Source organism: Nocardia puris (assembly GCF_036051655.1).
Lineage (GTDB): Bacteria > Actinomycetota > Actinomycetes > Mycobacteriales > Mycobacteriaceae > Nocardia > Nocardia puris.
This window is the reverse complement of the sequence record NZ_CP107943.1, coordinates 3,715,729-3,773,399: the sequence shown is the minus strand read 5'-3', so window position 1 is coordinate 3,773,399 and position 57,671 is coordinate 3,715,729. Positions and strand designations below refer to the sequence as shown.

At 70.5% G+C, this 57,671-nt stretch carries 51 protein-coding genes and 1 tRNA gene; 27 read left to right on the top strand and 25 right to left on the bottom strand.

Annotated elements, in window-relative coordinates; genetic code table 11:
- Positions 1 to 771, bottom strand: coding sequence for a DUF6319 family protein (locus OHB21_RS17240; RefSeq protein ID WP_195126220.1), 771 nt, complete (start codon positions 769 to 771; stop codon positions 1 to 3).
- 294 nt (positions 772 to 1,065) lie between these two features.
- On the opposite strand from OHB21_RS17240, the gene OHB21_RS17235 reads away from it, so the two are divergent.
- The 6 genes from OHB21_RS17235 (at position 1,066) to OHB21_RS17210 (ending at position 6,752) form a co-directional block, all read left to right on the top strand.
- Positions 1,066 to 2,730: a class I adenylate-forming enzyme family protein gene (locus tag OHB21_RS17235; protein ID WP_195126219.1), complete on the top strand. Its 1,665-nt coding sequence runs from the start codon at positions 1,066 to 1,068 to the stop codon at positions 2,728 to 2,730.
- An 87-nt stretch (positions 2,731 to 2,817) separates the two neighbouring features.
- Positions 2,818 to 3,681, top strand: coding sequence for an alpha/beta fold hydrolase (locus OHB21_RS17230; protein WP_195126218.1), 864 nt, complete (start codon positions 2,818 to 2,820; stop codon positions 3,679 to 3,681).
- 122 nt (positions 3,682 to 3,803) lie between these two features.
- A complete protein-coding gene (locus tag OHB21_RS17225; protein ID WP_195126244.1) occupies positions 3,804 to 4,886 on the top strand; it encodes a DoxX family protein in 1,083 nt (360 codons plus the stop codon).
- Positions 4,873 to 5,043 carry a hypothetical protein gene (locus OHB21_RS17220; RefSeq protein WP_157115891.1) on the top strand — a complete coding sequence of 57 codons (171 nt, stop codon included), beginning with the start codon at positions 4,873 to 4,875 and terminating at the stop codon, positions 5,041 to 5,043. Before OHB21_RS17225 ends, OHB21_RS17220 begins: the two co-directional genes overlap by 14 nt.
- Positions 5,044 to 5,958: 915 nt before the next feature.
- The gene (locus tag OHB21_RS17215; protein WP_147266031.1) at positions 5,959 to 6,162 is read left to right on the top strand and encodes a hypothetical protein; all 204 of its coding nucleotides are present in this window, start codon (positions 5,959 to 5,961) and stop codon (positions 6,160 to 6,162) included.
- An 8-nt stretch (positions 6,163 to 6,170) separates the two neighbouring features.
- On the top strand, positions 6,171 to 6,752 hold the full coding sequence (locus OHB21_RS17210; protein WP_067514053.1) for a DUF6886 family protein: 582 nt from the start codon (positions 6,171 to 6,173) through the stop codon (positions 6,750 to 6,752).
- 253 nt (positions 6,753 to 7,005) lie between these two features.
- Here OHB21_RS17210 and OHB21_RS17205 read toward each other — a convergent pair whose 3' ends face one another.
- Positions 7,006 to 7,641 (bottom strand): hypothetical protein, encoded by a 636-nt coding sequence (locus tag OHB21_RS17205; protein WP_324196569.1) that lies wholly within the window; start codon positions 7,639 to 7,641, stop codon positions 7,006 to 7,008.
- On the opposite strand from OHB21_RS17205, the gene OHB21_RS17200 reads away from it, so the two are divergent.
- A complete protein-coding gene (locus tag OHB21_RS17200) occupies positions 7,571 to 7,798 on the top strand; it encodes a hypothetical protein (RefSeq protein WP_228791749.1) in 228 nt (75 codons plus the stop codon). The genes OHB21_RS17205 and OHB21_RS17200 overlap by 71 nt on opposite strands.
- A 10-nt stretch (positions 7,799 to 7,808) precedes the next feature.
- Here the strand turns inward: OHB21_RS17200 and OHB21_RS17195 are convergent, their stop codons facing one another.
- On the bottom strand, positions 7,809 to 8,600 hold the full coding sequence (locus tag OHB21_RS17195) for a phosphatidylethanolamine N-methyltransferase family domain-containing protein (protein ID WP_195126216.1): 792 nt from the start codon (positions 8,598 to 8,600) through the stop codon (positions 7,809 to 7,811).
- A 116-nt stretch (positions 8,601 to 8,716) separates the two neighbouring features.
- On the opposite strand from OHB21_RS17195, the gene OHB21_RS17190 reads away from it, so the two are divergent.
- A complete protein-coding gene (locus OHB21_RS17190) occupies positions 8,717 to 9,520 on the top strand; it encodes a nuclear transport factor 2 family protein (protein ID WP_067509957.1) in 804 nt (267 codons plus the stop codon).
- A gap of 157 nt (positions 9,521 to 9,677) precedes the next feature.
- Here OHB21_RS17190 and OHB21_RS17185 read toward each other — a convergent pair whose 3' ends face one another.
- A complete protein-coding gene (locus OHB21_RS17185; protein ID WP_067509959.1) occupies positions 9,678 to 10,157 on the bottom strand; it encodes a DUF2231 domain-containing protein in 480 nt (159 codons plus the stop codon).
- Positions 10,158 to 10,373: 216 nt separating this feature from the next.
- Between OHB21_RS17185 and OHB21_RS17180 the strand changes: the two genes are divergently transcribed.
- Positions 10,374 to 11,714 (top strand): lipase family protein, encoded by a 1,341-nt coding sequence (locus tag OHB21_RS17180; protein ID WP_067509961.1) that lies wholly within the window; start codon positions 10,374 to 10,376, stop codon positions 11,712 to 11,714.
- 173 nt (positions 11,715 to 11,887) lie between these two features.
- Here the strand turns inward: OHB21_RS17180 and OHB21_RS17175 are convergent, their stop codons facing one another.
- Together OHB21_RS17175 and OHB21_RS17170 are read right to left on the bottom strand one after the other, a co-directional pair.
- Complete coding sequence (locus OHB21_RS17175) at positions 11,888 to 12,922, bottom strand: hypothetical protein (RefSeq protein WP_328439561.1); 1,035 nt, start codon at positions 12,920 to 12,922, stop codon at positions 11,888 to 11,890.
- Entirely contained in the window at positions 12,919 to 14,085 is a 1,167-nt protein-coding gene (locus OHB21_RS17170) for a DUF418 domain-containing protein (RefSeq protein ID WP_195126214.1), read from the bottom strand. Before OHB21_RS17170 ends, OHB21_RS17175 begins: the two co-directional genes overlap by 4 nt.
- 47 nt (positions 14,086 to 14,132) lie before the next feature.
- On the opposite strand from OHB21_RS17170, the gene OHB21_RS17165 reads away from it, so the two are divergent.
- Both OHB21_RS17165 and OHB21_RS17160 read left to right on the top strand, forming a co-directional pair.
- A complete protein-coding gene (locus tag OHB21_RS17165; RefSeq protein ID WP_067509967.1) occupies positions 14,133 to 14,732 on the top strand; it encodes a TetR/AcrR family transcriptional regulator in 600 nt (199 codons plus the stop codon).
- Between the two features lie 559 nt (positions 14,733 to 15,291).
- Positions 15,292 to 15,867 carry a TerD family protein gene (locus OHB21_RS17160; protein ID WP_067509971.1) on the top strand — a complete coding sequence of 192 codons (576 nt, stop codon included), beginning with the start codon at positions 15,292 to 15,294 and terminating at the stop codon, positions 15,865 to 15,867.
- A gap of 115 nt (positions 15,868 to 15,982) precedes the next feature.
- Here the strand turns inward: OHB21_RS17160 and OHB21_RS17155 are convergent, their stop codons facing one another.
- The 7 genes from OHB21_RS17155 to OHB21_RS17125 all read right to left on the bottom strand — a co-directional run bounded on the left by OHB21_RS17155 (position 15,983) and on the right by OHB21_RS17125 (position 20,894).
- Positions 15,983 to 16,510, bottom strand: a complete 528-nt coding sequence (locus tag OHB21_RS17155; protein ID WP_328439558.1) for a potassium transporter TrkG — start codon at positions 16,508 to 16,510, stop codon at positions 15,983 to 15,985.
- Positions 16,511 to 16,897: 387 nt separating this feature from the next.
- Entirely contained in the window at positions 16,898 to 17,179 is a 282-nt protein-coding gene (locus tag OHB21_RS17150; RefSeq protein WP_113975050.1) for an SH3-like domain-containing protein, read from the bottom strand.
- Between the two features lie 83 nt (positions 17,180 to 17,262).
- A complete protein-coding gene (scnC, locus tag OHB21_RS17145; RefSeq protein WP_067509977.1) occupies positions 17,263 to 17,976 on the bottom strand; it encodes a thiocyanate hydrolase subunit gamma in 714 nt (237 codons plus the stop codon).
- Positions 17,977 to 18,028: 52 nt separating this feature from the next.
- Positions 18,029 to 18,868, bottom strand: coding sequence for an SH3-like domain-containing protein (locus tag OHB21_RS17140; RefSeq protein WP_067509979.1), 840 nt, complete (start codon positions 18,866 to 18,868; stop codon positions 18,029 to 18,031).
- A 256-nt stretch (positions 18,869 to 19,124) separates the two neighbouring features.
- Complete coding sequence (locus tag OHB21_RS17135) at positions 19,125 to 19,397, bottom strand: hypothetical protein (protein ID WP_198161753.1); 273 nt, start codon at positions 19,395 to 19,397, stop codon at positions 19,125 to 19,127.
- Positions 19,394 to 19,744 (bottom strand): saccharopine dehydrogenase family protein, encoded by a 351-nt coding sequence (locus OHB21_RS17130; RefSeq protein WP_198161754.1) that lies wholly within the window; start codon positions 19,742 to 19,744, stop codon positions 19,394 to 19,396. The genes OHB21_RS17135 and OHB21_RS17130 overlap by 4 nt, the downstream gene beginning before the upstream one ends.
- A gap of 1,076 nt (positions 19,745 to 20,820) precedes the next feature.
- A tRNA-Met gene (locus tag OHB21_RS17125) sits at positions 20,821 to 20,894 on the bottom strand.
- A gap of 443 nt (positions 20,895 to 21,337) precedes the next feature.
- Between OHB21_RS17125 and OHB21_RS17120 the strand changes: the two genes are divergently transcribed.
- Positions 21,338 to 21,874: a transglycosylase family protein gene (locus OHB21_RS17120; protein ID WP_067509982.1), complete on the top strand. Its 537-nt coding sequence runs from the start codon at positions 21,338 to 21,340 to the stop codon at positions 21,872 to 21,874.
- A 79-nt stretch (positions 21,875 to 21,953) separates the two neighbouring features.
- On the opposite strand, the gene OHB21_RS17115 is transcribed toward OHB21_RS17120, so the two are convergent.
- Positions 21,954 to 24,941 (bottom strand): UPF0182 family protein, encoded by a 2,988-nt coding sequence (locus OHB21_RS17115; protein ID WP_067509984.1) that lies wholly within the window; start codon positions 24,939 to 24,941, stop codon positions 21,954 to 21,956.
- A gap of 172 nt (positions 24,942 to 25,113) precedes the next feature.
- Here OHB21_RS17115 and OHB21_RS17110 point away from each other — a divergent pair, with 172 nt between their 5' ends.
- Positions 25,114 to 25,695 carry a PPA1309 family protein gene (locus OHB21_RS17110; protein WP_067509986.1) on the top strand — a complete coding sequence of 194 codons (582 nt, stop codon included), beginning with the start codon at positions 25,114 to 25,116 and terminating at the stop codon, positions 25,693 to 25,695.
- Between the two features lie 7 nt (positions 25,696 to 25,702).
- Here OHB21_RS17110 and OHB21_RS17105 read toward each other — a convergent pair whose 3' ends face one another.
- A complete protein-coding gene (locus OHB21_RS17105; protein WP_195126212.1) occupies positions 25,703 to 26,728 on the bottom strand; it encodes a YlbL family protein in 1,026 nt (341 codons plus the stop codon).
- Between the two features lie 163 nt (positions 26,729 to 26,891).
- On the opposite strand from OHB21_RS17105, the gene OHB21_RS17100 reads away from it, so the two are divergent.
- From OHB21_RS17100 to OHB21_RS17090, 3 genes are all read left to right on the top strand, one after another.
- Positions 26,892 to 28,292: a zinc-dependent metalloprotease gene (locus tag OHB21_RS17100; RefSeq protein WP_067509988.1), complete on the top strand. Its 1,401-nt coding sequence runs from the start codon at positions 26,892 to 26,894 to the stop codon at positions 28,290 to 28,292.
- Between the two features lie 89 nt (positions 28,293 to 28,381).
- Positions 28,382 to 29,245, top strand: coding sequence for a hypothetical protein (locus tag OHB21_RS17095; RefSeq protein ID WP_067509990.1), 864 nt, complete (start codon positions 28,382 to 28,384; stop codon positions 29,243 to 29,245).
- A 55-nt stretch (positions 29,246 to 29,300) separates the two neighbouring features.
- Entirely contained in the window at positions 29,301 to 30,647 is a 1,347-nt protein-coding gene (locus tag OHB21_RS17090; protein WP_084537751.1) for an ABC1 kinase family protein, read from the top strand.
- Between the two features lie 210 nt (positions 30,648 to 30,857).
- Here OHB21_RS17090 and OHB21_RS17085 read toward each other — a convergent pair whose 3' ends face one another.
- From OHB21_RS17085 to OHB21_RS17075, 3 genes are all read right to left on the bottom strand, one after another.
- On the bottom strand, positions 30,858 to 31,148 hold the full coding sequence (locus OHB21_RS17085) for a WhiB family transcriptional regulator (protein WP_067509991.1): 291 nt from the start codon (positions 31,146 to 31,148) through the stop codon (positions 30,858 to 30,860).
- A gap of 139 nt (positions 31,149 to 31,287) precedes the next feature.
- Positions 31,288 to 31,638, bottom strand: coding sequence for a hypothetical protein (locus OHB21_RS17080; protein ID WP_147265775.1), 351 nt, complete (start codon positions 31,636 to 31,638; stop codon positions 31,288 to 31,290).
- A 109-nt stretch (positions 31,639 to 31,747) separates the two neighbouring features.
- Entirely contained in the window at positions 31,748 to 33,901 is a 2,154-nt protein-coding gene (locus OHB21_RS17075; RefSeq protein ID WP_195126243.1) for a UvrD-helicase domain-containing protein, read from the bottom strand.
- A gap of 146 nt (positions 33,902 to 34,047) precedes the next feature.
- Here OHB21_RS17075 and OHB21_RS17070 point away from each other — a divergent pair, with 146 nt between their 5' ends.
- Positions 34,048 to 34,278 carry a mycoredoxin gene (locus OHB21_RS17070; protein WP_195126242.1) on the top strand — a complete coding sequence of 77 codons (231 nt, stop codon included), beginning with the start codon at positions 34,048 to 34,050 and terminating at the stop codon, positions 34,276 to 34,278.
- 37 nt (positions 34,279 to 34,315) lie between these two features.
- Here OHB21_RS17070 and nudC read toward each other — a convergent pair whose 3' ends face one another.
- Both nudC and OHB21_RS17060 read right to left on the bottom strand, forming a co-directional pair.
- Positions 34,316 to 35,215, bottom strand: a complete 900-nt coding sequence (gene nudC / locus OHB21_RS17065; protein ID WP_067509996.1) for an NAD(+) diphosphatase — start codon at positions 35,213 to 35,215, stop codon at positions 34,316 to 34,318.
- 25 nt (positions 35,216 to 35,240) lie between these two features.
- Entirely contained in the window at positions 35,241 to 36,278 is a 1,038-nt protein-coding gene (locus OHB21_RS17060; protein ID WP_067509997.1) for a potassium channel family protein, read from the bottom strand.
- 172 nt (positions 36,279 to 36,450) lie between these two features.
- Between OHB21_RS17060 and OHB21_RS17055 the strand changes: the two genes are divergently transcribed.
- The gene (locus OHB21_RS17055; protein WP_067509998.1) at positions 36,451 to 36,846 is read left to right on the top strand and encodes a DoxX family protein; all 396 of its coding nucleotides are present in this window, start codon (positions 36,451 to 36,453) and stop codon (positions 36,844 to 36,846) included.
- 69 nt (positions 36,847 to 36,915) lie between these two features.
- Here OHB21_RS17055 and OHB21_RS17050 read toward each other — a convergent pair whose 3' ends face one another.
- From OHB21_RS17050 to OHB21_RS17040, 3 genes are read right to left on the bottom strand one after another with little or no spacing between them, the layout of a single operon-like run.
- Entirely contained in the window at positions 36,916 to 37,539 is a 624-nt protein-coding gene (locus OHB21_RS17050; RefSeq protein ID WP_067510000.1) for a DUF1345 domain-containing protein, read from the bottom strand.
- A 39-nt stretch (positions 37,540 to 37,578) separates the two neighbouring features.
- Positions 37,579 to 41,568, bottom strand: coding sequence for an ATP-dependent DNA helicase (locus tag OHB21_RS17045; protein WP_084537754.1), 3,990 nt, complete (start codon positions 41,566 to 41,568; stop codon positions 37,579 to 37,581).
- Positions 41,565 to 45,275: an ATP-dependent helicase gene (locus OHB21_RS17040; protein ID WP_407675246.1), complete on the bottom strand. Its 3,711-nt coding sequence runs from the start codon at positions 45,273 to 45,275 to the stop codon at positions 41,565 to 41,567. Before OHB21_RS17040 ends, OHB21_RS17045 begins: the two co-directional genes overlap by 4 nt.
- A 165-nt stretch (positions 45,276 to 45,440) precedes the next feature.
- Between OHB21_RS17040 and OHB21_RS17035 the strand changes: the two genes are divergently transcribed.
- The 9 genes from OHB21_RS17035 (at position 45,441) to mtnC (ending at position 54,892) form a co-directional block, all read left to right on the top strand.
- Positions 45,441 to 46,214, top strand: a complete 774-nt coding sequence (locus tag OHB21_RS17035) for an alpha/beta hydrolase (protein WP_324191986.1) — start codon at positions 45,441 to 45,443, stop codon at positions 46,212 to 46,214.
- Between the two features lie 3 nt (positions 46,215 to 46,217).
- Positions 46,218 to 46,544 carry an MGMT family protein gene (locus tag OHB21_RS17030; RefSeq protein ID WP_067510004.1) on the top strand — a complete coding sequence of 109 codons (327 nt, stop codon included), beginning with the start codon at positions 46,218 to 46,220 and terminating at the stop codon, positions 46,542 to 46,544.
- 10 nt (positions 46,545 to 46,554) lie between these two features.
- Positions 46,555 to 47,295 (top strand): VOC family protein, encoded by a 741-nt coding sequence (locus OHB21_RS17025; RefSeq protein WP_195126209.1) that lies wholly within the window; start codon positions 46,555 to 46,557, stop codon positions 47,293 to 47,295.
- A gap of 105 nt (positions 47,296 to 47,400) precedes the next feature.
- Complete coding sequence (locus OHB21_RS17020; protein ID WP_328439538.1) at positions 47,401 to 49,140, top strand: NTP transferase domain-containing protein; 1,740 nt, start codon at positions 47,401 to 47,403, stop codon at positions 49,138 to 49,140.
- A gap of 154 nt (positions 49,141 to 49,294) precedes the next feature.
- Positions 49,295 to 49,441 carry a hypothetical protein gene (locus OHB21_RS17015; protein WP_157115840.1) on the top strand — a complete coding sequence of 49 codons (147 nt, stop codon included), beginning with the start codon at positions 49,295 to 49,297 and terminating at the stop codon, positions 49,439 to 49,441.
- A gap of 107 nt (positions 49,442 to 49,548) precedes the next feature.
- Positions 49,549 to 51,858, top strand: coding sequence for an arylsulfatase (locus OHB21_RS17010; RefSeq protein ID WP_067510008.1), 2,310 nt, complete (start codon positions 49,549 to 49,551; stop codon positions 51,856 to 51,858).
- Positions 51,859 to 51,945: 87 nt separating this feature from the next.
- A complete protein-coding gene (locus OHB21_RS17005) occupies positions 51,946 to 53,634 on the top strand; it encodes a bifunctional S-methyl-5-thioribose-1-phosphate isomerase/methylthioribulose 1-phosphate dehydratase (protein ID WP_067510171.1) in 1,689 nt (562 codons plus the stop codon).
- Complete coding sequence (locus OHB21_RS17000) at positions 53,631 to 54,206, top strand: 1,2-dihydroxy-3-keto-5-methylthiopentene dioxygenase (protein WP_195126207.1); 576 nt, start codon at positions 53,631 to 53,633, stop codon at positions 54,204 to 54,206. Before OHB21_RS17005 ends, OHB21_RS17000 begins: the two co-directional genes overlap by 4 nt.
- A complete protein-coding gene (gene mtnC / locus OHB21_RS16995; RefSeq protein WP_195126206.1) occupies positions 54,203 to 54,892 on the top strand; it encodes an acireductone synthase in 690 nt (229 codons plus the stop codon). Before OHB21_RS17000 ends, mtnC begins: the two co-directional genes overlap by 4 nt.
- A gap of 179 nt (positions 54,893 to 55,071) precedes the next feature.
- Here the strand turns inward: mtnC and OHB21_RS16990 are convergent, their stop codons facing one another.
- Both OHB21_RS16990 and OHB21_RS16985 read right to left on the bottom strand, forming a co-directional pair.
- Complete coding sequence (locus OHB21_RS16990) at positions 55,072 to 56,019, bottom strand: hypothetical protein (RefSeq protein WP_084537757.1); 948 nt, start codon at positions 56,017 to 56,019, stop codon at positions 55,072 to 55,074.
- Between the two features lie 384 nt (positions 56,020 to 56,403).
- The gene (locus tag OHB21_RS16985; protein WP_084537758.1) at positions 56,404 to 57,228 is read right to left on the bottom strand and encodes a helix-turn-helix transcriptional regulator; all 825 of its coding nucleotides are present in this window, start codon (positions 57,226 to 57,228) and stop codon (positions 56,404 to 56,406) included.
- Positions 57,229 to 57,671: the final 443 nt, after the last annotated feature.

Sequence of the window (57,671 nt, the reverse complement as noted above, 5' to 3'; positions counted from 1 at the left end):
TCAGTCCGTCAGCTCTTCCAGCAAACGCCTGGCCTGCTCGAGCTCGGCCTGCAACTGCTCCACTTTGGCCAGCTGCGCGCCGCGCGCGGCCTCCAGCACACTCGCCACCACCTCGGCGACCTCGGGATGCAGCAGCTTCGCGGCCTGGGCCACCGCAGAACTGTTCACCGGCAGGCCGCGCACCGAGCGCTTCTTGCCGCTGACCACCTCGACCGTCCACTCGCCCTCGGCGGTGCCCGACAGGGTGACCGTGACCTCCGGCGCCTTCGCCTTGCGCGCGGCCGCAGCCTTCGCGGGCTTGGCCGCCGGCGCCGCGGGCTTGGCGGCCGGTTTGGCGGGATCGACCGGCGCGGCGTTCGCTTCCCGCTGGGCCACAACGGGTTTCGCGGCGGGAGCCGACGGCGCCTGGGTGGGGGCAGGGGTGGGAGCGCTCGTCTGGGTCGACGGCTGGGTCACGGTGGAATCCTTCCTGGTTGTCGACTTCGGCCGGCCGGATGGGGTGGTCGCCTGCCGCTCGCGCGACGGCTTGGTCAACGTCACTTCGGTCGGAGAAAAGGACAGTACATCCTTGGAGCCGGTGGGCCGCACCTGCAGGAAGTCGCCGTCGGACGGGTCGCCGAGCGCGATCACCTTGCCGGAGCGCCCCTCCGGGACACCCACGGCGTGCGCGGTGAACCACACCATGGGCGGTCTGCCGTCGGCGATCTCGGTGGCGATCTGCTCGATCTCGGTGTCGGACAACGGCTTGGGTTTGGTTCGTGGCGACGGCATGGTGCAACTCCGAGCGGTCTTCGTGGATGTCTGCGTGCACAGATGATGCCGCACGCCACCGACAGGTTCGCACCGCGCCGGGAAATCGGGCGGGTGCGCGACGGCGGTATCGAGACAGCGAATTCCGAGCTACACCACCGGTCACACGAAGGTTCTGCCCCGGAACTCGCACGGCGACAGGCAATCCGCCGATCCGCTCCCCCGCGCCCGCCCGATCGGGCACACTCCGAACGGGGCCGACGCCACCCCCGCGCGCGAGGGCGTTTCGCGCACGACGAGTAGGGAAAACCACAGATGACGAACTCCATGGACATGCGCGCCATGGCCGCGGCGGTGGCCGGGCGGCTCACCGGGCCGGGCGGGGCGTTCGAGATGGCGGTCGAGGACGTGCTCGGCGCGCCGCTGCCGGTGTTCCGGAACCGGCGGCGCGCCCTGCGGGAGATCCTGGTCGGCGCCACCGCGCTGGGCGAGCGCGAATTCCTGGTCACCGAGGACCGGCGGATCACCTACGCCGAGCACACGGCGCAGGTCGCGGCGCTCGCCACCGCGCTGCGCGACCGGTACGGCGTGGGCAAGGGCGATCGGATCGGCATCCTCGCGGCGAACACCCCGGAGTGGGTGGTGGCGTTCTGGGCCGCGCAGTGCCTCGGCGCGATCGCCGTGGGCTACAACGCGTGGTGGGCGCCGCGCGAGATCGAGTACGGACTCGCGCACACCGAGCCCTCGGTCCTGATCGCCGATCGCAAGCGCGCGGAACTCGCCGGCGACATCGCCGTGCCCGTGCTCACCATGGAGACCGACATCCCCGCGCTGATCGGCGAATTCGCCGGCAGCGAGCTGCCCGAGACACCCGTGGCCGAGGACGATCCCGCCGTCATCCTCTACACCAGCGGCACCAGCGGACGGCCGAAGGGCGCGGTGCACTCGCACCGAAATCTCTTGGCGGTCATCGATTATCACCGCTTCAACGACGCGATGGCCGCCGCGTTCACCGGCGGCGCGGACGACGGCGCGCCCAAGGGCCGCCGCTTCCTGCTCACCTCCCCGCTGTTCCACATCGCGAGCCTGCACAACCTGGTGCTGCCGCGCATGGCGACCGGCGACACCGCCGTGCTCTACGCGGGCGCGTTCGCCGCCGACCGGGTGCTGCGGCTCATCGAGCGCGAGCGCGTCACCAACTGGGGCGCCATGCCGACGATGGCGGTGCGCATGCTGGAGGCGGATCTCGCCGGCTACGACCTGTCCTCGCTGGCGGCGTTCTCGCTCAACTCGGCGCCGTCCTCGGCCGCGCTCCAGCAGCGGTTGCGCGAGCAGTTGCCCGTCGCGCGCACGGCGCTGGTCACCAGCTACGGCATGACCGAATGCGGCACGGCCGCCACCCTCGCCACGCCCGCCGAACTCGCCGCGTTCCCCGACACGGTCGGGCGGCCGGTGATCGGGGTGAGCCTGGAGATTCGCGACGAAATGGGCGAACCCGTCGGCGAGGGCGTCGAAGGCGAGATCTGGGTGCGCAGTCCCTATGTGATGCTGGGGTATTGGAACGATCCGGCCGCCACGGCGGCGGCCCTCACCCCGGACCGCCGGCTGCGCACCGGCGATATCGGGGTGCTCGAGGACGGCAGGCTGCGGCTGTCGGGCCGGCGTTCGGATCTGATCCTGCGCGGTGGCGAGAACGTCTATCCGACCGAGATCGAACAGGTCCTCGACGAGCACCCGGCGGTGCGCGAGAGCGCGGTGGTCGGCGTGCCCGACGACGATCTCGGGCAGGCCGTCGCGGCGCTGGTCGTGGTCTCCGACGAAACCGTCGGTGCCGACGAGCTGCGCGACTTCGCGCGCGAACGGCTGGCCTATTACAAGGTGCCCGCGCGGTGGCGGCTCACCACGGAACCGCTGGCGCGCAACGCCACCGGCAAGGTGGTGCGCGCCGGGATCGCCGACGCGCTGGCGCACCCGGTGTGATCCAGGTCTCGACCGCGGCAGGTGCGCGGTCTACCTTGGGACCAAGGCGTCGCACACCGCACGCGTGTCCACTCGCAAGGAGGCGACGTGGCGATTTTCGCGCACCAGGGCCGCAAGGTTGTCTACGACCGGGCGGGCAGCGGGCCGCCGATCGTGTTCCTGCACAACGCCGGAGCGCAGCGGCATATCTGGGACGACCAGGTGGCGGCGCTGCGGCACCGGCACGAGGTGTTCGCGCTCGACCTGCCCGGCTACGGCGAATCCGACCGGCCGGCGAGCGGGTATGAACTCTCCGACTACGCGCGCATGCTCGGCGCGTTCCTCGACGCGCACGAGTTGCGCGAGGTGGTGCTGGTGGGCAACTGCCTGGGCAGCGCCACCTCTCTCGCCTACGCGATGGCGCATCCGTCGGCCGTGCGGGCGCTGGTGTTGATCAGCCCGCTCACCCGCAACACCGTGCGGCGCGGACAGCAGGCGCCGCTGGCCTGGCTGGACGGCATGCTCCCGCTGGGGCCGCTGGCCCGGCGGATCGCGCTGCCCGACCAGGTGGTGTCGCTGATCGTGGCGAATCAGCTCGGGTCGCGGGGGCGCAGGCTCGGATTGCGGCATTCGCGGCGGCTGGGGGCGCACTGGGGTGATCCGGGGCGGCTGCAAGCGCTGCACGGCCTGGTGCAGGGATTCCCGGCGTACCGGGTGCTGGACGAGTTCACGCCCGGCCCGGATTTCCCGCCGATCTGCACGATCTGGGGCAAGCAGAACCGCATCCTGTCGGCGTCGGCGGGCGCGGTGCTGGACCGGACGTTGCGGCCGCGATCCAGCGTGGTGCTGGCCGATTGCGGGCACCTGCCCATGGTGGAGGACCCGGACGCGGTGACGACGGCGATCACCGATTTCCTCACCGATCCCGCAGTGCGCCCGTATCGCGGCGGGCGGTCGCACGCCACCGGCTGAACCGCCCTGACCAGCGCGAACGAGCCCATTTCCGGTGTCACACGGGTATGCTGATCTTGTTGTTTGGCATGGAAAACCGCGGGAACCCGATCGATAGGCCATCGAGGAAAGGGTTGACCTTCATGTTGCTGCGCCGACTTGCCCGACCGCTGCTCGCGACCGCTTTCGTCGCCGACGGAATCGACACGCTGATCCACCCGCAGTCGCGGGCGAAAACCGCGGCGACGCTGGTGCAGCAGGGGGAACGTTCGTTGCCGCCCGGCGTCGTGCAGAAGCTGCCCTCCGACCCGGGCACCGTGGTGCGCGTGAACGCGATCGCGCAGGTGTCCGGCGGCGTGCTGCTCGCGCTGGGCCGCGCCCCGCGCTTCGCCTCGCTGGTGCTCGCGGCCACCGTGGTACCCGCGACCGTCACCGAACAGGACTTCTGGGCCGAGCAGGACCCGGACCGCAAGATCGCCAAACGCAACGCCTTCCTCAAGGACGTGAGCCTGCTCGGCGGCCTCCTCATCGCCAGCGCCGACACCGAGGGCAAACCCTCGCTCGGCTGGCGCGGCCGCCGCGCCGCCCGCAACGCCGCCGCCACCGTCTCGGCCGCGCTCCCCTTCGGTGCGACCGCCGACAACGCCACCGGCGAGGCGCTGCGCCACAACGCTCACGAAGCCGCCGAACGGGCCAAGGCCCTCGGCAGCACGGCCGCCGCCAAGGGCGCCGAGGTGGCGGGCACGGTCCAGGAACACGGACCCGACTGGGCGGCCACCGCCCGCAAGCGCGGCGCGGCCCTCGCGGCGGTCCTCATGGCGCGCGGCGCCGAATTCGCCAGCGCCGCAAAAGAACACGGCGCGGAGTGGGCGGAAGTCGCGAAGGAACGCGGGGCCGAGGCGCGGCATCGCGGGGCGGAGTTGAGTGAGGTCGCGCGGCACCGGGGAGCGGAGCTGGCGGAGGTGGCCAAGGAGCGCGGCGCCGAACTCGGCGAGGTCGCCAAGACGCGCGGGGCCGAACTCGGCGAGGTTGCGAAGGTGCGGGGCGCCGACCTGGGCGAGGCAGCCAAGACGCGCGGGGCCGAACTCGCCGAGGTCGCCAAGGAGCGCGGCTCGGAGTTCGGCGAGGTCGCCAAAGCGCGCGGGGCCGAACTCGGTGAGATCGCCAAAGCGCGCGGGGCCGAACTCGGCGAGATCGCCAAGAAGCGGGGCCGTGGAGTTGGGTGAGGTCGCTCGGCACCGGGGCGCGGAGTTCGCCGACACCGCCCGCCGACGCGGGGCCGAACTCGATGAGTCGGCCAAGGTGCGCAGCGTCGAGCTGGCCGACGCCGTGAAGGAGCGCGGCCAGGACGTCGCGGAGAACACCCGCCGCCGGCGCGGTTGATCCCCACGGGTGAGGTGCCCGGCCGATCCGATCGGCCGGGCACTTCCTGTGTAGAGAGCCGGGCTCGCATCAGTGACCCGACGGTGTGCCGTCGGCGTTCGAGCACCCTCCCGCCCGGGATCGGCGCGTCCGTCGCACGCGATCTGCCGAGGGCGCAGGCGCCGGGCCGAAACTCCGTGTACGCGGGGCAGCACCCACCCCGGGGCCGACGTGCCCCGCGCAGGACAACACCCACACCGGGCCCCACGCACACCATGTCGACTATCGAGTGGACTGCCCGTTCCGATCCGTGGATGGCCGCCTCCGCTGTGAGAACGCACAGCGCCGACCGGGCCTTCGTGAGAGTCCACAGGCTCGGCAAACCCCTGGTGTGAATTGCCACACCGGCGGATCGGCTGCCCGCGCACCACGGTCGGCGTTTCCCGGCGATTACGGCTCGTGATGTGCGTTCGACATCGATCGCCTTGGGACGCAACGGCGTTCACGATGCCAACAGTTCTGGGGGCAGCGGGCCGAAACATCCACCCGCAGGGCGGCATTCGCGTCTCACGACCAGGGGTGTGAACAATTCGTACAAGAATGAACGATCCCCCCGCAGCGCCGGACGAGCCGCGGACCCACGCGGCGGATCAGCGGATGCAGCCCGAATCAGACTGCGCCACAAGATATTCGAGCGCATCAGCCTCGAACACGGCGACCCCGGAGCGCATCAGCACATCTCACACCCGCCAGGCGATACCAACGGTGACGGATAACAGAGGGGTACAAAACACAAACATAGGGCTCGGCAAACGCGGAGCATTCGTTGATAATGGGCCGGAGAGGTTCGCGTCGCGGGGTCCACGCCCGGCGCGGGGAACCTTCGACCGGGGATTGCGCGTGGAGTCCCCGGTACCGTGCCCGAGCAGTCAGATTGTGAGCGTCCCCGTGGATCTCGACCGTCTGGACCAGAATGCCGACCCCGACGCCGAGCTGGCCGGCCAGCTGAGCAGCCCGCTGCTGAGCCGCCTGGTCCGCACCACCGTCGGCCTGTCCCCCGAGTCCATCGACCTGCTCACCCGCATCAGCGACCGCCTGCGCACCGCCGAGGGCGCCCTTCCCGACCCCGCCTACTTCTGACGCGGCGCATGCGCCCCGAGCCCGGCCAGGTCCTGCACTTCTCGGAAGACCCGCGGATCACCCGTTTCGTGCCCAGAACCACGGGACACGCCCCCGAACCGCTCGTGTGGGCGGTCGACGCGGCCCGCGCGCCGGACTACTGGTTCCCCCGCGAGTGCCCCCGCGCCATGGCGTGGACGACGCCGGACACCACCGCGCGCGACCGCGACCGCATCCTCGGACCGGGCGGCGGAGACCGCGTGCACGCCGTCGAGTACCGCTGGTCGGCGACGCTGCGCACGGTGCGCCTGTGGGCCTACCGGCTCCCGGCCGACGGGTTCCGCCCGTTCGGCGAGCCGGTGCCGCACGCCCACGTCACCACCGAGGAGGTCCGGCCACTGGGCCCGCCCGAGCCGGTCGGCGATCTGTTCGCCCTGCACGAAGAGGCCGGCATCCAACTGCGCGTGCTGCCGAACCTCTGGGCATTCTGGGACGCGGTGGTGGACAGTTCGCTCGGCTTCAGCGGCATCCGGCTGCGCAACGCCGAACCGCGACCTCCGGTCGTCCGGGACGGTGCCGGGCGGGCACGGTCGACGGACCGCCCGCCGTAGTCCATATCCCCTGCACGCCGTGATCGACCCCGCCTCCGAGACGTCGCGGCCCGGTGCAGATTCGAACCCACTTCAGGGACACACGCTCGGCGCCGATCGAACCCACTACCAGGACGTCCGTGTCAGGTGCAGATCGAGCCCGGCTCCGAGATGTCCGCTCTGTGCGGATCGGACCTGCCCCCGGGACGTCCCGCACAGAGCGGATCGAGACCGCCTTCGGCGTCCCGCCCGGTGTGGGTGGGACGTCCGGTGTCTATTTGGTGGGTGGGTTGAAGGGGGCGTTGATGGTGGTGAAGTACTGCACCGCCGCGGCGATCGCGACGGGGGCGGTGATGAAGATCTGACCCGCGACCGCACCCAACGGTCCCGCGATCACCGCACCCGCGGCACACCCGGCCAGGGCGGCGGGGATGAACGGACCCAACAACCCGACGATCGTGCCACCGACCACGGTGCCGCCCAGGACCCCGCCGAGCACACACCCGACGGCCGCGCCACCGATACCACCGACCAGGGTCGCGATACTGGCACCCAAACTGATGGTCGAGGTCATACGCGACCACGCGGCCTGTTCACGCTCGTACTCCGATTTCCAAGGGGCCTTGTCCTCGAACGGCAACGCGACCGGCTTGTAGACCGCGGTGTCCAGCGACACCTGCGGAGTCATGGTCACCGTCCGGCCCGCGATCTCGGCGGCGATGGGGAACTCGAACTCATCGATCCGCAACGACAACGGCATCCCCGCCACCACCGACCCATCGGTGGCCTTGATCTTCACCACCTGATCCTCGACCACCAACGACCCCGCATCAATCGAGATGATCGACGACGTCTCGGTAGCCGACGCCGAAAAATTGATCACCCCCACATCGGCGGGGGCCGCGCTCACGGTGGCCGTCACGGTCGACAACGCGGCGATCGCCAGGGCGGCGGGCGCGACCGATTTCCTCATCAGCATGCTGCTCAATTCTCATCCAGACCTCGGCCGCGCGGGTGCACGGCCGGGGCACTATGTTAATGAAAATGGTTATCGTTTGCCAGAATGAGGTGTCCGGGTCAGATGACGCCGGGGATCAACGCCTTGCGCTCAGCGGGGTAGTCGGCGAACTTCTCCCGGTACCAGCGGTGCGTCGCGAACGCACGCGGCACCAGGTTGCCCGCCGTGATGAGGAAGATGACCACGCCTGCCAGCGACCAGGTGAGCAGCGCGAAACCGGCCCACGCGATCAGTTCGCCCAGGTAGGCCGGGCTGCTCACGAACCGGAAGCCGCCGCCGAACGGGATGCGGTACTCGGTCGCGCCCGGATCGTCCTTGTCGCGCAGGTTGCGCACGATCGACTCCGAGCTGACCAGCAGCGCGAACCCGGCGAGGTAGATCGCGAGCCCGATCAGGAACCGCGGATCGGTGAGCCACGCGGTGCCGTACTGATTCTTGTAGTCGTGGCTGAAGAACGCGCCGTTGAGGTAGCCGTGCAACGTGGTGACGAACATCCCCGCCGCCAGCACCGACACGTTGAAACTGCTGCGCTTGCCCGGCACCTGCCGGATCGACAGCGGGAAGAACCAGCCCCGGTTGCCGTAGTGCAACAGCCAGATCGCGGCCAGGATGAGCGGCACCGGCTCGAACCGGTCCGGCCCGGTCAGATAGAACAGCGCGAACACCACGGTCGCCGGAATCTCCATCAGCCACCAGCCGAGCTTCGGATTGAGGTTGAAGCCGACCTTGGTGGTGGCGAACCGCCCGTACGGGCTCTGCGCGAACATCCCGCCGATCAGCACGAACGCGGCGAAGCCGAAGCCGATCGCGAGCACGGTGTCGTAGGTGGTGTTCCCGGTGTACCAGTCCATCGAGATCCTTTGTCGAACGGGGCTCCGGAAGGCCGACGGCCGATCCCGGACGCCGGAATTAGAACTTGTTCTACCATGGATCGCAGCCGCGCCACCCGACCTCGAAGGAACCCGTCATGCCGTTGAACCCGACCGCCGAGGACCTGATCGCGGCCGTCCAGGCCTCGCCGCGCGCCGTGGCCGCGCACGACAAATCGGCGTGGTTGGCCTTGTTCACCGACGACGCGGCGGTGCACGACCCGGTCGGTTCGCGCGCGCACGTGGGCCGGGAGGCGATCTCCCGTTTCTATGACACGTTCATCGGCCCGAACACCATCGCGTTCGATGTCGAGCGCGACCTCGTGAACGGTCGGACGGTGGTGCGGGACCTGCACATCCGGACGACCATGTCCACGGGCGCGACCGTCACGGTGCCGATGCATCTGCGCTACGACCTGGTGGAGGCGGGCGCGGGGTGGCGCATCACGCGGCTCGCGGCGCACTGGGAACTGCCCACGATGATCGCGCGTCTGCTGCGCACCGGCGGGCGGGGCGTGCTGGCCGGGACCATTCTCGGTCCGCAGTTGGTGCGCAACCTCGGGATCGGCGGCGCGGCCGGCATGATGTCGGCGCTGCGCGGTGTCGGGGGTGCGGGAAAACGGTTGACCCGCAAGCTTTTCGAGGCGGCGGCGGAGACCGATATCGGGCGCGTCCGCGGTCTGCTCGGCGAGCGCATCGTGATCGAGGCGCTCGCGGGGCAGCGGCTCACGGTCGAGGAGTTCACCAATCGCGCGCGAAACATGCGGTGGGACAAGCTGATCGCCGCCGGGCGCACGGTCAGCGCGAGCGTGACGTTCGACGGGGCGGCGGGCGTGGTGTTCGTGGATTTCGCGCCGCGCGGGGTGCGGGTGGAGCGGGTGACGTTGTTCCTCGACGCCTGAAGCCGTCATGAAGGTCCCCGCTGGCGGCTCCGTGCGCAGGGGGGGGGGACAGGAAAGTCGCGGCGTATCGATGTTCTCGATGCCCGAAGCCGTCGCGAGTGCGCCGGTCCCGACCTGCGGCGCGTGTGCGGCGGCGGCCGGAAGCTCGCGGCTACCGTTACGAGCCGATCGAAGGGGATGCCTGCACGCCCCACACCGCCCGCGCGCCCGAATCACCCACGCGCACGCAATGCACCGTCGCCGCCGTCGCCACGACCACGGCAAGCACCGCGAGCGCTACCGTCAGCCCCCGGCCGGGTGGGCGGCCGCGCACCTCGCGCACGTGGGCGAACGCCAGCAGCAGCGACACCACCAGCAGCGGCACGACAAAATAGATCATCACCTGTCCCAGCTCCATGTGGGTGTTCAGCGCTTCGGCCGGTTCTGGATAGCGCTGGGCCAGCGCCTCGCCCGCGCGGGTGGTGACCGGGGTCAGCGCCACCGTGACCGCCGCCAGCGCCACCACCAGCCAGACCAGCCGCCTGCGCACGGCGGGGACCACGGCGGACAGGGCCAGCAACAGCGCCGTCAGCGGCACCAGCACCAGCACGCCGTGCACGAGCAGCACGTGCGCGGGCAAACCGTTGATCGTCGACATCGGCGCCTCCTCGGCTGACGGCCTCTGCCGTAGACCACGGTGCGCGCGGGCGGATGGTTCACCGGTGCGGCGGTCAGAAGTTCCGGCGCACACCTTGTCGCGCGCGACTATTAATTCGCCGCCGCCGCGTTGTTACGTTGAGTGCGAGTGCAGGACCGGAGATTCCGGCCGGACGGCGACGCCCTCGAACGGGTCCGCAGGAAGGACCGACACGATATGAGCGTGGACATCGCGGCCGAACCGCTACCGCTGACCGATCCGGATCGCCCGCTGGTTCTCGAAGACGATCCGTTCTATCGCGTGTCCGGCGACCTCGCCCACCACCTGCCCGGCACGGTGCTGCGCACGCGGCGCGTGGAGATCGCGCTGTTCGGCATACTGCCGCAACGGGTTTCGGCCTGGCAACTGCTCTACCGGACCTGCGATCTGCACGGTGTTCCCGAGGCGGCGGTGACCACGGTGCTGCTGCCGTGGGACGCGGATCCCACCGTGGCACGCCCGCTGCTGTCGTTCCAGTGCGCGATCGACGGCGTCTCCTCCCGCTGTTTTCCGTCGTACGCGCTGCGGCGCGGGGCCCGGGCGCTGGGCGCGATCCCGCAGGTCGAGCTGCCGGTGATCGCCAGCGCGCTCACGCGCGGGTGGGCGGTGTCGGTGCCCGACCACGGGGGCATGGCGGGGCAGTTCGGGGTGGCGCGCGAACCCGGCTACCGCGCGCTCGACGGCGTGCGAGCGGCATTGAACTGCACCGCGCTGGGACTGCCGTCCGATACGGCGGTGGGCCTGTGGGGATACTCCGGGGGCGGGCTGGCGACGGCGTGGGCGGCGGAACTAGCGGCCGAGTACGCGCCCGAACTGAACATCGTGGGTGCGGTGGCCGGGTCGCCGGTCGGTGATCCCGGGTCGGCGTTCGTGCGGCTCAACGGGACGCTGCTCGCGGGGTTCGCGACGGTGTGCGTGGCGGCGCTGCGGCGCGCCTACCCCGCGCTGAACCACGTGCTGCGCGAACACGTGCACCCCGAGTTCCTCGATATGCTCGCGGCCACCGAGTCGCTCACCACCTTCGAACTGCTTCCGCGCCTGGCGCGCAAGAACATCGACGATTTCAGCACCACGACGTTCGCCGACCTGCTCGCCCGGCCCGAGATGCGCGACATCCTCGACGACATCCGTCCCGGCGTGCGCGCCCCGGCGATGCCGGTGCTGGTGGTGCAAGGCGTGAACGACGAGTTGATCGCCGTCGCCGACGTGGACGCGCACGTCGATCGCTATCGCCGCGCGGGCGCCCACGTCCGCTATGTCCGCGACCGGCTCAGCCTGCACCTGCCCCTGCTGTTCCTCAGCGCGCCGCTGACCATGAACTGGATGGCCGACCGCTTCGCGCATCGCGATCCCGGACCCGCCGGGACCAGCACGGTGTGGTCCGTCGCCCTCGGTCGTCGCGAAGTCCGCGCTCACCTGGGTTTCGCCCAGCTGCTGGGGCGAATGGTCCTGTCCCGGCCGCTGTTCGGGCCTCGCACACCGGAGGCGACTCGCGTCCGACAGCGCACGGTCGCCTGAGCGTCACCCTCGCGGGCCGCTCCCCGCACTCCCGCCACCACGGTCGGTGACCGGCGAAACCTGTTCCCAGCCAATCGAAGCCGAGGCTCGCGGAAGGACCTCGTCCGCGACGCGTCGGGCGCGATCCGCATCTCGGCGGCCGAGGGACGTGCCGAGACTTCGGGGCAGCCCCGTCACACAGCGCGGGGGATCGTTCCAGCCGGCGAGCGCCTGCGCTCGGAGCGTGCCCACGCCCAGCCGAACGTGGCGAGCAGGGCCATCAGAACCACGGTGTTGGACAACAGTTTCGCGGACCAGTCGCCGGTGCCGACGGGTGGGACGGCGAAGGCGAGCAGAGCGGTGCAGGTCAACGGGGCGAGGGCGACCGCGAGAATCTGGGCCCGGCCCCAGCCGACGAGGCGGGACCAGCGGTACAGCAAGTAGCCCAAGGGAATCAGGACCGCGAGCGAGGCGGCGACCCAGGCCCAGGCGAGCGGGCCGAGGACGGGTTCGGGGCCGCGCAAGATCGTGTGGGCCCCGATCGCCAGCAGGGAGACCAGCGCGACCCACACGGGATGCGGTGCGCGAGCGGAGCTTTCGCCGGCGAAGTGCCATCGGTCCGCGCGGCGGGGCAGCGCGAACGCCGTGACGACGAGTGCCGCGACGACCGCCGATACGCCGATCAGCTCGGCCGGGGAGCCGACCAGTCCCGGCGCGACGGCGAGTTCGTAGCAGAACAACGCGGCGGCGGCCAGGTACAGCAGTCCCATCAGCGCGAGACCCGGCCTGCCGAGCCAGGGTTGCCCGGACAGGCTCGGAAAGAGTCCTTCCACCAACGCGATCGGGGTGGCGAAGGTGACCATCAGGTGTCCGCCGACGAACACGAGAACCTGACTCACATCGATGCCGAGACCCGGCACCTCGGTCGCCAGGCCGGTCCAGTACGGGGAATCGGCGAAATGCGCTTGTTCCAACAGGCTTTGGTCGATCAGCCCCGCCTGCACCAGCCCGAACGCGCCGCACAGCAGCAGAATCGACGCCCAGCCGAGTCCGGCTCGCACCCCCACCTCGCGAATCAGCACCGCGACCGTCCCGTACAGCGGCCCGGCGATCAGCACGCCGGTCAGCACGCCGAGGGGTGTGGCGTGGCCCGAGTAGCCGCTGAGCACTTCGGCGGTGAGCGGAGGCAGCGAAAACAGCAGGGCCACCGCGAGATAACGCGCGCTCATCGCACGCCCCGGTAGGTGAGGCGCCGCAGCAGGGTCTCCGCCGGGCCCCGGCGTTCGTAGCGCGCCAGCAGCACCGCGAAACCGACGGTGAGCAGCCAGATCGCGACGCCGACGGCTGCCGCGGCCGCGACGCCCAACCGGCCGAAGAGGTCGCCGAGCAGCGGTTCGGTGAGCACGAACCAGCCCACGGACTGGAGCAGGTAGCACGTCATGGACCGCCGGCCGACGGCGACGAGCGCGTTCGTCACCGGTCCGCGCCGCGCACCCAACCGCACGACTACCAACCCGATCAGCGCCGCGTAGCCGAGCCCGCCCCCGATCCCGGTGAGCGTATGCAGCGCGCCGGAACCCCACTGCGCCCACCCGGAATCGGGCGACCACCACCCCAGGAACCGCGCGACCATGGGCATCGCGCCCGCGACGGCGAGGGGCAACCCGAGCAATGCCACCCGGCGCAACACCCGCACGTGCCGCCACGGTTCGTCGAGTAAACCGTTGCGCGCGGCCCAGATTCCCGCCATCATCGGCGCGATCGCCATGACCGCGCTCATGGGCGCGATCAGCACCACCGACCCGAGCCGCTGGAGCGCACCCACCAGCAGGTCGGCGGGCGGGCGCGGTTCACCGGACTCGCCGAGCAGCACCTGCAAGGCCCCGAACCACATCGCCCCGGCCAGCGCACCGGCGATCCCGACGACCGCCAACCGGCGATCCGCCCACCGCACCGCACCGGCCATCAGCAACGCCAGCAGCCCGTAGGCGGCCAGGATGTCGCCCGCGTACAGCAAGGTGGCGTGCGCGATCCCGAGGACGACGAGCCATCGGCCCCGCCTGCGCAGCAAGCGCCGCGCCTCATCGGGCGACTGTCCGCGCGCCGTGCCGCGCCGGAAGATCTGCACCAGTCCGTACCCGTAGAGCGCCGCGAACATCGGATACGCGCGGCCGTCGACGAGCGTGGTCAGCACCACCTGCACGAGGTCGTCCACCGGCCCGGGGCCGCCGGGCATCTCGAGCGCGGCGCCTCCCGGATGCAGAATCCTGGTGTGCGCCAAGGCAATCAACAAGAGCATCGCACCGCGCGCGAGATCGGGGGCCAGCGATCGTTCGGCAGTGGACATCGGGCCCGGCGCGGCGATGGCGCGGGGGGTCGGAGAGTCCGGCATACCTACCAACATTAACAGAGTAGCCACTCTAGTAATAGAGTTGATCTGTGCCGAGAACCGTCGACCCCGCCCGTCACCGCGCCCGCCGCCTCCAGATCATCGACGCGGGCCTGAGCGTCCTGGCCGAGCACGGCTACGACGGCGCCACCACGGCGATGATCTGCAAGACCGCGGGCATCGGCTCGGGCACCTTCTTCCACTACTTCCCCACCAAGGACTCCCTGGTGGTGGCCGCCGTCGAACTGGGCACCGAGGAGATCGGAGAGTTCTTCGCCCAGCGCGCCGACCGAACCGATCATCGCCAGGTGCTGGCCGAGTACGCCGAGCACGCGGTGGCCGAACTGGCCGATCCCCGCGCCCCGGATTTCATCCGGGTGGTGGGCGGCCTGATGCACCGCCCGGGGATCGCGGCGGCGCTGGCCGCCGACGACGCCGTGGTGCGCACGAACCTGACCGCCCGTGCCCGCGCGGCGGCCGAGGCGGGCCAGATCGGCACGGACCTGGAACCCGAACGCCTGGCCGCCTGGATCATGGTCCTGCTGGAAGGTCTGGCGGGCCGCGTCGCGGCGGACGCCTCGTTCGACGCGGCGCGCGAAATCCCGGTGTTCCACCGCCTGCTCGCCGAACTGCTCGACAACGCGCCCTGACCTGGGGCGCCGCATACCTTTGCACATGACCGGACCGCTTCGCTCGAGTACGGCGCGGGCGCGTGGTCGTCGGACGGCTATTGTCGAAGGTGTGACACACGGCAAGGGGGAGCCACAGATCCGGCCGGACCCGAAGCACGAATCTTTTGCCTCGCGATTGCGCAACGCGATATTCGACGCGCATGCCGAAGCAGTGCGCACCGCGGGCGGCGTCCGGGCACAAGACATTCCGCTGAATCGCGACCTGATCGAACTTCTCGCGTTGCAGCGCAACATCATCCGGATCGCGGACCAGCTCGGGAACTCGCAACTCTGCGACGGTCGCTGTGTTCCCCGAGCGGGGCCGGCCGATTCGTCGCCACCGATCCCCCGGCGCGCGCCGATCGGACCTGGGGGCGGCAGGGTCATCGAACAGCCGGACACCCCAGCGGCGGACCCGGGCCCGCGGTTCAGGCGGATGACCGGCCGCGGCGTCCTCCCACTATCGTTGGCCAAGTCGATGACCGACCCCGGAACATGGCCGTGGTCGGCAGATGAACTTCGATCGGAGGAGACGATCATGGGTGTGACGTTGGCGAAGGGCGGGAATGTCTCGCTGTCCAAGCAGGCGCCGAATCTGACCGCGGTGGCCGTCGGACTGGGATGGGATGTCCGGGCGACGACCGGCGCGGATTTCGACTTGGACGCCAGCGCCCTGGCAACCGGTTCGAACCAGAAGGTGCTCTCCGACCAGCATTTCGTCTTCTACAACAACCTGCGCTCGCCGGAGGGCACCATCGAGCACACCGGCGACAACCTCACCGGTGAGGGCGACGGCGACGACGAGGTGATCAACGTCGACCTCGCCGCCACGCCGCCGACGATCACCAACATCTTCTTCCCGGTCTCCATTCACGACGCCCACAGCCGCCAGCAGTCCTTCGGCCAGGTCCGCAACGCCTACATCCGAGTCGTCGACCGCGCTACCGGCGCCGAACTCGCGCGGTACGACCTCACCGAAGACGCGTCCACCGAAACCGCGATGGTGTTCGGTGAGCTGTACCGCAACGGAGCCGAATGGAAGTTCCGCGCCATCGGCCAGGGCTACGCCTCCGGCCTGGCGGGCATCGCACGCGACTACGGCGTCAACATCTGATCCGTCGAGTTCCCCGACCCGCGCGGCATCGCCCCACCCCCAAGGTGGCCGCCGGGCGATGCCGCGACACGTGATGGACTCCCGCCGCGCGGATCACGCTGGCGGTTCGCCATGTTCAGGTCAGATCCGCGAAGCGCTCCACCTCGTAGGTACGATGATCCACGGGTCGGTGGCGAACCCCATCACACTGTCGGAGTACAGCGCGACCGGCGTTGTTGTACTCCGAGACCGCGTGGAAGACGCCCAGGTAGATGGCCCGGCCGATCGACTGGTCATATCCGAGCCAGAATCGGACGGCGAGTACCGTCGCGACGATCGCCTCGATCAGCAGACTCATCCGGAGGACGCCGACCACCATGCGTTCGCTCTCGCCGAGCTGGAGCGTTCTCGCCTCCGTCTGCGCGATCAACTGCATCCGCAGACCCATACGCCGCGCTACCAGGAGCCCTGGCAACGAGGCGAGGGTGATGGTCCCTAGGCCGCCGATCCGGATGAGCCCCAGAATGACCACCTCACCGAACAAAGACCAATGGCTCGCCGTGTCCACCACGACGAGCCCGGTCACGCACACCGCCGAGACCGCGGTGAACAGCGCGACCACCGGGCCCGTGACTTCGCCGGACTCGGTGGCGAAGGGCATCATCAGCAGGACGGTGCCGACCGCGGTCGCGGCCCCGAATCCGAAACGACCAGCCGCGCGGGACGGCGGGCTTCGGTCACCCACCGGCGCGCCACGGCGAGCGGTCCCGATGGATGCTCAGAACGTAAGCCCACCGCGGCGCCCAGCCGACCGCACGGGTCTGTGAGAAACGCGGAATCGCCCGAGCGGCGGGAGCCCCGGCCCGCGGCCCCGCCATCGCTGTTCGTGAAGCCACGATCGGCGAGCTCGAGCTGCTTTCGCCCGAACACTTGGTCCGTGGACCGTGAGGATTACATCAAGACTGACACAGCGGGCCGCGCCCAGGCCGGACGCCGGTCGACGGTGTGATGACCACACCGGTGCGCCAGAGGCACCGGTGGCGAAGTCGCTTCACGCTTCCAATCGGGCCCGGACCGAGTCCATTCGTTGCTGAAGTTCCGCCTCGTCGATGACACCGCGTGCCACCATCGTGTGTGCCAGGGCGACGAGCTGGCTCTCGGGGTAGGGCAGGCCGGCGTACACCGTCGCCGACAGCGAATCCTCCGCGTCGCGTCGCTCCGCGAAATCGGGAACACCCTGAGCGCAGCGCGCTCTGTCGAGAGCGTCGCACATACCGTCCAAGCTCGTCTTCCAGGGCGGGACCGGGTTGTCGACCCCATACTCGGCCGCCATCCGAGGCCATACCTGATTACGTGCCACAATACTGCGCAGTGACGCGTACGCGGGGGCAGACGAAGAGTCCGGAGTGCTCACGATCAGGTGTTCCTTCCGTCGACCGGGTGCACAGCGGGGCGAGTGTCAGTGATGACGTTGCTCGTGACACCGGGCTTCGGCAGCGCGACGCCGATCAGGCAATCCCGCGTGACGATTGCGGCGAGCTGATCCTCATCCCATCCGTCGGTGCCTTCCGGACGCACCGGCATCACCATGAACCGGTGCTTCTGATTGGAGTCCTGCACCCGGATGGCGATATCGTCGCTCAGGTTCAGCCCGAACTCCGCCAGAACCTGACGCGGCCAGCGCACCAGCCGACGACGATAGTTCGGGGTGCGATACCACTCCGGTGAATTGCCGAGAATCGGGCGCGGGTAGCAGGAACACAGCGCGCACACGATCACATGATGCAGTTCCGGCGTGTCCTCGAGGATCTCGAAGGCGGTGAAATCGCTCGGCGTCCCGAATCCCGTGGGTTCGAGCCAGTCCACCCCGACTTCTTTGCTCGCGGTCATCGGCTCGGCCAGGGCGAGTGCTTTGAAGTCGGGGTCGAGCCAGGCCCGTGCGACCAGGTGCGCCGCGGGTGCCGGACCGATCTGCTCGGCGAACTCGGTGAATCGGCGATGTTCCTCGGCGGTGAAAATGCCCTTCTCGATACACAGTTCACGCAGTGCGATCTCCAGAACTTCGAAATCGGTCACCTCATCGACCATCGGCGCGATCGTCCGCTCATGATCGTGGTCGTGTTCGGTCATGGGATCCCTTTCTGTCGCTGCGCCGATCGGTTCGATGCGCTGACCGCGAGCTTCAGGCGGCAGGCTCGAGCCAGCGTTCGGGGAGTTCGGTCTGCAAAGTGTCCGTGGCAGGCCCTGCGTAGCCGCACCACAGGTCGGAGAGTCTGAATCGCACCACGTAGAACCACTCCGGCTGCGCATCGGGACGGTCCCATGTCTCGTCTTCGGCCGCTGGACTCTCGTAAGCGACCGACGCGATCTCGCCTGTGGCACCACGGACGTACTCCGGTGTGCGCGTATACAGCAGTGCGGGCATGTCACGAACGACAACGGGGTCACCGGTGCGGAATCCGGGCTCTCCCGCCCGGCCCGCGAAGACCTGCGGGTCGCCTTTTCCGACGGCACGGATGTGATGGTCGTTGCGTTCGATCCGTGAGCCGTCACCGTGGAACTTGGGTCGCGCCGCCAAGGTCTTACCGGCGAGGCCGCCCGCATACCGTTGCTGAACCTCCACCATTCTTTCGCTCAGCTCGCCCAGACCGATGTGGTGCTTCTCGACGAGAACTCGGGCGACGGCCAGCAGCCAGCGCCCGTAGTACGGCAGGCCGAGATAGATGGCGCGACCGACATCCACGTTGCCCATGCGGCGCCGCTCCTCCGAGAGCCAGATCCCGCGCCAGGCGAGCACTTCGCAGAGCACATAGGTGTTGTGCTCCCATACCTCGTACTGCTTGTTCTGGTACGTCATGGGCGAGTCCGGCTCACCGCCGACATCGTGAACGGTCTTCAGATAGGCGCGAAACCGCGCGTGATCGATGAGATCGGGCGTCGGCGCATCCGGGAGCTCGGGATACGAGGACTTCAGCCGGGCCACCAGTTCCAGCTGCGCAGCTCGCTCTGCCGCCGTACTCATAGTGACTCCTTCCTGGCGAAGGTCGGGCAGCTATCGGAGATCTATCGAGCGTCAACCCGTCGACGGCCCGGGCGGCGTTCGTCGCGGATACCCGGTCGCGCGATCCATAGTGCGATGCGCGTCACACTCTCGAATTTATGCCCGCCACACGGCCCGAGGTGGCATTTCCCGCAAAACCGCGCCACGAGCGGCGGGTATGCCGCAAGTCGCCGGGCTCGGCATCGGCCCGCGCGCCATGCCGCGAGCGGACGCCCGATCAGACCTGTGTGAGACCGACTTCGGTGCGGCCCTGCCGCAGGGTCTCGAAGCCGAACCCCGCTACCGGACCGACGACGCCGGAGGCGGTCGGCGGCGTCGTGGCCAGGCGCCGTGCCGCCCAGGCCATCAGCTCGCCGGTCAAGCTGTAGGCGCTGGGGCCTTCGACGCGGACCTCCGCCGGCGGAGCGGATGCCGGGGACGCGACGGCGACGACGTAGGAGCGGGTGCGGGCGCGTTCGGCGGTGTCGGGGCCACCGGCGGGTCCGATCATCGGAGGGGTCGCGATGTCGACCAGCCCCGCGCCCCAGACGATTCCGGGACGCCACCGACGCGAACGCCGACAGGGCCGAGGTCGGCCGGGCGAGGGGCGGGGCACCATCCGTTGTAGACGGTGACGTTGCCGAGATTCGGGAAGGTCGCGGGCAATGTCGGCACTTCGGTGCCCGAGACCAGAAAAGCGTTGCGACGGGCGCCCAGTACGGAGAAGCCACGCACCTCGGAGGCCGTGCGCTCCTCGACCAGACGGCCGTCGCGCCACCGCGGCGTGGGCAGCGTGAGACCGTCGCGCACGGTGGTGCGGGTGCCCGGACCGAGCCCGCGCCAGAGTGGGCCGGTCACGAAACAGCCGACGTCGATCGACCGGACCCCCGCACCGCCCTGCAATCCGGCAAGAGTCGCAGCGAGAATCCCGTCACGTAGTCGTACCCGAAGGCGGGCAGCATCAGCGATCCGGCGGCGTGGGCCCGCTCGTGTAACTGCCTGCGCAGCGCGAGCACGAAGCCCGCCTCACCCGTGGAATCGATGTAGTGCGCACCGGATTCGGCGGCGGCCCGCGCGACGATGTAGCTGAAACGCTCGAACGGGGCGAGCGCCCGATGCCTCGCGATTGCGCCCCGCCACCACAGGTTTCCCGTCCCGGCGCAGCAAGGCGTCGAGTACCAGCCCTCCCGGGTAGTCGGTGGTGCCCAGTAGAACGATTCGTCCGGTCGTCCGGTCGTTCTCCTTCGGAGGGATGCGCAGGTGCGTCATCGGTTCGGGGCGGGTGCCGCCAGGGCCAGGGCCTCGCGAATAGTGTTGCCGCCGGAATCCGATTCGATCGACGATCGGACGGATGAGGCCGGGGACGCGGGCGGACAGCGCGTCGGCCCTGGGGACGAGGAGGAGGTCGGCGCGCTGTTCGATCCCGAGATGATATCGGCGACGACAGTTTCCAGCGCGACCATCTTCCACAGTCCGCCACTGTCGCCGCCCCACAGGACGTTTCCGGCGGGATCGGCGTGGACGAAGTCCATCATCGGGGTTCGGAAGAACGTCGGGTGCGCACTGCCCACACCGACGCCGAGGTGTCGCAACTCGAGCCGCACCGAGTCGCACAGCGCCCACACCCGGCCTTCCTCGCGGTGTACGCCCCTTGGAAGGCCGAGTGCACGTGGACAATGCGGTCGAGCTGGTTCGGCCGTCGATCAACGCCCCGGAACTCACGATCTCGTGGTCGAGAGGTTCCGCCCGCCCGCCACCACCGATCATCCAGGCGATGGCGGCCAGAACCGCAGCCCGCCCTGAAGCCACGCCAACCTCCCACCCGAGACAGTGGCACCGATCTTCCCAGACCCACACGCCGAAACCAGAACGCTCCGCCGACCGCACACAACGAAAAGGCCCGGAACCTGATGGTTCCGGGCCTTTCCGTCTAGTAGCGGGGACAGGATTTGAACCTGCGACCTCTGGGTTATGAGCCCAGCGAGCTACCGAGCTGCTCCACCCCGCGTCGGGTGAACACCACATTACACACGGGTGCGCGGGGATGGCAAATCGCCTGTCGGGCCGGGCGGTTGGGGCGCGGAGCCCGGCCCGATCGCCCCGAATCGGGTGTTCAAACGTGACCGCCGCCACTATTTCGTGGTGATCTCACACACATAACGGGTTGATAACATGACGACCATAACCACCACTCGAGGCGTTTCCCACCTGCATATACACCGGAATTCGAGTCATGTGTTTCAGACAATTCCGGTAGTTATCAAGATGTGATCTGCGGGGAATTCTTGGCTACCGTTCGGATCGCGGCCCGGATCAACCGTGATGGGCTCGAACTCGAATCGCCGAACACCGCTGTGACCCCTGCCCCGCGGTTCGAGGATCCCCGACCTCCCGGGGGCAGGGACGCGGCGACGACCTCGCCGGCGCGGTGGGCGCGGGGAGGGAAACACCATGTCCGACAACCGGAAGATCAGCAGCACTCGTGCCTTCGGCCTGGCCGCCCTCACCGGCGCGCTGGTGGCCGCTCCGCTCGCCCTGTCCGCCACGGCGTCGGCCGCTCCGGCCTACAACTGGGACGGCGTCGCCCAGTGCGAGAGCGGTGGCAACTGGGGCATCAACACCGGTAACGGCTACTACGGTGGCCTCCAGTTCTCGCACAGCACCTGGACCTCGCACGGTGGCACCGGCTACGCGCACAATGCGAGCAAGGAAGAGCAGATCCGCGTCGCGGAGAACGTGCTGAAGACCCAGGGTGTCGGCGCGTGGCCGACCTGCGGCCGCTACCTGCAGGCCGCCGAGCCGCAGCCCGAGCCGGAGCCGGAGCCCGTGGCTCCCGCGCTGCCCGCCCCCGCCCCGCAGGGCACCCAGGCCCTCATCGACCAGGCCAAGGCCGTCGGGTCGGATCTGGCCAAGCAGTACGGCGTCGAAGGCCAGTACCAGCAGCTGCTGGAGCAGAACGCCGGCCTGCTGGACTCGATCGGCGGCTGATCGCACTCACCGCCGAACGCGAACGGCGCCGTCATCCTGTGATGACGGCGCCGTTCGGCGTTTCCGGCGGATCACCCGGTCAGCGACCGGCCTCCTGGTAGGCGTTGACCGCGGTCTCCAATTCCTCCAGCGCGCGGCCGAAGTCCTCGAAGTTGCCCGAGCGCATGGCGGCGCGCACGGCCTCGATCTTGCGATCCAGTTCCGCGGCCGCTGCCTCCTTGTCCGGGGCGGTCGCGGGCGGCGCCGTCCCGTTCGCGGGCGGTGTCTCGCCGGCGGGAGGCGGGGTGGCGCCCTCTACCGGCGGCGCCGCACCCGGCTTCGGGCGCGTCGCCGGATCACCGCCGAACGGCGTGGCCAGCGCGCCCGCACCCGGTATCACCTGGTTGAGCGCTTCGGCCAGCGTCGAGGCGTAACCGACCTTCACACTGCCCGCCGCGTCGCGGTAGCTCACCAGCACGCGCAGCAACTGCGGGAAGGTGGCCGTGTTCGGACCGGTGTTGCGTTCGTTGTAGAACGGCTCGACGTAGAGGATGCCGCCGTCGGCGATCGGCAGGGTCAGCAGATTGCCGTATCTGATCTTGTTCGAGTTGGACAGCAGGGTCTTCTCCTGCGAGACCCGTGGCGCCGTCGTCATCGTGTTCTGCGTCTGCTGCGGACCCTGGGTCTGGGTGTCGGTCGGCAAGCGCAGGATCGTGAACTTGCCGTAGTCCTCCGGGTCGGAGCGCACCGAGATGTAGGCCGAGAGGAACTGCCTGTTGTAACCCACCATCGCGCTGGTCAGGTTGAAGACCGGCTTGTTGGTCTCCTTGTCGCCCAGCAGCACGTAGTACGGCGGCTGGTTGAAGTTGCCGCCCTCGGTGGTGGGATCGCTCGGCACCGACCAGAACGCGTTATTGGTGAAGAACTCACGCGGATCGTTCACGTGGTACTTCGTCAGCATCTCGCGCTGGACCTTGAACAGATCCTCGGGGTAGCGGAAGTGCTCGCGCAGCTCGGGCGAGATCTCGCTCTCGTCCTTCACCGCTTCGGGGAACACCCCGCGCCATGCCCGCAGCACCGGATCGGAGGAGTCCACCTCGTACAGGGTCACCGTGCCGTCATAGGCGTCGACGGTGGCCTTCACCGAGTTGCGGATGTAACTGACTTCCTTGCGCGGCAGCAACCGGCCCGTGCGTTGATCGATGCTGTCCTCGACGGCGCCGTCCAGAGAGGTCCGCTGCGCGTACGGGTAGCTGTCCAGGGTCGTGTAAGCGTCCACGATCCAGACGATCCGTCCGTCCACCACCGCCGGGTAGGCGTTGCCGTCGGCGGTCAGCCACGGCGCCACCTTCTGCACCCGGTCACGCGGGCTGCGGTGGAAGATGATCTTGGAGTCCTCCCCGATGGCCGAGGAGAACAGGATGTTGCGCTCGGCGTACTTCGACGCGAAAGCCAGCCGGTTGAACCAGTTGCCGATCGACACGCCGCCCTGACCGGTGTAGGTGTACTGCGCGACGTCCGAGTCGTACTCACGGGGCGCCTGGCCCTCGACGCCGCCGACGATCGCGTAGTCCGGATCGGACCGGGCGATCAGCTCGCCGTAGTAGATGCGCGGCTGCTCGACCTTGATCAGCTGCCGTTCCTCCGGGGTGAACAGGTCGCTCACGATGAAGATCGGGTAGCCGCTGTCGCTGGAGTCGCCGGTGGCGTTCGGGTCCTCGGTCTGCGGTTTGTTCACCCGGTTGGCGGGCGCCGCGACGAAGCCGTTGCCGTGCGTGTACACGGTGTGCTTGTTGATCCAGTCGGTCTGGTTGCCGGTCAGCGCCGTCGGATTCAGCTCACGCGCCGCGACGATGTAGTCCTGCACCTCACCGTTCAGCTTGTACCTGTCGATGTCGAGAGCCTCAGGGAACCCGTAGAAGTTCTTCAGCTGGCGCAGCTGGGTGAACGTGGGCGAGAGAATGTTCGGGTCGAGCAGGCGGGCGTTGCCGATGGTGGCCGCGTCGACCGGAACGTCGAGCGGACTCTTCGCGCTCTCACCGCGATAGTCCTGGTACTCGATCTTGTCGTCGGTGATGCCGTACGCCTGCCTGGTCGCGGCGATATTGCGCTGGATGTACTCGCTCTCCTTGGTGGCCGCGTTCGGGCGCACCGAGAACTGCTCCACCACCAGCGGCCACACCGCGCCGACCAGGATCGAGGACAGCACCAGCAGCGCCGCCGCCATGGCGGGCACCCGCAGATCCCGCAGCACGATTCCGGCGAAGAACGCCACCGCGCAGATCACCGCGATGGACAACAGGATCAGCTTGGCGGGCAGCACCGCATTGATATCGGTGAAGGAGCCGCCGGTGAAGGTGGGTTCCTTACGCGAGCTGGACAGCAGCTCGTAGCGGTCGAACCAGTAGGCCACCGCCTTGAGCAAAACGAACAGTCCGGCGATCACGGCCAGCTGGATGCGAGCCGGCCGGGTGAGGGTGCCGTCGCGCCCGCTCAGCCGCAGGCCGCCGAAGACATACTGAGTCACCAGGTTGGCGAAGAACGCGATGACGACGGCGACGAACAGCCAGTTCACCACCATCCGATAGAACGGCAGGTCGAAGGCGTAGAAGCCGACGTCGAGGCCGAACTGCGGGTCGCGCTCGTCGAACGAGCCGCCGTTGAGGAACAGCTGCACGGTGACCCAGTTCGACTGGGCGACCAAGCCGGACAGCACACCGAACAGCACCGGGATTCCGATGCCGAAGAGCTTCAGTTTGCTCATCACGGTGGTGCGGTAGCGCGCGATCGGATCGTTGGGACCGACCACCGGCACGAACACCGGCCGAGTCCGGTAGGCGAGCAGCAGCGCCAGCCATACCACCAAGCCGATGATCACCGCCACCACTACGAACAGTAGGACACGTGTCCACAGCACGGTCAGGTACACATCGCGGAAGCCGACCTCACCGAACCACAGCCAGTTGGTGTAGGTCTCGATCATCCGGGGCCCCAGCAGCAGCAACACCGCCACGATGGTGGCCGCCACCAGCAGCACGCGACTGCGCCGGGACAACGAAGGTAAGCCTGTTGGGGGCCGCATGCCCACGGTGCCACACTCCAGGGTCCGGCGGCGCCCGCACCGATTCCGGCCGGTGCGCCGCATTCGACGTTGCGGTTCGGCCCTTGCGGACCGTCACGCTGCCACTCTACGGAAAACGGACATCCGAGTGTGGCCGGGGCCTCGCAGCGGGCCGGATCGGTGATGCGAGGATGTCCCGGTGACCGCAGATCTGCACGCCGAACTCGTCCTGTCCCGCGCCATCCGCGAGGTCGCGGAGTACGCCCACGCCGAGGGCTGGGGACGGCCGCCGCAGATGTTCGCGCTGGTGCCGACCGCCGACCTGGTCGCCGCCGAGCCGAGCCTGCTCGATCAGCTCGACCAGGGCGACGAGCTCACCCCGATCGCGCAGGAACCGCTGCCCGAGGACATCACCGGCGGCTCGATGGCGCTCGACGAATTCCTCGCGACCACCAGCTGGCCGCCCGCGGTGCGTGGCTGCGTGCTGGTGCAGGAGATCGTGGTGCTGCCGCCCGACGCGGAAAGCACCCTCGACGACGCGCTCGCCCCGCTGCTCGCCGATGCCGACGCGGCCGACGCCGCGGGTCGCGCGGCCGCCGAGGCCCATCCGGAGCGCAGGCAGGCGCGGCTGTTCGCGGCGGTGCTGCGGGAGGGCGCGGGCCTGGCGCTGCTGCAACTGAAGCCCGACCAGGATGCCGACGACTTCGGCGATCTCGACCTGCGCACCTACCCGAACCTGGCGCCCAACGTGCTCGACGCGCTGCGCCACACGCTGGACTGAGACGGGTTCAGCCGCAGCTGGGCGCCTCGGCGCCGGTGTTGATCGCGTTCAGCGCCTGCACCGCGCCGTCCAGATTCTCCACCTTGACCAGGCGCAACCCGTCGGGCGTGCGCTGCCGGGCCTCGTTGCAGTTGGCCGCGGGGACCAGGAACGTCTCCGCGCCCGCCTCGCGCGCGGCGGCCATCTTGTATTGGATGCCGCCGATCGGGCCCACCTTGCCCTCGCCGTCGATGGTGCCGGTGCCCGCCACGAACTTGCCGCCGTCGAGCTCGCCGGGGCTCAGCTTGTCGATCAGGGCGAGACTGAACATCAGGCCCGCCGACGGACCGCCGATATCGGCGAGGTTGAAGGTGACCTCCATCGGCGGGCGCGCGCCCTCGCCGGGCGTGACGCCGAGGTAGCCCTTGGCCGGATCGTCGGGGCGCGCGCCGAGCGTGACGGTCTCGGTGCGCTCCTGGCCCTCGCGGCGCACCACGAGCGTCAGCTGCGTGTCGGGCGCGCGCGTGGACACGGCCTGCACCAGGTCGGCGGGGGTGGCGATCGGCGCGCCGTCGACGCTGATCAGCTCGTCGCCGGGCATCAGGATGTCCTTGGCGGGCGCTTCGTCGCCCACCTCGCGCACCAGCACCACGGTCGGCAGGTCCAGGAACTTCAGCGCCGCGACCTCGGCCTGGCCCTCGGAATCCTTGAACTCCTGCTGATTCGAGCGGTCGATCTCCTCGCGCGGCACCCCGGGCGGGTACACCTCGGCGCGCGGGACCAGGCCGTGCTGACCGCTGAGCCACAGCCCGAACGCCTCGAACAGGTTCAACCCGTCGCGCACGGCCACCGTGGTCATGTTGAGGTTGCCGGTGGTGGGGTCGACCTCGACGCCGACCACCTCGACCACCGCCTTGCCGTCCACCTCACCGAGGGTGTTGAAGGTGGGTCCGGGGCCGAGCGCGACGAACGGCACCTTGACCACGGTGCCGATGACACCCAGCACGAGCACGGGGACGAGCGCGGCCAGGAGAGTGAGGATCCGACGATTCACCCCGCCAACGATAATGATCGTCCCCCGATCCCGGCGCCGCAGGCGGCGAGTTCGGCGCGTGGCGCGCCGTCGCGGTTTCGCTGTGCGCGTAATCCCGGCGTACGCGGCGTGTGCTGGCCCACCGCGGATCGCGCGCGTGTGGTATCCGCGTAACGTTGGAAGCATGACTGACTTCCCGTTCGGATTCTCGAACCGTGATGACGATGACGCGCGCAAGCGCCGTGAGGAACCCATCGGTCCCGGTGCGAACGATCCGTTCGGTTTCGGCGCGGCGGGCGGGTTCGACCCCTCGCAGCTGGGCCAGATGCTGACCTCGCTGGGCCAAATGCTCAGCGGCATGGGCCAATCCGGTTCCGGCCAGTCCGGCCCGGTGAACTACGACGTGGCCAAGCGGCTGGCCCGCCAGCAGCTCGGCGCCGCCATCGCCCCCGTCTCGGCGAGCACCGGCCAGGCCATCGCCGACGCGGCGCACCTGGCCGAACTCTGGCTCGACGGCGCCACCACGCTGCCCGCGGGCGCGACCAAGACCGTCGCCTGGACGCCGAACGACTGGATCGAGGAGACGCTCACCACCTGGAAGCGCCTGTGCGATCCGGTGGCCGAGCAGATCGCGGGCATGTGGACCTCGCAACTGCCCCCGGAGGCACGCGAACTCGCCGGGCCGATGATGGGCATGCTCGGCCAGATGGGCGGCCTGGCGTTCGGTTCGCAGCTGGGCCAGGCCCTCGGCCAGCTCGCCAAGGAGGTGCTGACCTCCACCGATATCGGCCTGCCACTGGGCCCGAGCGGCACCGCCGCGCTGCTGCCCGCCGCGATCTCGGAGTTCAGCGCCGGGCTCGAGCAGCCCGAGAGCGAGATCATGGTCTTCCTGGCCGCCCGCGAGGCCGCCCACCAGCGGTTGTTCGGGCATGTGCCGTGGCTGCGCCAGCAGGTGCTCGGCGCCGTCGAGGACTACGCGCGCGGTATCCGGATGGATTTCTCGGCGCTGGAGCAGGCCGCCCAGGGCATCGACCCGATGTCGCTGACCGATCCGTCCAAGCTGGAGGAGATCCTCTCCCAGGGCGCGTTCGAACCGCAGACCACCCCGGAGCAGAAGCAGGCGCTGGAGCGGCTGGAGACCCTGCTGGCTCTGATCGAGGGCTGGGTGCAGGTGGTCGTGGCCGAGGCCGTCGGCGACCGGCTGCCCGGCGCGGGCGCGCTGGCCGAGACGCTGCGCCGCCGCCGCGCCACCGGCGGGCCCGCCGAACAGACCTTCGCCACCCTGGTCGGCCTGGAACTGCGCCCGCGCAAGCTGCGCGAGGCGGCCGACCTGTGGCGCAGGCTCACCACCGACGCGGGCATGGAGGCGCGCGACGGCGTGTGGGCGCACCCGGATCTGCTGCCCGATTCCGAGGATCTCGACTCTCCCGCCGGCTTCATCGACTCGGTGATCGGCGGCGGCACCACGGCGTTCGACGATCCGCTCGCACAGCTGGCCGAGACCGAGGCCCGCGAGCGCGCCGAGAGCGAGAAGGGCGACCGGGACCAGGGCCCCGACCTCGGCAAGGACTCGGACGCGTCCTGATCCACACCCGGTTGTGAACACCGCGAATCCTGGGGATAACAAGGGTTTTCGCGGACGGTAGGGCCGGCGCGGCTCCGCATACTCCTGGCATGACGACAACGCGCACGCAGGGCCCGATGCTGCATCCCCGGGTGACCGTCCTGGTCCGCCCCTCCGGCACCGTCCAGCTCGGCTGGGATCCCGAGCGCGCCGTCGCGCTGGATCCCCCGGATCTGGACACCCAGGCCGTGCTGGGCTTCCTGCGCTTGCTCGACGGCCTGCACACCCGTCCGCAGATCCTGTGGCTGGCCGGTGAGGTGGGCGTCCCCGCCGAACGCGCCGAGACCCTGCTCGACGCGATCGATGCCGCCGGTTTGCTGCTCCACCCGAGGAGCGACGCCGACCGGATCACCACCGTGCGCGTCCACGGGCGCGGGCCGCTCTCGGACGCGATCACCGCCGGTTTGCGCCGCGTCGCCGTGCGCGCCACCCGCACCAACGAGGACACGCCGAGGCTGTCCGCCACCGCGCCGCGCGCCGATCTGGTCGTGCTCACCGACGCCGTGGTGGCCGATCCCCGGTTCGTCGGCGCACTCGTGGTGCACCGCCTACCCCACCTCCAGGTCCGGGTGCGCGACGGGAAGGGCCTCGTCGGGCCGCTGGTGCTGCCCGGCGCCACCAGCTGCCTGCGCTGCCACGATCTCACCCGCGCCGACCTCGATCCGGCCTGGCCGCATCTGGCCGCTCAGCTGCTGGGACGGGTCGGTCACGCCTCCCCCGCAGCGACGGCCGCCACCGCCGCGCTGGCCCTCGGCGAACTCGAGGCGATCGTCGCCTGCTCGGCCGAACGCACCCCCGCGACCCTCGACGCCACCCTGGAATTGGACCTGGATTCGCAGGTGCTCCAACGCCGCCACTGGGCCCCGCACCCCGACTGCGGGTGTCGCGCACTCGGCGCCGCGGCGGCGATGTGAGAGTGAGAACTCGGATTTGCCATGGCATATCCACCCACTCGTCCGCCATGATGGGGTGGTGTCCGAGATCGTGCGCCGTAGCTCATCCCGCAACGCCAAGTTAGCCAAGATTCCCTTGGGGATCGCCGGACGGGCCGCCGTCGGATTCGGCAAGAAGCTGGCGGGCGGGGACAAGTCCGAGATCAACGCCAAGCTCAACCAGAAGGCCGCCGAACAGCTGTTCACCGTGTTGGGCGAGCTCAAGGGCGGTGCGATGAAGTTCGGGCAGGCCCTGAGCGTGATGGAGGCCGCGGTCCCGGAGGAGTTCGGCGAGCACTATCGCGACGCCCTCACCAAGCTGCAGGCCGCCGCACCCCCGATGCCCGCCGAGACCGTGCACCGCGTGCTGGACCAGCAGCTCGGCACCGGGTGGCGGCAGCGTTTCCGCTCCTTCTCCGACACCCCGTCGGCCTCGGCCAGCATCGGCCAGGTGCACAAGGCGGTGTGGTCGGACGGCCGCGCGGTCGCGGTGAAGGTGCAGTACCCGGGCGCCGACGAGGCGCTGCGCGCCGATCTCAAGACGCTGTCGCGGATGACGGGCCTGATCTCGTCGGTGATCCCGGGCGCCGATGTGAAGCCGATCCTCGCCGAGATCACCGAACGCACCGAAGAAGAATTGGATTACCGCAACGAGGCGGCGAACCAGCGCGCGTTCGCGAAGGCGTTCGACGGCCATCCCGACATCGTGGTGCCCAAGGTGGTGGCCTCGGCGCCGAAGGTGATCGTCACCGAATGGCTGGACGGCACCCCCGTCTCCCAGATCATCAAGGCGGGCCAGGAGGACCCGGAGGGCACGCACGTCCTGCGCAACAAGGTGGGCCTGTTGATGGGCCACTTCCACTTCTCGTCACCCGAGACGGTGGGGCTGCTGCACGCCGACCCGCACCCCGGCAACTTCATGATGCTGCGCGACGGCAAGCTCGCCGTCATCGACTTCGGCGCCTGCGCGCCGCTGCCGAACGGTTTCCCCGAAGTGCTCGGGCGGATGCTGGCGCTGGCGGCGGACGAGGACTACGACGCGCTCACCCGGCTGCTGTACGACCACGGCTGGGTGATCCCCGGCCGCACGGTCACGCACGCCGAAATCGCCGACTATTTGCGGCCTTTCGCCGATCCGATCCGGACCGAGTCGTTCCACTTCACCCGCAGGTGGATGCAGCGGGTCGCGGGCAAGGCCACGGACTTCACTTCCCAGGAGATGAAAACGGCACGGGCGCTGCAACTTCCGGCCGAACACGTGATGATCTTCCGGGTCCTCGGCGGATCGGTGGGCATCCTGGCCCAGCTCGACGCCGAACTCCCCTTCATGCAGCTGGCCGCGACCTGGCTGCCCGGCCTGCGCGACGAACGCTCGGCCAGCTGAATCCCGCTCCCCCGCAACGCAAACGAGCCGCCCACCTGATCTCGAGGTGAGCGGCTCGTCTGCTTTCTCGTTCCTGAGCCCGCGTGCCGTCCGGTGCGGACGGTGGGGCGTCAACGCCCGGAGGGAGGGAAGTGAACGAGCCGGCGCCCATGCACGGCATGAGCGCCGACCCTGACTGAATTCGCGCGCTGTCGCGGGCGGATCCGGCACTCATGCCGGGACCGCGACCTTGCGCGGGCGACCACGCGGACGCTTGCGGGCGATCACGACACCCTGGTCGAAGATCTCACCGCCCCAGACGCCCCACGGCTCGCGCCGGTCCATGGCCGCCGTCAGGCAGCCCTTGCGGATCGGGCAGGACGCGCACAGCGCCTTGGCCTGCTCCAACTGGATCGGGCTCTCCGCGAACCAGAGATCGGGGTCTCCGGCGCGACAGGGCAGGACCGCGGTGACCTCTCGGGTGGCAGCGGTGGCCTCTGGCCAGTTCTCTGCGGGGAACACGTGTTCTCCTTCAGCTCGTATGCAGCGGTTTGTTCGTTTCTCCACGAAACCGGTGGCAATCGGCTGAAGGGCCGCTTAAAAATACTGGCCACGGGTTTCGCTTCGTGCGATCCGTGGCCAGAGGGTGGGGAGAGAGTCCCTACCTAGTTCGACATGGGTGTCGATCTCTGAGCACGGTCGCGGGGTGTGCGGTGCGGAGACGTGCCGCCTGGACCCCGGCGTCTGCCGAAATGGGCAGCAGCGCGGGCTCATAGCCGGCTTCGCGGGCGAAATCGCCTGCGGGCGCACCGAAGACGGGGCGCCAGCCTCCCTTGGGCTCGTCCTGAATCAGTGGGAGCGGCAGATGCGCCGGCGCACTCTGCACCGGCGTACCGAATCCGAAATCTCCGACCGAGGACATACCGATCCCCTGCATAGCGAGGATCCCCCGGGAGGCAGCAGCATTCATCGCAGCGCATTTCACGCCGAGATTCGCGATGTTGTCGTTCACTGTCCGCCTCCCTCCTGTACTCGTAGTGTCGTATCCGAGCGCACCGGAATGCCCTCCCAGTGCGTGATTCCCACCATAGGCAATGTCGGAAGAACCGACAACCTATTTTCTACCTGCGGTTTTGTGATGTGGACCGTACTCGCGACGCCACGATCGCCAGCACGTCGGCGCCGTAGTCCACGATCTTCTTCGCGCCGATCCCGGGGATCGCGGCGAGCGCGGCGTCGTCGGCGGGCAGTTGCTCGGCGATCGCTGTGAGCGTGGTGTCGGTGAACACCACGAACTCGCGGACGCGCAGGGCCTCGGCCTTCTCCGCCCGCCACTCCTTCAGCGCCGCCAGCAGCGCGGCGTCCAGTTCGGCGGGGCAGCGGCGGCAACGGCCGAGCATGGTGGCGTAAGTGCCGATGAGAGGTTTCGCGCAGACCCGGCAGGTCGGGCGCACCCCTTTCGGCTCGGTGCGCCCCGCCGCCGACGCGACCCGCGAGGCCGGGGAATCGTCGGGGACCAGGCCGTTGAGGAAGCGGGAGCGGCGGCGGGTGCGCCTGCCGCCCTCCCCGCGCGCGAGCGCCCACGAGAGGCGCAGGTGCACGCGGGCCCGCGTCACGCCGACGTAGAGCAGCCTGCGCTCCTCCTCGAGTGCGGCGAAATCGGCGACCGATCCGTCGTCGGCGAGCACGTGCGCGATCGGCACGGTGCCGTCGGACAGCCCGACGAGGAACACCGCGTCCCACTCCAGGCCCTTCGCGGCGTGCAGGGAGGCCAGCGTGACGCCCTGCACGGTCGGTGGGTGCCGGGCCTCGGCGCGGGCGGCCAGCTCGCGCAGCAGGCCGGGCAGTTCCAGCTCGGCGTCGTGTTCGACCAGTTCCTCGGTGAGCTGGACCAGCGCGACGAGGGAGGCCCAGCGTTCCCTGGCCTGCGCGCCCGCCGGCTCCTCGGCGGTGAGCCCGGCCGGGGCGAGCGCGGCGCGCACCAGGGTGACCAGGTCGGTTCCGCGGGTGGCGCGTTCGGGCAGGTCGTCGCGCGCCGCCGCCTGCCGCAGCAAGCTGACCGCCTGTTTGACCTCCGCGCGCTGGAAGAACCCCTCGCCGCCGCGCACCTGGTAGGGGATGCCGCGTTCGGTGAGCGCCTGCTCGTAGGCCTCGGACTGGGCGTTGATCCGGTACAGCACCGCGATCTCCGCCGCGGGGGTGCCGGCCTCGATCAGCTTCGTGATGCGGCGGGCGACACCGGCGGCCTCGGCGGGACCGTCGTCGTATTCGGCGAACTCGGGTTCGGGCCCGTCGGGGCGTTGGCCGATCAGTTGCAGGCGGGTGCCTGCGATGCGACCGCGCGCCGCGCCGATCACCCGGTTGGCCAGCGACACCACCTGCGGTGTGGACCGGTAGTCGCGTTCGAGCCGCACCACCGTGGCGTCGGGGAAACGGCGCGAGAAGTCGAGCAGGTAGGCGGGTGTGGCGCCCGTGAACGAGTAGATCGTCTGGTTGGCGTCGCCCACCACGGTGAGGTCGTCGCGCTCGCCCAGCCAGGCGTCGAGCACGCGCTGCTGCAACGGCGTGACGTCCTGGTACTCGTCGACCACGAAACTCCGGTACCTGCCCCGGAATTCGTCGGCGACCGACGGGAAGTCCTCGAGCGCGGCGGCGGTGTGCAGGAGCAGGTCGTCGAAGTCGAGCAGCAGCCCTTCCGGCGTGGTCTTCAGCTTCTCGTAGGCCGCGTAGACCTCGGCGACGCGCTGCGCGTCGTAGGGGGGCTCGCGGTGGTGTCTCGCGGCGGCGGCCGGGTAGTCCTCGGGCGCGACGAGCGAGGATTTGGCCCATTCGATCTCGCTCGACAGGTCGCGCACGCTGTCGGTGGCGGCCGAGAGCCCGGCGGCGTGCGCGGCGCGCGCGACCGCCTGGAACTTCGTGTCCAGCAGCCGCCACGGCACCTCGCCGACGACCTGCGGCCAGAAGTACTTCAACTGCCGCAGCGCCGCCGCGTGGAAGGTGCGCGCCTGCACCTGGTTGGCCTCGCCGCCCAGCCCGAGCGCGCGCAACCGGCCCCGCAATTCCCCGGCCGCGCGCGCCGTGAACGTGACCGCCAGCACCTGGTCGGGTTTGACGTGTCCCGCCGACACCAGGTGCGCGATGCGATGGGTGATGGTCCTGGTCTTGCCCGTGCCCGCGCCCGCGAGCACGCACACCGGCCCGCGCGGCGCCTGCACGGCGGCCGCCTGTTCGGGATCGAGGGCATCGAGAGCGAAGGCGGGCACGGCGTCCATCATGGCAGTCCCCGCCGACACGGCCACCCGCCCCGCGCCCGACGAAGACACGCCGAGTGCGACACGCCATAAATCGCCGGGCCGGTGGAACACCGCCGCGCGCGGCCGCGTTGAATCTCCGCGTGACTGAAGTAAGCCCCGCCCTGACGATGTACTCGACCACCTGGTGCGGTTACTGCCGACGGCTGAAGAAGCAGCTGGACGAGGCCGGTATCACCTACGTCGAGGTCGATATCGAGCAGGACCCCGCCTCGGCCGAGTTCGTCGGCAGCGTCAATAACGGCAACCACGTGGTGCCGACGGTGAAGTTCGCCGACGGTTCCACGGCGACCAACCCGTCGCTGGTGGCCGTGCAGCAGGCGCTCGCCAAGATCGCCTGACCGGCCACGGACGCCCGGTCGGCCATCCCCCGACCGGTCAGGCCACGCCCACCCAGGACTCGACGATCGTGCGCGCGATGGAGATCGACCCGGGGAGCAGCAGTCGCGCGTCCGCACGCCGCGCCGACCAGTCGCCCGCCGCCAATGCCTCGCGCACCTCGTCCCTGCCGAACCAGTGCGCTTCGGCGATCTCCCCGTCGGAGAACACCAGCGGCTGCTCCGGGTCGGCGACGGCGGCGAATCCGAGCATGAGCGAGCGCGGGAACGGCCAGGGCTGGCTGCCCAGGTAGTGGATGTCGCGCACGTCGAGACCGACTTCCTCGCGCATCTCCCGCTCCACGCAGCGCTCCAGCGATTCGCCCGCCTCGACGAATCCGGCCAGCAGCGAGAACAGGGTGCTCGGCCAGGCGTGCTGACGCGCGAGCAGCACCCGGTCACCGCCGTCGTGGATGAGGCAGATGACGGCCGGGTCGATGCGCGGGAACTCCTCGTGCCCGGATTCGGTCACCCGCGTCCACCCGGCCTTGCCGGCGGTGGTGCGCGACCCGTCGTAGGCGCTGTAGCGCGATTTGTCGTGCCAGTTCAGCAGCGCGAGCGCGGAGGTGAGCAGTCCGGCGGTGAAATCATCGATCTCCGCGGCGAGTGCGCGCAGGTCGGTCAGCTCCCCGGCCAGAGCGTCGTCGCGCACCGCCCACAGGTGCCGTCCCTCGGCGATGCCGAGGAACACCGCCTCCTGGCTCGGCTCGGCCGACAGGTCGGCGGCCGCCTCCAGCACCAGCACCCCGCCGTCGAATCGGACCTGGCCGCGCCGGTTGACGCGCAACAGTCCCGCGCCCGCCCAGCCCTCCTTCAGCGCGTGCTCGTCGGTGCGGAGTTCGTCGGCGCGGTCGACGGCGGCGCGCGACAGCAGGGGAATGCCGTTCAGCTGAAAAGACACGCTTCGAGACTACTTCCGCGCGGTGCTACTTCGCCGCGCGCCGGATGTAGAGCAGTTTGTCGCCCGCCTCGACGGCGTCCACGGCCGGATCGCCCACCCGGATGAGTTCGCCGTCGCGCACCACGCCGAGCACGATGTCCTTGAGATGTCGTGGCGAACCTCCGATCTCGGAGTCCTCGACTTCACGCTCGGCGACCGCGAACCCCTCCTCCGGGGTGAGCAGGTCCTCCATCATCTCCACGACGGTCGGCGTGGTGGTGGCGATGCCGAGCAGGCGCCCCGCGGTCTCCGAGGACACCACCACCGAGTCGGCGCCGGACTGACGCAGCAGGTGCATGTTCTCCGCCTCGCGGATGGCCACCACGATCTTGGCGGTCTTGTTCAGCTCGCGCGCCGTCAGCGTCACCAGGACCGCCGCGTCGTCGCGGTTGGTCGCCACGATCACCGACGACGCGTGCTGCACGCCGGCCAGCCGCAGCACATCGGACTGGGTGGCCGAACCGTGGACCGTCACCAGGCCCGCGTTCGCGGCCCGCTCCAGGGCGACGGTATCGGTGTCGACCACCACGATGTCGCCGGGTTGCACGCTGTCGCCGAGCATGGCGTCGATGGCGGTGCGCCCCTTCGTTCCGTAGCCGACCACAACCGTGTGATTACGCACTTTGCGCCTCCAGCGCTGAATCTTGAACGCCTGCCGGGACCGTTCGGTGAGCACGCTGATGGTGGTACCGACCAGCACGATGAGGAACAGGACGCGCAAAGGGGTGATGATGATGATGTTCGCCAGTCGCGCCCCCGGCGAGGCCGGGATGATGTCGCCGTATCCGGTGGTCGACAGCGACACCGTCGCGTAGTAGAACGCGTCGAGGAACGACAGTTCGGTCCCGGTGTTGTCCCGGTAGCCGTCGCGGCCGATGTAGACCACGGTCGCGGCCAAGAACAGCAGCGCGATCGCGAACAGCACACGCCGCCACAGTGATACCCACGGACTGATCTGCGGCGCGGGGATGCGCAATACACCCACCAGCGCGAAGTCGGGCCCCGACGCCTTGCTCGGCCGCATGACACGATTCCTGATATCACCCAGAAACATCGCGCACACCCGCCCGCCGCGCCGCTGTGGCGGCTATCTCCGGCACTGTCTCTCCCTCCGGCACAATCCGGGAGCCTACCGGGTCGATCGGCCGGTGCCCGGACTCGACGCGAGCGCCCGGCGAATGCCAAGGTAGGTAACCATGGCAGAGATCGAATCCCCCGCCGGCGACAGCCGCACACCCGCCCTCGCACTCGCGGCTCTGCTGTTCGGCGCCGGGATCCTGCACTTCGTGATGCCCAAGCCGTTCGACGCGATCGTGCCGCGTGCGCTGCCCGGCGAACCCCGCGACTACACCTACGCCTCGGGTGTCGCCGAACTCGGTGTCGCCGCCGCGCTGGCCGCCCCGCGGACCCGGTCCCTGGGCGGCAAGCTGGCGGCGCTGCTGTTCGTCGCGGTGTTCCCCGCGAACGTGCAGATGGCGATCGATGTGAGCCGCAGCGAGAAGGCCTCGCCCGCGTTCAAGGTGGGCACGATCCTGCGCCTGCCGTTGCAGATCCCGCTGATCGTCGCCGCGCTGAAGGTCGGCCGGGGCTGAGCGCTCTCGGAGCACGAGGCGGTCGGCCGGCAGCCCGAGTGGCCGCGACGACGCTGTGGCCGGCCGGCATCAGCCCTCGGTGAGGTAGCGGACCGCGATGCCGAGGACCGCGACGTTGTAGAAGAACCCGAGCACCGCGTGGATCACGGCGGCCAGTCGCACGCGGGTGTCGCGGATCGTCACGTCGGAGACGGCGAACGAAGTGCCGATGGTGAACGAGAAGTACACGAAATCGGCGAATCGCGGCGACGGGGTGCCGGGGAAGTCCAGGACGCGCTCGGGCAGCGCGGCGACGTAGGACTCGCGATACCGCTCGGCGTAGGCGAAGTGCAGCAGCGTCCACGCCAGCAGCACCGCGGGCACGGCCGCCACCTGGGTGGGCACCGCGCCCTGCTCCGGGCGCACCGAGATCGCGAGGCCCGCCGTCACGCCGATGACGCTGCACAGCACGGTGAACACCTGGGCGAAGAACCGGGCGGTGGGATCGCGCGCCACTCCGCGCAATTCGCGATCACCCACCGACCACCGGTCGTGATACAGCCAGGCCAGGCGCACACCGAGGTAGACCACGGCCAGCGCGTCCCACAGCAGCAGCGCGCCCACCGAATCGGCGGTGAGCACCACCACCACGCCGACCGCGATCAACGCGAATTCGACCACGAACGAGATTCCGGCCAGTGCGTATCGGATCATCGATGTCTCCTGGTGAAGGGGCGGCGGTGGGCAATATCGTCACAGAGTCGGTGGCGGATCACGTGGTGGGGCGGAGGAGCGGATGAGGTCGGCCAGTTCGTCGGGGCCGGGGAGGGTGCCGGGGGCGATCGTGCGGCCCGAGCGGATGTAATGGAATGCGGCGCCGACCTTTTCGAGCATCTCGCGCTCGGTGCCGCCGTGGCGGGCGACCATGAGGCGGGCCCAGGCCAGGCGGTAGATGGCCAGCTGCATGGCGACCGCGGGTTCGTCGTCGGGGCCGGGTTGCGCGCCGGTCTTCCAGTCCACGACCAGCCAGCCGTCGCCCTCGGCGAAGACCGCGTCCATGCGGCCGCGGATGACGGTGCCCGCGATCGAGGTCTCGAACGGCACCTCCACCTCGAGCGGACTGCGGTGCGCCCAGGGCGAATTCAGGAACGCGTCCTGCATCTTCGTCAGCTCGGCGTCGGCGCCCGCGTCGGCCGTGGCGCCGCCCGCGCCGGGCAGTTCGTCCAAACCCAGCAGGCGGGTGCCCGCGAACCAGCGCTGCACCCACGCGTGGAAGGCGGTGCCGCGCCGGGCCATCGGGTCCGGCGGGAACGGCAGCGGCCGCCGCAGCCGCCGCGCCAGCCGCTCCGGATCGGCCCGCATCTCCACCAGCGCCGTCGCCGGAATCTGGCCAGGCAGTTCCACTTCCCGCTCCGCGGCCCGGCTCGCCTCGAACTCGGCGAGCAACGCGTCCACGTCGGCCTTCCAGCCCTCGGGGTCGTCGGGATCGACGGGCCCCGCCGCGAACGCCCCTTCGTCGGGCGGCGGTTCGAAGTCCTCCGGGAACGGCGCCTCGTCGTCGGCGAACAGGGCGGCGAAGTAGGCGTCGTCGGGTGGGACGGAGGCGAACTCGTGCGTCGGCGAATCAGCACCGTGCGGTGGGTGCGCGAGGGAGACCTCGGACGGCGCGAGGGTCTGCGGACTCGGACTGGCCGGGGACGCTGGGGCGTCTGTTGGGGAGGCGAAACCTTCTGGCGGCGGGGCGAATTCATCCGGCGGCGGCACGAATCCGTCGGGCGGCGGCACAAAATCATCCAGCGGCGGCACCAAGCCTTCGGGCGGCGGGGCGAAGCCGTCGGGTGGAGGCGCGTCCCCGTCTGCGGCGAGATCGGCGAACTCGAACAGCGCGTCCGGCTCGGCGGGCGCACGACTCCCGGACTCGCGCGAACCCGCGTCCGACAGTGCCGAGTCGCGATCGGCCGACGTATGCCGACGCCGCCCCGGTCGCCCGGCGAACGCGCCACCTTCCGGCTGCGACACCACGCCCGACACCGCAGACCGCTCGCCCGCAGCCGGATAACTCTCGGGCGCAACATGGTTCACCTTCCGCGTCCGCGCCGCGGCCTCCTGCGCCCGCAGTTCGGCGAGCGCCGTGCGCACCAGCGCCGCGCCCTCTTCGATCGGGTCGCGGCGGGAGCCGAGGGGGTCGCGGGGCCATTCGGCGGTCGCGGGGTTGTCGGTGAACGGGTTGGCGGTGCCCGCTTCGGGCGGGTCGTCCCAGCGGGCGATCTCGACCGTGCCGTGGGCGGGCGTGCCGGGGGTTTCGGCCGCGGCCTTCAGTTCCAGCAGGAAGTCGGAGGGGCCCTTCGGCTTGTTGCCTGTCTCGGCCCAGTGGTGGGCCGAAACCAGCAGCACCCGTTCGGTTCTGGTGAGCGCGACGTAGAACAGCCGCCGTTCCTCGTCGAGGCGGCGGCGGTCCAGCGCGGCCTTGTGGTCGTTGATCGCGGCTTCCAGCTCGGCGCGGTCGTGCAGATCCGACAGGTCCAGCACCGGCACACCGTCGGCGGCGTCCTCGGTCGCGCGGTCGCCGCGCAACGAGGTGGGCAGCTCGGCCAGCGCCCCCAACCACGTCGCCGAGGCCGCACCCGACGGGAACACCTTCACCGACACGTGTGGCACCGCGACGATCTCCCATTCCAGCCCTTTCGCGGCGTGCACGGTGAGCACCTGCACCCGGTCCTTGGCGACCTCCACTTCCCCCGGCTCGAGCCCGTTCTCCACCGATTCGGCGGCGGCGAGGAAGGCCAGCAACCCGCCCAGCGAGGCACGGGAATCCGCCGCGTACCCGGCCACCACCTCGGCGAAGGCGTCCAGATGCTCGCGACCCGCGCCGGTGCCCGCCATGGCGCGGCGGGCCTGGGTTTCCACGCCGACGCCGATGGTGCGCTCCACGTCGGCCACCAGTTCGGTGAGCGGCTGCCCGCTGCGCTCGCGCAACGCCGCCAGCTCGCGGGCCAGGGCTACGATCCGCGCGTATCCGGCCTCCGAATAGTGTTCCGCCGGACCGGGATCGGCGATCGCGTCGGCGAGTCCCGCCTGTTCGGCGGGTTCCGGCGCCACCTCGCGCAGCGCGTTGTCGAGCGCGGCGCCGTCGGTGATCGCGTCGGAGGCGTCACCGGTCGGCCGCCCGATCGAGAGGTCCCGCGCGCGCCGGGCCAACGCCCGCAGATCCGCGACACCGATCCGCCAGCGCGCCCCGGTGAGCACCCGCACGGCGGCGCTGCCCGCACCGGGCTCGGCGATGAGCCGCAGCGTGGCCACCACATCGGCCACCTCGGGCGTCGCGAGCAACCCACCGAGGCCGACGATCTCCACCGGTAATCCGCGCTCGCGCAACGCTTCCGCGAGCGGCGCGGCATCGGCGTTGCGGCGCACCAGCACCGCCGACGTGGGCGGCGACGCTCCGGCGGCGTGCCGGGCGGCCCATTCGGCGGCGATCCGCTCGGCCGCCCACTCACGTTCCGCCGCAATGTCTTCGATCAACGCCAGCGCGACAGCGCCCGCCTCCGCACCGGGTCTGGCGCGCAGCGCGTCCACGGTGACGCCACCGGATTCCAGCGCGCGCTGCCGTAGCGGGTCCGACACCAGGTTCGCCAGCGCCAGCGCCTCGGGCGGATTGCGCCAGCTGGTGAGCAGCGACAACGTGGGCGCCGGCACACCGGGCGCGAGCGGGAAGTCCGTCGCGAACCGGGGCAGGTTCGCCGCCGACGCACCGCGCCAGCCGTAGATGGACTGCATGGGATCACCGACGGCGGTCACCGCCAGCCGCTGCTCCCCCGGGTCGTCGTGCAGTCCACCGAACAAGGCGGACAACAGGATTCGCTGGGCATGGCCGGTGTCCTGATACTCGTCGAGCAGGACGAGCCGGAACCGCCCCCGCTCCGACGCCGGCACTTCGGGATGTTCGGCGGCCAGCCGCGCGGCCAGCGACATCTGCGCGCCGAAATCCAGTGCGCCCCGCCGCCGCAACGCCGCACCGAGTTGCCGGACCAACGGCAGCAGCGCCACCCGTTCGCGCTGGGCCTTCACATAGCCCTGCAAGTTCTGACTGGGCCCGCCGCGCTGGCGCGGTCCCGGCGGCAGCGAGAACACCAGCTTCTCCAGGTCGGTGTGCGCCTCGGCGAGCTGTTCGGGCTCCACGAGATGTTCGGCCAGCTGCCCCGACAGCGCGAGCACCGCCTCGGTGACCGACACCGGCGTGCGCTCGGTCTCCAGATCGCCGTCCCAGGTGCGCACCACCTGGTGCGCGAGCTGCCACAGCTGGGTCTCGGTGAGCAGCGTCGCCGACGGTTCGACGGGCAGCAGCAAGCCGTGTTCCCCGAGCAGCCGCCCCGCGTAGGAGTGGTAAGTGCTGATCTCGGGTTCCGCGCCCGCGAGCCGGGTGCGCAGTTCCCCCGTCGGGTCCAGTTCGCGCAGCAGCGGCGACCCGGCCAACCGGGCGAGGCGGGTGCGGATACGAGAAGTCAACTGCTGCGCGGCTTTTCGCGTGAAGGTCAGGCCGAGTACCTGTTCGGGCGTGACCAGCCGGTTGGCGACCATCCACACCACGCGCGCGGCCATCGTCTCGGTCTTGCCCGCGCCGGCGCCCGCCACCACCAGCGTGGGCCCCGGCGGGGCGGCGATCACCGCGCTCTGCTCCTCGGTGGGCGGGGGCAGGCCGAGCGCCTCGGCGATCCGCTGCGGCGACACGGCGGCGGTGTTCACTCGTCGGTCACCTGTCTTCCGGTGTCCTGCACCGGGCAGCTGCCCGCGACCGCGCAGTGGCGGCACCCGTCGTTGCGCATGGCCAGGAAGCTGGGGCCCTTGGTGGCGGCGGCGGCCTCGTGGATGGTCTCGCGCCACTCCTCCAGTGAGTCGGGGCCGAGGGGGTCCTGCGTGCGCTCGGTGGCGCCCTCCTTGCTCGGTTTGGCGACGTAGACCAGCCGCGCGCCGCCGGGTTCGGCCACGGCGCCGGATTCGGCGGGCGCACCGTCGTTCTCGGCGTCGAGCGCGCCGTGCGCCGCGGCGACCTGATAGGTGGCGAGCTGGGCGTGGTCGGCGGCGGCCTGTTTGGTGATCGGATTCTTGCCCGTCTTCACATCGACGATGACGTAGCGGCCCTCGGCATCGCGCTCCAGCCGGTCGACGCGGCCCCGGATCCGCACGGGGCGTTCGTCTTCCGCGCGCGCGGGCAGCACGCAGTCGACCGGCACCTCCACGCCGGCCTGGGTGAGTTCGCCCCTGGTGTTGCGCACCCACGCCAGGAACGTCTCGAGCATGGCCTCGGTGCGGCGCAGTTCCTGGCGGGAATGCCAGCCGGTGCCGGGATCGACGGCGCGCCAGGTCTTGTCGAGCGCGGCGCGCACCTGCGACTCGGGAACCTTGCCCGCCAACGCCTGCACGAGGGTGTGCACCAGGTTGCCCTGGACGGCGTGCCGGTTGTCGCCGTCGGTGCCGCCGTGGCGCTCCAGTGCCCAGCGCAGCGGGCAGGTGCGCAGCTGGTCGACGGTGGAGGGCGAGAGCGCGACGGCGCTGTCCTCGTCGTCCCACAGCGTGTCGTGCGAGCTGAGATCCGCTGTGCCGTACCACTCTTCGGGGTGCGTGCCGGGGACGCCCGCGTACGCGAGCCGGGCCAGCTCCCGCGCGGCACGCGACCTGCGCTCCGGATCGGATTCCGGATCGCACACCGCGCCACGGAGTTCGGCCACCAGCGCGTGCATGACGAGCGCGCGTCCCGGATCGGTGACGGGCAGCGCGCCCGGCTCGGTGTCGTCGTCGTGGCCGAGCAGTTCGGAGAGGAAGCGGGAGGGCACGAGATCGCGCTCCCCGGAGACCGATTCGACGGCGGTCACCAGCAGCGAGCGCCGGGCGCGGCTGCACGCCACCAGCAGCAGCCTGCGTTCCTCGGCCAGAATCGGGGCGGTGCGGCTCACCGGCTCCCCCGTGAGCGCGATGCCCGCGGTGAGATCTACGAGGTCCTCGGTGTGCAGCAGGGTGCCGCGCGGGCGCGGGTTGGGCCAGATGCCTTCCTGCACACCGGCGATGGCGACCACGTCCCACTCGCGGCCCGCCGCCGCGTGCGCGCTGAGCAGTTCGACCGCCTCGCCCGGCGCGGTCACCGGCGCGCCGTCCTGCGGAATCTCCTGTCCCAGCAGGTATTCCACGAAACCCTCGAGACCGGCGCGCGGCAACCGGTCGACGTAGGCCGCCGCCGCGTCGAACAGCCTGACGGCGGCGTCGAGGTCGCGATCGGCCTGCATCCCGACCGCGCCTCCGCGCTCGGACTGCGCCACCCACCGCCGCTCCAGCCGGGACGCCCTCCACAGCGCCCACAGCACGTCCTCCAGTCCGGCGCCACGACCGCGCGCCGCGCGCGCCCGCTCCAGCGCCGTGAGCACGCGCCGCAGGGGCGCCGCCTCCACATCGGTCAGCCGCTCCAGCAAGCGACGGTCCCCGCCGCCGACGAGGAGTTCCCGCAGCACCTCGGCGGAGGAGCGGTCGAGAAGCGAAACCTGTTCGGCGGACTCACCATCCGAGCCGTCGGCGGGGGATTCAGGATCGTCCTCCGCCACAGGATGCTCGACCGGTGAGCCGTCGGCGGGAGTTTCCGATTCACCCTCCACCACAGGATGTTTGACCGGCGAATCGTCCGCGACGCGATCGTCCGGCTCCAGCCCCCAGCTCAGATCGTCCTCTCGCCATTCGGTTTCATCGACCACCCACCCCCGCTCGTCGGCGGGATCGGGTGGCGGTACATCGTCCTCCTCGGGCGGCACCTCGAGGGGCGGCGCATCGTCCAGCGGTATCACGCCGCCCTCGGGCGAAGCGTCACCCGCAGAAGGCCTCTCGCCCACGAACGGCGTCCCCTCCGTGGACGACACCCCGTCCACCGCGGGCGCGACCCACCCCGCAGCCCGCTCCGCCTCCAGAATCCCGCGCCGCAATCCCCTCCGCAGGCGCCGCAGCGCGATCTGATCGGCACCCCCGAGCGGCCCGGACAACAGGTCGAGCGCGTCCTCGGCCGTGAACATCTCGGGGTCCGCGCGCTCTCCCGCCAGCAGCGCCCGCAAGGCCAGCAGCATCCACGCGGCACCCCGCCGACGAGCCAGCGGCACATCGGGCGCGGGCTGGTGCACGGGCACCCCGGCCGCGAGCAGCGCGCGGCGCAGCGGCGCGAGCGACAGCGGCACCGAGCGCACGATCACCGCCATGTCCGACCAGGCCACACCGGCCGTCAGGTGGGCCCGCCGCAAATGGTCCGCGATCAGCGCGGCTTCCTTGGCGGGCGTGGCGAGCACCCGCACGCGCACCGCGGTGCCGTCGTCCTCCGGCAGCTGCTCGCGCGCGAGTCGCGCGGGCCGCTGCGGCGCGCTCCCCGGCAACTCGGCAGCGACCCGCGACACCGCCAACCGCACCTGCGCGCCGGAACGGTGATTGCGGCGCAACACGATTCGCCGTTCCTCCGGTCCACCGGGGTCGGCCGCGAACGACAGGTCCGCGCCGCGGAACGCGAACACCGCCTGGTCCGGATCGCCCGCCACCACCGCGGTGTGCGCGGCCGCGCCGATCACCCGCACCAGCAGCGCGGCCTGCGGGTCCAGGTGCTGCGCGTCGTCGACCAGCAGGTACCGGATCCTGGCCCGCTCCTCGGCGAGCAGGTTCGCGTCGATCGCCAGCGCGTCCAGCGCCGCGCCGATCAGCTCGGCGGCATCCAGCGCGGGCGCCGTCGCCTCCGGCGCCTCCACGCCCACCGACCACCGCAGTAGCAGTGTCTGCTCGTAGCGCGCGGCGAACCGCCCCGCCGCCTCCCACTCCGGTTTGCCGTGCTCGCGACCGAGCCGCTCCAGATCCTCCGGCCCGAGCCCCCGCTCGGTGGCACGCAGCATGAGGTCGCGCAACTGGTCGGCGAACCCGGCCAAGCCCAGCGCGGGCTGCAACCGTTCCGGCCACAGCGCGTGCGCGCCGGCGGCGATGTCCTCGAGGTCGCCGCGCAGCAGTTCGCGCAGCACGGCATCCTGTTCGGCACCGGTCAGCAAACGCGGCGGCGGGTTGCCGTGGGCGGCGGCGTGCCTGCGCAGCACCGAGAACGCGTAGGAGTGCAGGGTGCGCACCAGCGGTTCCCGCGTCGCGCCCGGCACCCCGCCGGACTCCGATCCGGGGGCGGTCAATCGCGCGGTGACGGCGTCGCGCACCTCGCGCGCGGCCCGCTTGGAATGGGTCAGGACCAGCACCGATTCCGGATTCTCCCCCGCCGCGACCCGCCCCGCCGCGAGGTCGACCAGCAGCGCGGTCTTGCCGGTGCCCGGCCCGCCGAGCACCTGCCACGGCTGCCAACCGGGCCGCCTCGGACCCGCGCCCGCCGCCGAGTCGAACAGCGCGCGCACGTCGGCACCCCAGATCCGCGCCCGGGGTGTCGTCGCGTTCCGGCGCACAAGTCGCACCGCGCTATCCGATCGCACCACAGCGGCTATTGCAACAGACCGGGCCGACAGGATCGCGGCCCGCCGTGTGCGGGCGTTGTGCACGTCACGGCCACCTCGCCGACACCGCGCGGTCACCGGGATGCCGCGCCCGCCGGGACCCGACACAATGGTGCGGTGCCGTCACTCCACGTCCACCGTTTCGGTCCCGCTTCCGGTCCCGCCGTCCTCGCCCTGCACGGGCTCACCGGACACGGCAGGCGCTGGGAACCACTGGCCACCGAGCATCTGCCCGAGGTCCGGGTGATCGCGCCGGACCTGCGCGGACACGGGCGCTCGACGCCGTTGCCGCCGTGGGATTTCGAGACCGTCGTCGCCGACCTGGCCGTGCTGCTCGCCGACGAGGACGGGCCGGTCCTCGTGGTCGGCCACTCGTTCGGCGGCGCCGTCGGGATCCACTTGGCGGCGACGCACCCCGAGTTCGTGCGCGGCCTGGTGCTGCTGGACCCGGCGATCGCGGTGGACCCGGCGCTGCTGGCCGACATCGCCGAACGCACGCTCGCCGAGCCCGATTTCGCCGACGTCGAACACGCCCGCCGCGACAAACTCGCCAGTTCCTGGCATGAGGTGGAACCCCGGCTCCTCGATATCGAACTCGCCGAGCACCTGGTCCCCACCGAGGGCGGCCGGGTGGGCTGGCGGCTGAGCCTGCCCGCCGTCACGTCCTACTGGGGGCAGCTCGCGCGCCCCTTCGTCCTGCCGCCCGCCGGCCTGCCGACGGTGCTCGCGCAGGCCATGAAGGTACAGCCGCCGTTCGTGAGCGCCGAGTTCCGCGCCGCGCTGGCCGAGCGGCTCGGCACCGCGCTCACCGTCCGCGAATTCGACTGCGACCACATGATCGCCCAGGCCAGGCCCGCCGAGACCGCGGCGCTCGTCCGCGCGGCGCTGTAGACCATGGCGACCACCGACGCCGAGATCGAGCTGGTCCGCGCCCTGGTGGCGAGCATCCCGCGCGGGCGGGTGGCGACCTACGGCGATATCGCCGCGGCGGCCGGGCTGTCCACGCCGCGCACGGTCGGGTGGATCATGCGCACCGATTCCGCCGACCTGCCCTGGCACCGGGTGCTGGGCGCGAGCGGGCGTCCGGCCGCGCACCTGCGGGGACGCCAGCTGCGGCTGCTGGCCGAGGAAGGCGTGCCGATCCGCGACGACCGGGTGGACCTGCGGGCCGCGCGGTTCCCGTTTCCCGAACCTCCCGAACGGCCGCCCGCCACGGGTTAACGTGGATGTCATGTCGACTCGGCTGGCCTGTGTCGTGTTCGACGCGCGGCAGCCGCGCGTCGTCGCGGACTTCTGGGCCGAGCTGCTGGGCTGGTCGGTCACGCTGGACCGGCCCGACGAGGTCGACGTCGCCGCGCCCGATCCCGACGGCATGGACATCGCGCTGACGTTCCTGCCCGCCGCGCACCCCAAATCCACGAAGAACCGCCTGCACCTGGACCTGGCCAGCCGGTCGCGGGACCACCAGCGGGTCCAGGTGGACCGCGCGCTGGCGCTGGGCGCCCGCCACCTCGACATCGTCCAGGGCGACGTGCCGTGGGTGGTGCTCGCCGACCCCGAGGGCAACGAGTTCTGCGTGCTGGAGCCGCGCGAGCACTACGTCGACACCGGCCCGGTCGCGGCCATCGTGGTGGACACCCGCGAGCCCGCCCGGCTCGCCGAGTTCTGGTCGGCCGCCTCCGGGTGGCCCGTGGCCCACCTCGGCACCCGGGTGGCGGGGCTGCGCTCGGCGACCGGGCTCGGGTGCTGGCTCGAATTCGTCCGCAACCCGGAGGTGAAGCAAGGCCGCAACCGGCTGCACCTGGACCTCACCTCGTCGGCCGACCGCGGTGCCGAACTCGCGCGCCTGCGCGAGGCGGGTGCGCGGAGCGTGGCGGGCGGTTTCGGCGGCGCCCCCGGCACGGTGCTCGCGGACCCGGAGACGAACGAGTTCTGTCTGCTGGATCCGGCGCCGGACCTGTCGCGGGTGTGAGGCGGGCAGGTGGCGGATCGCCCCGGTCACGCCCTGTGTCGAAGGCCGGCCGGGCGGTCGAACTAGCATTTTCCGCATGAGGTACCTCGCGGCGGAGCGCGACCGATGACGGTCGGGGACGCGATCGTGCTCGCCGGCGGGCGGGCCAGCCGGATGGGCGGCGTCGACAAACCGGCCTTGGTGATCGGCGGCCGGTCGATGCTCGAGGCGGCGCTGAGCGCGGCGGCGGGGTGCGCGCGGATCGTGGTGGTGGGGCCGCACCGGCCCGAGTTGGCGCCGGAGATCGGGCAGGTGCGGGAGACCCCGGCCGGCGCGGGACCGGTGGCCGCGGTCGATGCCGGGTTGCGCGAGCTGGCGGATTCCGACGCACCCCACGTCCTGGTGCTGGCCGCCGACATGCCGTTCCTGTCCCGGGACACCGTGGACGAACTGTTCGGGCACGCCGCAGAATCCGGTGCGGACGCGGTGTTCGCGGCCGACGGGTCCGGCCGCCCGCAGTACCTGATCGGGGTGTGGCGGCGCGACGCGTTGAAATCGGCTCTGGCGGAACTGGACTCGCCGATCAACCAGCCGATGAAGGTCCTGGTCCCGCCGCACACCGCGACGATCACGCTCGCCGACATCGACGACTGCGACACCGAGGACGACGTGCGCGAGGCCCGCGAGCGGATCGCCGACACCGCGCCGCTCGCGCTGTCCGAGGCACGGAAGGCCCTGCGCGAGAAGCTTTCCCCATTGGCACGAGAGCGCAGGCCACTACGCGACGCACGCGGTGCGGCGCTGGCGGCCTCCGTTCTCGCCGAATCCGCCCTCCCCCGATTCGACGTCTCCGCGATGGACGGCTACGCGGTATCCGGCGACGGACCGTGGAAGTTGCGGCGCGACATAGGATTCGCGGGCGGCGAACGCCCGGCCGGATTGCAGCCCGGCGAGGCCGTCCGCATCGCCACCGGGGCTCACGTCCCCGACGGAGCCACCACCGTCCTCCGGGACGAATTCGCCGACGTGCGTACCGATCACACGCTGCACCGCGTCCCCGATACCCCGATCCGCGACGACGTGCGCCGCCGCGGCGAAGACCGTGTCCCCGGCGACGTGGTCGCGCCGGAGGGCACGCCGGTCACGCCCGCGCTGATCTCCGCCGCGGCGAGTGTGGAGGTGACCGAGGGCGAGGTGCGCGGCCCGCTGCGCGCCCGCATCGTCATGACCGGCGACGAGATCCGCGGCGAAGGCCCCCTCCAGACCGGGCAGACGCGCGACTCCATCGGCCCGATCCTGCCCGATCTGCTGACCCGCTGCGGCGTACAGGCCGCCGACCGGGTGCACCTGCGCGACACCGCCCGCGGATTCGACGAGGTCCTGGCCGCCGCCACCGACTGCGACCTGCTCGTCGTCGTCGGCGCCACCGGCGGCGGCGCGGCCGACCAACTGCGCGGCGCCCTCTCCCGGACCGGCGCGCGGGTGGTGGTTCCGCGCCTGCGACTGCGCCCCGGCGGTTCCACCGTCATCGCCGAAACCAGCGGGAGCACAACGGTTCTGGGATTGCCAGGCAATCCCTTCGCGGCCGTCGCCACCCTCCTCGCCCTCACCCCGGCGATCGTCGAGGGCCGCACCCGTGCGCACCCCGGGCGCCCCTTCGTGGGACCGCTGCACAACGCCTCCGACATCTCCGGTCCGGTCGCCCGCGTGGTGCCCGCCCGCATCGCGCCCGCCGGCGGCTGGATCGGCGATCCCGGCGTCCGCACCGCCCACCTGGGCGGGCTGGTCGACCGCGACGGCCTGGTGATCGTCCCGCCCGACGCCGCGGACGGCACGCTGGTCGAGTTCCTGCCGCTACCGCGATAGTCACTGCGCCGGAATACGCCCCCGACGGGCGGATCTTCCGAACGCCCGACGCTCACCGAAAATGACCTGTCGCATTTCCTTCCCCAATTGATGCACGATCGCTATCGTGATCTCGTTAGGCGAACACTCACATACCCGAAAGGACCGAGTGGAAATGGCTGACAAGTCCAAGAAGACGCCTAAGAAAATGCCCAAGCAGATGCCGAGGCAGCAGCAACAGCAGCGCCAGGAGCAGGGCGCCGACCCCCGGGCCGAGCGGAGCACCGACGACCGCCGCCCGCCGGACCGCCGCCACAACTGACCGTCCGACCGCGGCCGCCGGATCCCTCCCGGCGGCCGCGTCGCGTATTCCACGCAGGCTGCGCGCAAACCTGGCCTCGCGCGGCCGAGCCGGGATTTCCTGAATGGATGTCCGTCCCCAGCAACGCGCGCGGTTACGAATCCTTCGGCGGAACCGTCGGCCGCACCACCGCCGAATCGACCCCCGAGTGGACCTATCCACCCACCGCCGCGCCGGATGCGCCGAACATCGTCGTGGTCCTGGTCGACGACATGGGGTACAGCGATATCGGCCCGTTCGGTTCCGAGATCGACACGCCCACGCTGAATCGCTTGGCGGACAACGGCGTACGGCTCACCAACTATCACACCACCCCGCTGTGCTCGCCCTCGCGCGCGTCCCTGCTCACCGGGATCAACGCCCACCGCGCGGGTTTCGGCTTCGTCGCCAACGCCGATCCCGGGTATCCGGGGCTGCGGCTGGAACTGGCCGACGACGTGCTGACGCTCCCGGAGATCCTGCGCGCCAACGGCTACGCCACCTACGCCGTCGGCAAGTGGCACCTGGTGCGCGACGCCACGATGAACCCGGCCGCGCACCGCGATTCCTGGCCCACGCAGCGCGGATTCGACCGCTACTACGGCTCGTTGGAGGGACTGAACTCCTTCTACTATCCGAACCAGCTCGTCTCCGACAGCTCGGTGGTGGACGTCGAGGAGTATCCGCCGGACTACTACCTCACCGACGATCTCACAGACAAGGCCGTCTCCTACATCAAGGATCTGCGCGCGCACGACGCGACCAAACCGTTCTTCCTGTACTTCGCGCACGTCGCCATGCACGGGCCGCTGCAGGCCAAGCCCGTCGACCTCGCGAGGTACCGCGGCCGCTACGCGCAGGGCTGGGACCGGCTGCGGCAGGAGCGGTTCGCGAATCAGCTCGCGCAGGGGCTGTTCCCACCGGGCACCCGGCAGAAGCCGCGCAACACCGAACCGGGATACGAAGCGGCCGAATGGGATTCGCTCACCGCTGACGAGCAGCGGCGCTTCGCCCGGTACATGGAAGTGTACGCGGCGATGGTGGACAGCATCGACCAGAGCGTCGGCCGCATCCTCGGCACCCTCGAACAGCTGGGCGAACTGGACAACACCATCGTGGTGTTCACCTCCGACAACGGCGGCACCGCCGAGGGCGGACCGGAGGGCACCCGCACCTACTTCGCCGAGTTCGCCCGCATCGACGACCCCGACTGGGTCGGCGACGTGCCGCACGACGAGGAACTGATCGGCACCGCCCGCCTCGGCGTGCACTACCCGCGCGGGTGGGGCCAGGCATCCAACACACCGTTCCGCTTCTACAAGGGACAGACTTTCGCGGGCGGGGTGCGCGTGCCGCTGCTCGTATCGTGGCCGAAAGGGTTGCCGCGCACCGACGGTGACAACGGAATCCGGCACGAGTACGCCTACGTCACCGATCTCGCGCCCACGCTGCTCGAGCTGGCCGGACTGACCCGTCCGACGGTGCGCAACGGGTTGCCCGCCAAGGATTTCGACGGCGTCTCCGCCGCCGCCCTCCTGCGCGACCCGTCGGCGAAAACCCGTCACACCGAGCAGTATTCGGAGATGGCCGGCCACCGCGGCTTCTACCGCGACGGCTGGAAACTGTTGTCCCTGCACGAACCCGGCCGCGACGTGGACGACCCGCACTGGCAGCTGTTCGACGTCCGCGCCGATCCCACCGAGCTACACGACCTCTCCGCGCGATTCCCGGACAAAGCCGCCGAGCTCGCGGCCGCCTGGGACGAATCCGCCTGGGCCAATGCCGTTTTCCCGCTGCTGACCCGTCAGGACCTGGCGCATCGACGCCCCGAAGAGGCCCGATTCGGCGACCCGCTGCGCCTGCTGCCCGGCACGCCCACCCTCGAGCGCTACCGCTCGCAGCGCCTGATCGCCTACCGCGACTTCGAGATCACCGCGGAGCTGGCGGGATTCGAGCCCGGCGACGAAGGCGTGCTGGTGGCACACGGCGATCCGCTCGGCGGCTACCTCCTCTACGTCGAGAACGACCGAATCGTCTTCGGCATCAACAGCTATGGCGACTACGCCCAGACCTCGGCCTCGCTCGCCCCCGGCACGACGCGGATCACCGTCACCGCCACCGTCCGCCCCCATCTGCGCTGGGACTTCACCCTCGCCCTCGGCGACACCCCGGCCGCCGAACTCCGCGATCGCGTCCAACTCGTCGGCATGTCCCCGTGGACCGGCATCTCCGTCGGCGTCGACGCCCGCGGCCCCGTCTCCTGGGACCTGCGCGAACGCCGCGGCCCCTTCCGCTACACCGGCACCCTCCGCAGCATCACCTACACCCCGGGCCCCCTGCGCGTCCCCCAACGCACGATCGAGGAGGTGGAGCGGGAAGCGGAGTTCGTGGCGGAGTAGCGGGGCGGCGAGCGAGCCGGGTACGGCGGGTTGGGCCCGGTCGGATACCGTTCACCAGGGAGAATGCCGGTCTGTGCGGAGGAATCGATGGAGGACAGTTCCCTGATCTGGGACGACGGCGCGCTGGTCACCCTCGATCAGCGCGGACTGCCGCACGAGGTGCGCGAGCTGCGGCTCGGCACGGTGGACCAGATCATCGACGCGATCCGCACGCTGGCGATCCGCGGCGCCCCCGCCATCGGCATCGCGGGCGCGTTCGGCGTGGTGATCGCCACCCGGGCGCACACCGCGGGCGGCGTGGTGGACGAGGCGGCGGTGCAGGCCGAAGCCGACCGGATCGCGTCCGCGCGACCGACCGCCGTGAACCTGGCCTGGGCGGTGCGGCGGGTGCGCGCGCACGTCGCGCGCGGCGCCGACGCGGTGCTCGCCGAAACCCTCGACATGCTGGCCGAGGACGGGCGCGTCAACCGGGCCGCCGCCACCCACGCCGCCGATCTCGCGCAGCGCCTGTGCGGCGAGCGCCCGCTGCGCGTGCTCACCCACTGCAACACCGGCCGCCTCGCCACCAGCGCGTTCGGCACCGCGATCGGCGCGCTGCGGGTGCTGGCCGACCGCGGCGCGATCGAGAACGTGCTGGTCGACGAGACCCGCCCGCTGCTGCAAGGCGCGCGCCTGACCGCCTGGGAGCTGGCCGAGGCCGGTATCCCGCACCGGCTCACCATCGACTCCGCCGCCGCGTGGGCCATGGCGACCGGACAGGTGGACTGCGTGCTGGTCGGCGCCGACCGGATCACCGCCGACGGCGCCGTCGCCAACAAGATCGGCACCTACGCCCTCGCCCTGGCCGCGCACCGGCACGGCATTCCGTTCCTGGTCGTGGCACCCGAGTCGACCCGCGACCCCGGCACCGCCACCGGCGCGGACATCGTAGTGGAGGAGCGCGCGGCCGCCGAGGTCACCGGGTTCGGCGGTGTCGCCACGGCGCCGGCCGGGACCGAGGCGTTCAATCCGGCGTTCGACGTGACCCCGCCCGATCTCGTGACGGCGGTGATCACCGAGAACGGCGTGGTCTACGAGAACGGCGGCATCCCGGAACGCGCACCGGGCGCGGAAGGCAGTGGCGCGCAAGAGGATGCGTCCGATCTCGCTCGGATGGCCCGCGAGCTGTACGCGCGCGGTTGGATGCCCGGCACCGCGGGAAACATTTCCGTGCGCACGGGCGACGAGGCTCTGATCACCGGCAGCGGACTGTCCAAAGGGCAACTGGCCGTGGCGGATATGGTGCGCGTGCGGATCGCGGACTCCGCGCCGTTGCCCGGCCAACTGCGGAAACCCTCCGCCGAGACCACCATTCACACCGCCGTCTACCGCACCACCGACGCCGACGCCGTCGTGCACGTGCATTCCCCGTTCGCGACCACCCTCGCCACGCTGCACGGTTCCCCCGACGCGCGAACCACCTTGCGGATCACCGATCTCGAACTCATCAAGGGGCTCGGCGGCGCCGATCCCACCGCCGTCGACCTCCCGGTGTTCCCGAATTGGCGTGACGTGCCGCGCATCGGCGCGGATATCGAACGATTCCTGCGTGAAAACCCCGACGCCCCACCGATTCTGTGTATCGCGGGGCACGGGATCACCACGTGGGGTGAGGATCTCTCCCGGGCGCGCGATCGTGCCGAATGCCTCGAGGCCCTGTGCGAACTCGTGTCGCGCACCGGGCGGCGGCACGCCTTCGCCACGCCCACCCCATCGCTAGAGATTGGATCGACATGACTCTGCTGCAGGTGATGGCCGCCGACGACGCGGCCGCGGTGCGGGTGCGCACCTCCGACGACGAGGTGATCGCCGCCGAATTGGCCGGGCACGGCATCACTTTCGACCGCTGGCCGGTGGTCGAGAACGCGTCGGTGGTGCCGTCGGACGAACTGCTCGCCCACTACGCCGAGCGGATCGCCGAACTCAACGCCTCGGGCCGCTATCGGCACATCGACGTGGCGCGCATCCACCCCGACGACACCAACCCGGAGTGGCCGGCGATCGCCGAGGGCGCCCGGCAGAAGTTCCTCAGCGAGCACCGGCATGCCGAGGACGAGGTGCGCTACTTCGCGTCCGGGCGCGGCTGCTTCTACCTGCACCTCGGCGAGGAGGTGCTGGCGGTGGTCTGCGAGGGCGGCGATCTGCTGTCGGTGCCCGCGGGCACACTGCACTGGTTCGATATGGGCACCAGGCCCGATTTCATCGCCCTCCGGTTCTTCGAGGAGGAGGACGGCTGGGTGGGCGACTTCACCGGCGACCCGATCAGCCAGGGCTTCCCCACCCTCGACGAGCTGCTCACCGCCCCGTGACCCGCGCGATCGTCCTCGATATCGAGGGCACCACGAGCCCCACCAGCTCGGTTCGCGAGGATCTCTACGGCTACACCGCGGCCCGGCTGCCGGACTGGCTGGCCGAGCATCGCGACGATGTCGCCGCGCCCGTGCTGGCCGGCACCCGCGAGCTGGCCGCGCGGCCGGACGCCGAGGTGGGCGAGGTCGCCGAGATCCTGCGCGGCTGGCTGGGTTCGGATGTGAAGGCCGAGCCGCTGAAGACCGCGCAGGGGCTGATCTGCGCCGAGGGGTTCCGCAACGGCGCGCTGCACGGCGAGTTCTTCGACGACGTGCCGCCCGCACTCGTCGCGTGGCACAAGGCCGGATACGCGCTGTCCGTGTACTCGTCGGGTTCGGTGCGCAATCAACGGGATTGGTTCACCTTCGCGCGCGGCGGCGACCTCTCCGCACTGATCGGCGACCAGTTCGACCTGTCCACGGCGGGCCCGAAGCGCGAGCCCGCCTCCTACGAGACGATCGCCCGGTCTCTCGGGCTCCCTCCCGCGGACATCCTGTTCCTCTCGGATCACCCTGACGAACTCGATGCCGCGGTGGCGGCGGGCTGGTCGGCAATCGGCGTTCACCGTGACGGCGAACCGAACGCCCCCCGACCCCCACACCGCTGGATCAGCTCGTTCACCGAAATCGACCTGCCTGGCGTTTAGCCCCGCCCGAACCGCGCGACGAACACGTTCTCCGGGGACGGCGCCGAGATCGCAGCACACGCGGACTCACCGTGGAAGTCGGCGGCCGGGCCGGGCGGTCTCGCGCAGTCTCGGCGTGTCGGTGCGCACAGACGAAGAATCGGGTGCGACATTGTGCCGCACCCGATTCGGTTCGGGGATCACCCGTTGGAGACCCGGATCACCGGTGGGCGGCGTGGCCCCGTGCGGGCGGCGGCGGTGGTGAAGATGTGGCGGGCGCGCACGGCGGCCGGGCTGGTGGACCAGGGCGCGAGCGCCGTGGTGAACATCAGCTCGCACCACGACAGCGCGGGCACCTCGCCGGCGGCGAGGGTGGCGATGAGCGACATCTCCACGTCGTGCCCCGACCAGGCGGCCAGCAGCCAGGCGGCGTCGAGGCGGCCGAGGAATTCCTCGGCGTCGTCGGGCGGACCGTGCGGGGTGTCCACGGCGAGGTGCACGGCCGCCGAGATCGCGTGCCGCAGGGTGGCATCGAGACCGGCGGCGTCGCGCAGCAACAGCGATTCCAGCGCCGCGCGCAGGTCGACGGCGGGATCGGCGGCAGGCTCCGTCCGGAGCTCGTTCGCGTTGCGAGTCACGGGCAACCCCTCCTCGGTGTCGGTGTTCACGGGCGGATGGGTGCCGGCCGCCCGCACCGAGCGCAGGTGCCTGCCCGGTCTCGGTTCGGGTGCTTCGGCGTCGACCAGGCTCAGCAGCGCCCCGGGATTCCAGTCCAGGCTGCCGAAGACGTGGCACCAGTCCAGCGCCGGATTGTCCTCGGAGTAGACGAGATCCAGCACGAGCCCGGACATGGACGCGGCACACGCCAGCGTGATCTCGTCCACGTCGGTGTCGGTGACGGTGAGATGCAGGGTGGCTTCGGAGTGCCCCGCGTCGGCACGGGCGCGGCCCGCCAACCACACGGCGCGCGACGCGGCGGCCATGGTGCCGGCCAACCGGTCGCCGCGGGGATGGTCGGCATCGCTGTCGAGGAACGGCCCGTACCACAGCGCCCGCCCCTCGTCGGCGCAGACCGCGAAGGTTCCGTTGCCGCAATCGGCCGCGGCCGCCAGGGAGATATGCGGAGTGGATCCACTGTCCTCGGCCATGTGCACTCGCCTCCCGCAATGTTCGCGCAATTCGGTTGTCCGCCGAATGCCGGGCGCCGCAGCGGCGTTCGCCCGGCATCGGGCCTTGAAAAGATCAAAGACGGTCGCGAGGGTGAATGTCCAGAGTCGGTGTGCATTACCGCGCGCCCCAAGGGGTACCTACACCGAGCAGTGCGCGCCCTACCGGGTATGACTGCCGATCCGGGCACGGCATATCACCGGCAATGCGTTTCCGCACATTACTCCCCCCGGTACCGTCGAGACATGCCCCCTGTTTTCGCGGCGTCCGGCATCGGGTGCGGGACCGAGCACCACCCGGTCCCGTCGCCGACGCGAGCGGGGCGAATCACCGCGCGCCCCATCGGCCTCGAATCGCGGTGTGGGTCAGGACTCCTCGCGCGAGCGGGCCGCGGCGGGTTCGGGGCAGGAGGTGCGAATGCCGAGGAAGAATTGGATGCGCCCCGGGTGGTTGCTGGAATCCACACGGAAGAGTTGCGCGTCGAGACTGAAGCATTCGCCGGTGCGAAGGTCGCGCAGGTGCATATGGGGCCGGTCACGTCCGTAGGTGGTGTGGCCGGCCGACCACATGCGGCGGAATTCGGGATACCGGCCCAGTTCCTCGAGGAGTTCGGTCGACCAGGCGGTGTCGCCGGACTGGCCGATGAGCCCGCGCAGCCAGTCGACGGTGAGCATGGCCTCGCGCTCCCATTCGACCATCACCCGTTGGGACACCTCGTTGCCGAAGAACCAGCGCAGGATGTTCACGTCGTCCACCAGGCCGGGGAAGGCCTCGGCATAGGAATCGTTCCAGCACAACAGGTTCCAGCGGGTGTCCAGGTAGCCGGCCACGTTCGGTTCGTGCAGGGCCAGCCTGCGGCGCATATCCGCCCCGATGCCCGCGCGCAGCTGCGCCACCGTGGGGAAACCGTCCTCGGAGAGCCCGGCCAGATCGAACAGGTGCCTGCGTTCGGCGTCGGAGATCGGGCTGATGCGGTTCAGGTAGCCGACCAGCGCCTCGACCACGGCCTTCGTGGGATGCTCGCGATCCCCACCCTCGAGGTGCGTGACGTAGCTGGAACTGACACCCGCCGCGAACGCCAGCTTCTCGCGGGAGATCCGCCGATCGTCGCGCAATCTGCGCAACACCCCTCCGAAACTCGGTGGCCGCAGCAGACCGTTTGAGCTGACCTCGCTCGACTTGCGTGACACAGCAATCCGCTCCTATGAGAAAAGAACACGTATCAAAACAAGTGGGGCACTTCGCTGTCGACTGCTCGAATCGCGCGGCCCGCGCCGCGCCGACTCCGTTTCCCTTCTCCCGTCTTCACCAGTCCCCGGGCGACACCCGTCGCGCACGATATTAACTGACTTCTCTCATGTATATTCGCTCCAAACCCGGTGTCGGAGTTAAATTTCAGCTACATTCTTCCTGGTCACCGCGCTTCGCGGGCCGGTCGGCGCGGGGTACGCGGGTGTGCGCGGGTCCCGGGAAAACGCGCGAGATCCGGTCGCGCCGGGGAGTGTCGCGGGGGCCGGGAAAGTGATACTCCGCGTCACTTGAATCAGCCTGCCGGAAGTCGCGGCATCCGTCAGGCGACAGCTCGAGAAGTGTGCGCTCCCTCGAAATCTCCGTAGCGGGCCGGAGGACTGCG

Bases quoted from the DNA above. Each gene is read 5' to 3' on its own strand.
- OHB21_RS17155 (WP_328439558.1), bottom strand. From the start codon at position 16,510: ATGATGCCCTTCGCCACCGAGTCCGGCGAAGTCACGGGCCCGGTGGTC.
- OHB21_RS17235 (WP_195126219.1), top strand. From the start codon at position 1,066: ATGACGAACTCCATGGACATGCGCGCCATGGCCGCGGCGGTGGCCGGG.
- OHB21_RS17020 (WP_328439538.1), top strand. From the start codon at position 47,401: ATGACGGTCGGGGACGCGATCGTGCTCGCCGGCGGGCGGGCCAGCCGG.
- OHB21_RS17210 (WP_067514053.1), top strand. From the start codon at position 6,171: ATGCGCCCCGAGCCCGGCCAGGTCCTGCACTTCTCGGAAGACCCGCGG.
- OHB21_RS17055 (WP_067509998.1), top strand. From the start codon at position 36,451: ATGGCAGAGATCGAATCCCCCGCCGGCGACAGCCGCACACCCGCCCTC.
- OHB21_RS17060 (WP_067509997.1), bottom strand. From the start codon at position 36,278: ATGCGGCCGAGCAAGGCGTCGGGGCCCGACTTCGCGCTGGTGGGTGTA.
- OHB21_RS17190 (WP_067509957.1), top strand. From the start codon at position 8,717: ATGCCGTTGAACCCGACCGCCGAGGACCTGATCGCGGCCGTCCAGGCC.
- OHB21_RS17185 (WP_067509959.1), bottom strand. From the start codon at position 10,157: ATGTCGACGATCAACGGTTTGCCCGCGCACGTGCTGCTCGTGCACGGC.
- OHB21_RS17070 (WP_195126242.1), top strand. From the start codon at position 34,048: ATGTACTCGACCACCTGGTGCGGTTACTGCCGACGGCTGAAGAAGCAG.
- OHB21_RS16990 (WP_084537757.1), bottom strand. From the start codon at position 56,019: ATGGCCGAGGACAGTGGATCCACTCCGCATATCTCCCTGGCGGCCGCG.
- OHB21_RS17160 (WP_067509971.1), top strand. From the start codon at position 15,292: ATGGGTGTGACGTTGGCGAAGGGCGGGAATGTCTCGCTGTCCAAGCAG.
- OHB21_RS17100 (WP_067509988.1), top strand. From the start codon at position 26,892: ATGACTGACTTCCCGTTCGGATTCTCGAACCGTGATGACGATGACGCG.
- OHB21_RS17135 (WP_198161753.1), bottom strand. From the start codon at position 19,397: ATGATCGGACCCGCCGGTGGCCCCGACACCGCCGAACGCGCCCGCACC.
- OHB21_RS17170 (WP_195126214.1), bottom strand. From the start codon at position 14,085: ATGCCGGACTCTCCGACCCCCCGCGCCATCGCCGCGCCGGGCCCGATG.
- OHB21_RS17005 (WP_067510171.1), top strand. From the start codon at position 51,946: ATGGAGGACAGTTCCCTGATCTGGGACGACGGCGCGCTGGTCACCCTC.
- OHB21_RS17240 (WP_195126220.1), bottom strand. From the start codon at position 771: ATGCCGTCGCCACGAACCAAACCCAAGCCGTTGTCCGACACCGAGATC.
- OHB21_RS17225 (WP_195126244.1), top strand. From the start codon at position 3,804: ATGTTGCTGCGCCGACTTGCCCGACCGCTGCTCGCGACCGCTTTCGTC.
- scnC (WP_067509977.1), bottom strand. From the start codon at position 17,976: ATGACCGAACACGACCACGATCATGAGCGGACGATCGCGCCGATGGTC.
- OHB21_RS17175 (WP_328439561.1), bottom strand. From the start codon at position 12,922: ATGAGCGCGCGTTATCTCGCGGTGGCCCTGCTGTTTTCGCTGCCTCCG.
- OHB21_RS17150 (WP_113975050.1), bottom strand. From the start codon at position 17,179: ATGGCGGCCGAGTATGGGGTCGACAACCCGGTCCCGCCCTGGAAGACG.
- OHB21_RS17000 (WP_195126207.1), top strand. From the start codon at position 53,631: ATGACTCTGCTGCAGGTGATGGCCGCCGACGACGCGGCCGCGGTGCGG.
- OHB21_RS17095 (WP_067509990.1), top strand. From the start codon at position 28,382: ATGACGACAACGCGCACGCAGGGCCCGATGCTGCATCCCCGGGTGACC.
- OHB21_RS17075 (WP_195126243.1), bottom strand. From the start codon at position 33,901: ATGATGGACGCCGTGCCCGCCTTCGCTCTCGATGCCCTCGATCCCGAA.
- OHB21_RS17180 (WP_067509961.1), top strand. From the start codon at position 10,374: ATGAGCGTGGACATCGCGGCCGAACCGCTACCGCTGACCGATCCGGAT.
- OHB21_RS17015 (WP_157115840.1), top strand. From the start codon at position 49,295: ATGGCTGACAAGTCCAAGAAGACGCCTAAGAAAATGCCCAAGCAGATG.
- OHB21_RS17010 (WP_067510008.1), top strand. From the start codon at position 49,549: ATGTCCGTCCCCAGCAACGCGCGCGGTTACGAATCCTTCGGCGGAACC.
- OHB21_RS17200 (WP_228791749.1), top strand. From the start codon at position 7,571: ATGATCGACGACGTCTCGGTAGCCGACGCCGAAAAATTGATCACCCCC.
- OHB21_RS17050 (WP_067510000.1), bottom strand. From the start codon at position 37,539: ATGATCCGATACGCACTGGCCGGAATCTCGTTCGTGGTCGAATTCGCG.
- OHB21_RS17195 (WP_195126216.1), bottom strand. From the start codon at position 8,600: ATGGACTGGTACACCGGGAACACCACCTACGACACCGTGCTCGCGATC.
- OHB21_RS17030 (WP_067510004.1), top strand. From the start codon at position 46,218: ATGGCGACCACCGACGCCGAGATCGAGCTGGTCCGCGCCCTGGTGGCG.
- OHB21_RS17120 (WP_067509982.1), top strand. From the start codon at position 21,338: ATGTCCGACAACCGGAAGATCAGCAGCACTCGTGCCTTCGGCCTGGCC.
- OHB21_RS17140 (WP_067509979.1), bottom strand. From the start codon at position 18,868: ATGAGTACGGCGGCAGAGCGAGCTGCGCAGCTGGAACTGGTGGCCCGG.
- OHB21_RS17025 (WP_195126209.1), top strand. From the start codon at position 46,555: ATGTCGACTCGGCTGGCCTGTGTCGTGTTCGACGCGCGGCAGCCGCGC.